The organism is Stenotrophomonas sp. INTA L402-1, assembly GCF_059295135.1.
This window is the reverse complement of the sequence record NZ_JCAFWP010000001.1, coordinates 453,536-511,206: the sequence shown is the minus strand read 5'-3', so window position 1 is coordinate 511,206 and position 57,671 is coordinate 453,536. Positions and strand designations below refer to the sequence as shown.

Sequence of the window (57,671 nt, the reverse complement as noted above, 5' to 3'; positions counted from 1 at the left end):
TTCGCGCTGCGCTACGAGAACGCAGCCGCGCTGGTGGCGGTGCTGCGGCCGATGATCAGCCCGGACAATCCGATCACCGCCAACCCGGGCAACAACACCCTGGTGATCACCGACTATGCCGACAACCTGGAGCGCATCGCGCGGGTCATCGCCAGCGTCGATACACCGGCCGGCATGGACACCGATGTGGTGAAGCTGCAGCAGGGTATTGCCGTTGACGTAGCGGCGATGGTCGCGCCGCTGCTGGATGCGCAGGGCGCCGAGCCCAGCCAGAAGGTGGTGGTGATGGCCGACCCCCGCAGCAACAGCGTGCTGCTGCGTTCCAGCAGCCCGGGCCGAACGCGCCTGGCGCGGCAGTTGGTGGAGAAGCTGGACCGCGCGCAGGACGAGTCCGGCAACCTGCATGTGGTCTACCTGCGCAATGCCCAGGCCAATCAGCTCGCCGGCGTGCTGCGCGGCGTGGTGGCCGGGCAGAGCGATGCACCGGCAATGGGCAGCAACGAAGGCATCACGCCACTGCCCGGCGACGCCAACCGCGCCACACCGGCGCAGCCGTCGCAGCCGCAGCAGTCCAAGACCGGTGGCAATGCGCTGGAATCGCAGCGGCTGGACCCGAACCGTCGCGACCCGATCGACGCCGGCAGCACCGGCTTCAGCCAGAACGGCATTTCGGTGCAGGCGGACGTGGCCACCAACACGCTGCTGATCTCCGCCCCCGAGCCGGTATACCGCAACCTGCGGCGGGTGATCGACCAGCTCGACCAGCGCCGTGCGCAGGTGCTGGTGGAAAGCCTGATCGTGGAGGTCAACCAGACCGACGCGGCCGAACTGGGCGTGCAGTGGATGCTGGGCAATGGCCGCACCTTCGGCGGCACCCACTTCGGCGGCACCACCGGTGGCAGCGGGCTGAACACCACCGCACGCACCACCCTGGACGTGCTGCCCAAGGATGGTCTGAAGATCGGCGTGATCGACGGCACCATCAACCTGCCCGGCGTCGGCCAGATCCTCAACATGAAGGCGTTGGCCAACGCGCTGCAGAGCAAGGGCGGTGCCAACATCCTGTCCACGCCGAACCTGATGACGCTGGACAATGAAGCGGCCAGCATCATGGTCGGGCAGACCGTGCCGTTCGTCAGCGGCCGCTACGTGACCGACGGTGGTGGCGGCAGCAACAACCCGTTCCAGACCATCGTGCGCGAGGACGTGGGCCTGAAGCTGCGGGTGCGCCCGCAGATTTCCGAGGGCGGCACGGTGAAGCTGGACATCTACCAGGAAGTCAGCAGCATCGACGCGCAGAGCGCGAACAGCACGGCCGGCATCATCACCAACAAGCGCGCCCTGGATACCAGCGTGCTGCTGGACGATGGCCAGATCATGGTGCTCGGTGGGCTGCTGGAGGATAGCGTCAGTCATGGCCGTGATGCGGTGCCGGGGCTGGGCAAGATTCCAGTGCTGGGCGCCTTGTTCCGCAGCGACACGCGCAAGCGCGCCAAGACCAACCTGATGGTGTTCCTGCGCCCGCACGTGGTGCGTGACCCGGCGGCCGGGCAGCGCCTGACCCGTGACCGCTACGACTACATGCGCAATGCACAGGCCGGCGCACAGCCGCTACAGAGCTGGGCACTGCCCGCCTTGTCGGCACCGCAGCTGCCGCCGCAGGACCTGTCTGTACTCGGCCAGGGCAATGCGCGCGATGGGCAGGGCCAGCCGCTGCAGAACAGCAGCCTGGCGGCGCTGTACCCGTCCGGTGACGGCGATGCGCAGTTGGTGCAGTTTGCGCAGGGGTTGGATCCCGCGCGTGCCAGCCAAGGCGTGGCGCAGGTGCGGGCACTGGGCCTGCAGGCCTATGCCGAGGCGACGCCCGGCGAGAGCGGGCAACGCCTGCGCGTGCGATTGCCGCGCGATCCGGCGACGCTGGACCCGGCGCTGCAGCAGCTGCGCGGGCTGGGCTACACGCCGGAACTGGTGATCGGGCCATGAGCGCCGCTGCGCCACTGCCGTACGCCTGGGTGCGCAGCCATGGCGTGATGCTGTCCGAAGTTGGCGGCGAGTCGGTGCTGCTGGGCACTGCCGAGACCGCGGCGTGGGCCGTGGCCGAACTGCGCCGTCGGCATGGTCCGCTGCCGTTCCAGGCACTGGATGCCGCGACCTGGCAGCAGCGGCTGGGTGAGCAGTACCGTGACGGCGGCGACGCCGCTGCCGTGGTCGGTGCTGCTGAAAGTGAAGTGGATCTGGACCGGCTGATGCAGGACATGCCGGAAGTCACCGATCTGCTGGACGCGCAGGACGATGCGCCGGTGATCCGCATGATCAACGCGCTGCTGGCACAGGCCGCACGCGATGGCGCCAGCGACCTGCACATCGAGCCGTTCGAGACCCACTCGGTGGTGCGCTACCGGGTGGACGGCACCCTGCGCGACATGGTGCAGCCGCGGCGCGCACTGCACGCGGCGCTGGTGTCGCGCATCAAGATCATGGCCCACCTGGACATTGCCGAGAAGCGGCTGCCCCAGGACGGGCGCATCGCGATCCGCGTGGGTGGGCGTCCGCTGGACATCCGTGTCTCCACGGTGCCGACCGGGCATGGCGAGCGTGCTGTGCTGCGCCTGCTGGAGAAGGATGCCGGCCGTCTGCAGCTGCAGCGGCTGGGCATGGCCGATGACACCCTGGCCACGTTCACCGGATTGATCCGGCAGCCGCACGGCATCGTGCTGGTCACCGGCCCGACCGGCAGCGGCAAGACCACCTCGTTGTATGCGGCGCTGGGCCAGCTCGACAGCAGCACCAGCAACATCCTCACCGTGGAGGACCCGGTGGAGTATGACTTCGCCGGCATCGGCCAGATCCAGGTCAACGCGCGTATCGGCATGAGCTTCGGCACGGCGCTGCGCGCGATCCTGCGCCAGGATCCGGACACCATCATGATCGGTGAGATCCGCGACCTGGAAACCGCACAGATTGCGGTGCAGTCATCGCTGACCGGCCATGGCGTGCTGGCCTCCCTGCACACCAACGACGCGATTTCGGCGGTGACGCGCCTGGCCGACATGGGCGTGGAACCGTTCCTGCTGGCCTCGTCGCTGCGCGGCGTGCTGGCGCAGCGGCTGGTGCGGCGGCTGTGCACGCAGTGCCGGCGCGCCGAGGTGGACGACGATGGCCGTACCGTGTGGCGTGCGGTCGGCTGCGCGGCCTGTGCCAACAGCGGCTACCGGGGGCGTACCGGCATCCACGAGCTGTTCGTGGTGGACGATCGCGTGCGTGCGCTGATCCATGAAGGGCAGGGTGAACCTGCGCTGCGCGAGGCGGCGCGGCGTGCCGGCATGCGGACCTTGCGCCAGGACGGCCAGCGTTGGGTCGACAGCGGGGTGACCACGCTGGAAGAGATCCTGCGCGTCACCGGCGACGACTGAGGCCTGCATGGCACTGTTCGACTACCAGGCTGCCAACGCGCAGGGCCGCATCGAGAAGGGTCAGCTGGACGCCGACAGCCCGCGCGGCGCACGCCAGCTGCTGCGCGGTCGCGGGCTGACACCCGTGCAGGTCAGCGCGGCGCGCGGTGCGGGCAGTGGCTGGGGCGCCCGCCGGCTGTCTGCCAGCGAGCTGGCCTGGGCCACGCGCCAGCTGGCCAGCCTGCTGGCCGCGAGCCTGCCGTTGGAAGCCGCATTGACTGCGGTGATCGAACAGGCCGAGCGCCCGCATGTGGCCCAGGCACTCACCGCCGTACGCGCCGACGTGCGTGCCGGCCAGCGCCTGACCGTTGCGCTGGCCGCGCGGCCGCGCGATTTCCCGCCGATCTATCGGGCGCTGGTGGGCGCAGGTGAAGACTCCGGTGACCTGGCGCGGGTGATGGAGCGCCTTGCCGACTACATCGAAGAACGCAACGCGCTGCAGGCCAAAGTACTGACCGCCTTCATCTACCCAGCGGCGATCAGCCTGGTGTCGGTGGCGATCGTGATCTTCCTGCTCAGCTACGTGGTGCCGCAGGTGGTGACCGCGTTCGTGCAGGCGCGGCAGACGCTGCCGATGCTGACCCAGGTGATGTTGGCGGCCAGTGCATTCGTTCGCAGCTGGGGAGTGGGGGCGGGGCTCGGCATCGCTGCGTTGGTGGTGGCATGGCGGTTGGCTCTGCGCAAGCCCGAGCTGCGCCTGCGCTGGGACGCGATGCTGCTGCGGGTGCCGATGGTCGGGCGTTTCGTACTGGGTGTGAACAGTGCGCGCTTTGCCTCGACGCTGGCGATCCTGCTGGATGCCGGTGTGCCACTGCTGCGTGCCTTGGAGGCGGCGCGGCAGACGCTTGGCAATGCGCTGCTGGCGCGCTGTGCCGATGATGTGTCCGCGCGCGTGCGCGAAGGTGCGGCGTTGGGTGCTGCGTTGAAGGTGCAGAAGGTGTATCCGCCTATCCTGGTGCACCTGGTGGCCAGTGGTGAGAAGACCGGCTCGCTGGCACCGCTGCTGGATCGTGCTGCACAGACGATCTCGCGCGAGATCGAACGTCGCGCGATGGCACTGACCGCGCTGCTGGAACCGACCATGATCCTGGTGATGGGCGGCGTGGTGCTGACGATCGTGCTGGCCGTGCTGATGCCGATCATGGAAATGAATCAATTGGTCCAGTGATGCGCAACGCGCATCACGGCACGCTTTCGATTCTCCACACAATCCTCCACACCTTTTTTCGATCTTCCACAGGTTTCTTAAGCGGCCTGTCATCGGCGCAGACCAGCATGGACTGGTCGCCGCAGAGTGGGCTGGGAGGCCCTCGGCGGCAGCAGGCGTGTAGTGACCGTTCCTCCCTTGGCGTTTCCCTTCGCAGTAAACCCTTCAGGAGAAGATCATGAACAAGTACAAGACCCTGGCCGCGCTGGTTGCCACCGCGCTGCTCGCCACCGCCGGTGCCGCTTCGGCGCAGACTGCCGTCACCGGTGGCGGCGCCTCGCTGCCGGCCGACCTCTACAAGGGTTCGGCTGACAGCATCCTGCCGGCCAACTTCAGCTACGCCGTGACCGGCTCGGGTACCGGCAAGAAGGCCTTCCTGGAAAACAACTCGGCGCTGTTCTCCACCACCGGTACCGTGCACTTCGCCGGTAGCGATTCGGTGCTGAGCAGCACCGAGCTGAACACCTATAACAGCACCTACAACGTGTCCGGCGATGCCAACCGCTACGGCGCCCTGGTACAGATCCCGTCGGTGGCCACCTCGGTCACGATTCCGTTCAACAAGGCCGGTTCGGCCGTTGACCTGTCTGTGACCCAGATCTGCGGCATCTTCTCCGGCAAGATCAACAACTGGAGCCAGCTGGCGGGCCTGGGCCGTACCGGTGCCATCCAGGTTGTCTACCGTGGCGAGAGCAGCGGCACCAGCGAACTGCTGACCCGCTTCCTGACCAGCGCCTGCCAGCCGGCTGACGTGTCGGGCACCAACCTGAAGCTGGCCAACGGCGTGCCGGCGTTCTCGGTGCAGTCGACCTTCGCCAACCTGTTCACCAGCGTGCCGTCGAACTTCGTCGCTGCCCCGGCCACCGGCGGCACCGCGCTGTACAACGCTGTCTATGCCGTTGACGGCCGCGTCGGCTACGTCGGCCCGGACGTCATCCCGAGCCTGACCGATGCCACCAAGGTCGCCAAGGTCAAGAGCTTCTCGCCGGATGAAGTGAGCGTGCAGGCGACTCTGGAGACCGCTGCTCCGCCGACCGGCGCTGCTGCAGAGAACCCCGCCAACTGGGTGCCGGTGTTCGGCAACCCGAGCGCGGGCTATCCGATCGCTGGCTACACCAACTTCGTGTTCGGCCAGTGCTACAAGAACGCCACCGTGGGCGCCAATGTGCGCGGCTTCCTGACCCGCCATTACGGCAGCACCGTGGTCAACGGTGTGGAGCAGGGCCCGAACGACGACGCCATCCGCGCGCACAAGTTCATCCCGCTGACCAAGGCCTGGCGTGATGCCGTCCGCGCTCGCTTCGCCACCGCCACCAACGCCGGTGCGGTGAACAATCCGAGCACCTGCTCGGGAATCGGCCGTCCGCTGTAACTGCGACATAGAAGTGTTCTCCAGGTGCGCCGGCCGTCAGGCCGGCGCACTGCGGTATGAACGACCGTATCCAGACAAGGCATGGAGTTGCCAATCTCATGAACTTGCTATTGAGGCTTTCTGGCTCGCCAGTTGCGTGTTGGTCGGAACGCTAGAAGCAAATGCCCAAATTCTTGTCCAGGGCGGCGGTGCGACAATGCCCGCGGCCCTGTACCAAGGGAGTCCGGACAGCATTCTTCCGACGACGTTCAGCTATGCTCCCAGGGGCTCGGGCGTCGGCAAGCGGGCATTCCTGAGCAATGACCCATCACTGTTTTCGACGACGGGGACTGTCCACTTTGCTGGCAGCGATGCGGTACTGAGCAGCACCGAGTTGTACAGCTACAACAGCACCTTCAACCGGGCTGGTGATCCAACCCGTTATGGGGCATTGATCCAGATTCCCGTTGCGCTGGCTCCGGTGATTATTCCCTTCAACAAGCCTGGTTCAGCAATTGACCTGTCGGTCACCCGGATCTGCGGGATATTCTCCGGCAAGATCACCAACTGGTCGAGCATCGACAGCGCCCGCACCGGCACCATTCGGGTTGTCTACCGTGGCGAGACCAGCGGCGCCACTGAATTGCTGGCCCGTTTCCTGACCAGCGCCTGCCAGCCGGCCGATGTCTCAGGCACCACGCTGAAGCTGACCAACGGCGTGCCGGCGTTTTCGGTGCAGTCGACCTTCGCCGATCTGTTCACTAGTGTTCCCGAGAACTTTGTTGCAGCTCCGGCGTCCGGTGACGCGGCGGTGTACGCCGCCATTTTTACGACCGTCGGAACAATGGGATACACAGGTCCAGACCTGTCTCTTGATCTCTCGGATGCTACTCGAGTTGCACAGGTCAAGGGCTTCTCTCCAAAGGACGTGAGTACTCAAGCGACACTGGATAACGTGCCACCGCCGGCCGGTGCCGCTGCCGAGAACCCAGCGAACTGGGTGCCGTGGTTCGGCAACCCGAGCTCAGGATATCCAATCGTGGGTACCACCAATCTCCTGTTTGGGCAGTGCTACAAGGATGTACTGGTGGCTGCAAGAATTCGCGGCGGACTTCTTCGAATCTATGGCAGCACCGTGGTCAACGGTGTCGAACAGGGCCCGCAGGATCCCGCCATCGTTGCGCACAGGTTCATTCCGCTGAACAAAGCCTGGCGCGATGCGGTCCGTTCCCGCTTCGTCAACGCCAGCAACGCTGCAGCATTGAACAATCCGAGCACCTGCTCGGGAATCGGCCGTCCGCTCTAACTGCAACTGCTTCTGTAGTTGCAGGAGACGCACAAGGGCGCCGGCAGCAATGCCGGCGCCCTTGTGCGTATGTCCGCTGCATGACAGTGATGCGCCTGTCGCCTTCACGCCGTCGCCACCGTCTATGAGGTGCAGGGCGTGCCTCGAGCAGGCCCATCCGTACACACGCCGCCGCCGACGCGGCCCATCAGGTTGACGAGGTCCCCGATGTCGCACCCGCATTCGCCCACCGCCCGTTTCCCTGCTGCCTTGTGGCGCAGCCATCCGATGGCATGGGCCGTCGCAGTGGCCCTGGGCAGCGTGGTGGCTCCGGCCACTCAGGCCCAACAGGCGTTCAGCCCCGGCTGGTTCGCCGAGCGCGGTGCGGCGCAGGGCGCGGCGGCACAGAGCGGGCGCATGCCCAATGGCGTGCCGATCCAGTTCCAGCTACCCGCGCAGCAGCAGGATGCGGCACGGCAGAAGCTGCAGCAGTCGATCGACAACCTGGGTACGGCCGCGCAGGCCATCGCCCTGCAGCAGCGCCTGCAGGAACAGGCACGGCAGGCGCGCCGCGAGGCGGGCTTCGTGATCGCCGATGGCCTGGGCAAGGATGGCCTGAAGGTCGACGAGAATCCGCTGACCCGCGGCTGGATCAACGCCCGCGAGGCGATCCAGTCGCAGGCCGCAGACGGGCGGGTGCTGGTCAACATTGAGCAGACAGCCGATCAATCGATCCTGAACTGGGAAACCTTCAACATTGGTGGCAACACCACACTGAATTTCCTGCAGAACCCCGACTGGGCCGTGTTGAACCGGGTCAACGATCCCGCCGCAAGGCCCAGCCAGATCCTTGGCCAGCTGAAGGCCAATGGCACGGTGTTCGTGGCCAACCGCAACGGTGTGGTGTTCGGCAACAACAGCCAGGTCAATGTCCGCAATCTGGTGGCAGCGGCCGCACGCGTCAGCGATGCGCAGTTCCGTGAGCACGGCCTGTACAGTGCCGACGCGAACACCTCGGCGCTGACCGACGCCGTGGGCAAGGTCATGGTCGAGCGCGGTGCACGCATCACCACGCACGAACCGACCACGGCCACCCGCGGCGGTGGCTATGTACTGCTGGCCGGCCACAGTGTGGAGAACGCGGGACAGATCGAGACGCACAAAGGCCAGACCCAGCTTGCCGCCGGCGACAGTTTCGTGATCCGTCGTGGCGTGGGCACGGCGCAGAACACTGCATCGACCACCCGCGGCAACGAGATCGCACCGCGCTTCGTTGCTGACAGCACGGCCGGCAGCGTTCGCAACAGCGGTCTGATCCAGGTACGCGAGGGCGACATCACCCTGGCCGGCCGCACAGTCGAACAGGCCGGCGTTGCGGTTGCGACCACCACGCTGAATCAGCGCGGCACCGTACACCTGCTGAACTCGGCGTCCGATGCGGCGGGCAGTGTGACCCTGGCCTCCGGCTCGACCACTGCAGTACTGCTGGAAGACGATGGCAAGAGCACGGCGCTGGACAGCCAGCGCGACGCGCTCATCAAGGAATCCACCGAGCAGGACAAGCTGCGCGGTTCCAGCAACAGCGGCACCTTCGACAATCTTTCGCGCCTCCAGGACCGTCGCGAGCAATCGCGCATCGAAGTCGTCTCTGGCGGCGATGTGAACTTCCAGGCCGGCGCACTGGCAGTGGCCACCGGCGGCCAGGTGATCGCCGACGCCAGCCGGCGCAGCTATCTGGATGATGGCGCGCGCGTGGACGTCTCCGGTGCGGTGGGCGTGCAGGTGGCGATGGAAAGCAACAACGTCAAGGTGAAGGTGCAGGGCAATGAGTTGCGCGATTCGCCAGACAACCGTGACAGCGGCAAGCTGATCAGCAGCGAGGTGTGGATCGACCGTCGCCAGTTGACCGAAGTCGCCGCCGGTACCGGTGGCTATGAAGGCACGCGCTGGTATGCCGGCGGCGGCCTGCTGGAAGTGGGGGGCTACCTGGACAATCAGGGGCATTCGATCAGCGAATGGGCAGCGCAGGGTGGAACCGTCCAGCTGGCAGGCAAGGAAGTCGTCAGCCACGCCGGTTCGCGCATCAATCTGGCCGGTGGCAGCCTGGATGTGCAGTCCGGTGTGGTGCAGCAGAGCTGGCTGCGTGGCCGCGACGGGCAGTTGTACCGGCTTGATGATGCACCGGCCGAGATGCTGTACGACGGTCTGTACCAGGGCTATGAAGTGAAGCAGGAACGGTGGGGGGTGACCGAATCGTTCCGCAATCCGCTGGTGGCACCCACCCAGCGTTTCGACAATGGCTATACCGTGGGACGCGATGCTGGCCGTCTGCTGATCTCGGCGCCCACGGCTGTCCTGCAGGGCCAGGTGGATACGGTGGCCTTCCAGGGCCTGCAGCAGACCCGCCGCCCGGACCAGGCGCAGGACGGGTACGTGCAGGCACAGACGGCCGCGGCCCGCAACGCCCAGCTCTGGCTCGGGCGTTTCGACAACACCGGCCGAAGTGCAGTGTTCGATTCGCAGATCCGCATCGGAGCGCTCCAGGCCGACACCCGGCCATGGACGTTGCAGGCGCCGATCGGGGAAACACAGCGCAATACCGTGTGGTTGGACAGTGAGGTCCTGAGCGCTCAGCGTTGGGGGCAGGTGGACCTCGCTTCTGCGGGCCGTATCGACCTGGATGGCACGCTCAGGTTGCAGGAGGGCGGTCGGCTTGGGCTCACTGCAAGCCGCGTCAGCTTCGGAGGAACGGTGCAGATTGCCGGCGGGCAGGTGGAGGCCGGTAACCTGCTTCCGGCGCTCGGCGGGCCCTCGGCCCTGCTGAGGTCCGGACGCGGCGCGGTGGATGTTGCAGCGGGCGCACGGATCGATCTTGGCGGCAGTTGGAGTAACGCGCTTGCTGCGCCGGATGGCGACCCCGCGCAGGCGTGGATCGACGGTGGACAGATGCGCTTCAACAGCAGTCACGACATCCGTGTGGGTGAAGGGGCAGCGATTCTTGTCGATGCCGGCGGCGCGATCGATGCCAGTGGCAAAGGGCGCGTAGGCAAGGGCGGCAGTGTCAGCCTGCTCGCGGCCAGCACCGAGGTTGCCACCGACGGCAGCGGGCGGATCCGTATCGGCGATGGCGCACGCTTCAGCGCGCTCGGCAATGGAAGCGGCAATTTCACCCTGGCAACAGGCGGTGCGGTGTCTATCGGCGCGCCTGGCACGGATGCATCGGCGGCGTCGTTGCAACTGCAGTCAGCACTGTTCAGGAGTGGCTTCGCCGGCTATGACATCGCCGGGCACAACGGTTTGACGGTTGAAGAAGGTACCCAGCTGCAGGTGGAACGACCGGCGTTGCGCCTGGCCGAGGGCGCACAGCAGGCACTGTCCCGCGAGCAGGGCGTTCAGGCCTGGACGCCGTCGCTGTATGAGGCGGATCCGGCCAGCGGGCGTGTATCGCAGCGCGGCGGCGCGAGCCTGGCACTGCGCGCAGGGCATCTGCTGTCCACGGCCGATCTGCGCGTTGGCAAGGGCGCAAGGATCGAGGTCGATGCCGGCCAGACGATCGAACTGTTCAGCGCCGGCAACCTGGACGTGGCTGGCAGTCTGAAGGCGGCTGGCGGCCGTATCCGCCTGGACGAGGCATTCGATCCGACCGGTGTGCGTGGCGATCAACGCCGCGAACGTCGCTGGACGATTGCCGAGGGCGCCCTGCTGGACGTGAGCGGCGACAGCGTTTCCCTGCCCGACGCGCGCGGGACATTGCGCGGACAGGTGCGCAAGGGCGGAACGATCGAGATCGGGGGGGCGTTGGACTGGGAAGACCAGGACAACGTACGCCACTTGCCGCCCGATACCTTCGTGGTGGTGGAGCGCGGTGCGCGGCTGGACGCGTCCGGTGCTTCGGCGCTGCTGGACATTGATGGCAGCGGGCGCACCCGGGTGGACAGCGACGGCGGCAGTATCGTGCTGCGCGCCGGCAATGCGCTGTACCTGCAGGGCGACCTGGACGCAGCAGCGGGCGGCGACGGCGCGCGCGGTGGCACCCTCGGCGTTGCCTTCGGTGGCGGAACCTACGGCAGAACGGCAATGAACAAGGAAGTGCTGGCGCCGAGGGTGATCTCGCTGACCCAGCACGCCGCGCAGACGACCGACCTGCCTGCACGCCTTGAGTACGGCCATGCGGCACTGTCGGTGGAGCAGATCGAGGCCGGTGGTTTCGATCATCTGGCCCTGTTCGGCGACATCCGCGCCCAAGGAGATGTCAATCTGCGCATGGATCAGAGCCTGCGCCTCCAGGGCTTGAACGAGCGTTACCTCGGCTTCGTCCCGGGCAACAGCGAGGGCAACCGTCTGCAACTGGACGCGCCGTATGTCCGCCTTGCGCAGGGGCGCTGGTGGCAGCCGGCCGGGGAAGGCACGTTGCGCCCGCAGGAAGCGGGGTTCGACAGCGGCCGCCAGCATCGCCTGGAGGTGGGTGCCGATCTGATCGACCTGCGCGACGTCACTTGGCTGGCGGGCTTTGATCAGGTCGCGCTGCGCAGCCGCAGTGACATCCGCTTGCTGGCCCCGGTCGTCAGCAGTTCACTCGTCTCCACGCTGGCAAGCCCGGGTTCGATCGATATCAGCGCCGCACGCATGTATCCGGCGGCCCGGGCCAAGGGACGCATCGTGGCGGGCGTACCCGACATCGGGCCTTCAGGCCTGCCGTCCTGGCAGAACCCCGACGCCGTACTGCGCATCCATGGCATTGCAGGCGGCGCGCAACCGGCACCGGACTCTGCGTTCGGAAGCCTGGAGCTGGTGGCAGCGACGGTGGTGCAGGGCGGCAATGTGCAGGCGCCTTGGGGCCATGTGCAGCTGGGTGGCAGGGAATTCAACGCTGATGCGGCCAGCCGCGTCGACCTGCTTGCAGGCAGCGTGACGTCGGTGAGCGGTGCCGGCCTGCAGCTGCCGTTTGGCGGTACCGTGGATGGTGTGGGCTGGCGCCGCAACGGTGCCGACTTCGATGTGCTGGGCCCCGGCTCGACCAACATCCCGATCGGTATCGACATCGTCGCCAACGCCGTCGATGGCGTGGTGGGCAGCGTGCTGGACGTGTCCGGCGGAGGCGAGCTGTCCGGCGCTGCATTCGTGGCCGGGCGCGGTGGCTCGGTGGACATCCTGCGGCATGCGCTGGCGGATGCGAACCCGCGCTACCGCTTCAGCGGCAGTGACAATGCGGTCTACGCGATCATGCCGGGACGCTCTGGCACGCAGGCGCCGCAGGCGATTGCTGATGGCAGCGCGGACCCGCGCATCGGCCAGCAGATCGTCATACCTGCGGGGGTCCCCGGCCTCCCGGCCGGAACCTACACGCTACTGCCGGCCAGCTACGCACTGCAGAAGGGCGCATTCCGCGTCGAAGTCGGCGCCGAACGCGCCGTCGGCAGCAGGCAGGCAGTGGCGACCGGCACAGGCTCATGGCGTGTCAGCGGGCACCGGGCGCAAAGCCTGGGCGGGGCAGTGTCGCCGCTGCTCACCGATCTGGTGCTGACGCCAGCGGAAGCAGTGCGCCGCTATGCCAACTACAACGAAACGTCCTACAGCACGTTCGTACAGGGCGTGGCCGAACGGCGTGGCGAAGCGCTGCGCTGGCGGCCTACGGACGCCGGCAACCTCAACCTGGCACTGGGTGAGGGCGCCGGACGTTCGAATGTGCCAGCCGCGATCTTCCAAGGCGTGTCGCGCTTCAACGCCGGCAGCAATGACGGACGCGGGGGCACGCTTTCGGTCAATCTGCTCACCTCCAATGACGCGATGTTGGAGATTGCCACCGAAGGTGGCAGCGCCGGCAGCGGTAGCGGCGCCACCGTCTTCGACTCGGCGCTCAATGCGTTCCGCCCGGAGACGATGCTGATCGGCGGCGTGCTGCGGCGTGACGCGACGACCCATTCGCTGGAGGGCAGGGCGCAGCACATCGTGGTGCGCAACGGCGTCAACCTGACGGCGCAGGAAGTGCTGCTGTCGGCCGCGTTCGGAGGCAAGGGAATCCTGGTGGAGCAGGGCGCTTCGATCGATACCTTGACCGGGGCAAATACCTCGCGCGTGGCACAGCCCACGGCGCCCTATCTGGTGTCGGGCGGCCTGCTTGCCGTGTCCAACCAGCGCTTGACGGCGCTCAGTGCGCAGGGCGGCAGTGCCGCCGGTCCGGTGGCGATCGACATCGGCGGATGCGTGGTGGACTGCAATGGCCAGACCCGGTTGCTGTCGGCAGGCAGCATCAATGTGGTCACCGACGGTGCCTTGAACATTGGTGATTCGGTGAGCTACGGCACGCGCCAGCTCGGCCTGGGCATGTCGGCGCTCAATCTCGGCAGCGCCGAGGCCATTGCGGCGGCAGCGGCGGCCGGCGGCCTGCCGGCGGGCATGACCATGAACCAGGAGGTGTTGCAGCGATTGCTGCGGGGAAACACCGCCACCGGCGCGCCGGCGCTGGAGGCGCTGAGCCTGACCGCGCGCGACGCCATCAATGTGTTCGGCAGCGTGAACCTGGATACGCGTGACGGTGCGACCGGTCGCAGCAGCCTGCGCAGCCTGGTGCTGGGCGCCCCTGCCATTCATGGCTACGGCTCTGCGGCCGACCACGCGCGCATCTTCGCCGATACGCTGGTCTGGGACGGTACGCTGGCCGGCACCACGTTGCCCGGCGGTGAGCAGACCCAGCCGGCCGGCGAGGCGATGGTGGGCCGGCTTGGCCAAGGGCAGCTGGAAATCAATGCACGGGTGCTGGAGCTGGGGCGTGCGCCCTTTACCCGGCCCAGTTCGTCGGTGGCCGCGGATCGCCAGGTGCTCGGCTTCGCCGGCGTTACCCTGGCAGCATCGGATCGCATGTTGTTCTCCGGCAAGGGCAGTCTGGATGTCTTCCAGCGGCAGGGCGATTACGTGGCAGGCAGCGGCTGGCAGTTCAGCGGCGGCGCGCTGGATATCGTTACCCCGCTGCTGACCGGCAGTGCGGGCGCTCAGCTGGCAATCCGCAATGGCGGTACGGTGCAGGTGCGCGGTGCTGCGGCAACCGCGGGCAGCGATGCGTTGGGTGCGGAGTTGTCCATCACGGCCGAACGCGTTGTGATCGACAGCCGGGTGGCGCTGGCGTCCGGCCGGTTCGAAGCCAATGCCCGCCAGGGCGTGGCGCTTGGCAGCAATGCAGTACTGGACATGGCGGGGCGGAAGGTCAGCCTGTTCGACGTGGACAAGTACAGTTGGGGCGGCGACGTAGCGCTGTCGAGCCGTGACGGTGACATCGTTGCCGACGCGGCGTCGCGCATCGATCTTTCCGCCCGCAACAACCGCGGCGGCCGCTTGACGGTCGCTGCGCTGGGCGCGCAGGGCGGCCGTGTGGATCTGGCAGGCACGTTGCTTGGCGGAGCCAGCGGCCGTTACGACGCCGGTGGCACTGAAGTGCCCTACGACGGCGGCGAGCTGGTAGTGCGTGCACGCCAGTTGCAGGACTTCTCCGGCCTGAACACCCGGCTTACCGCCGGTGGCATTACCGGTGGCCGGACGTTCCAGTTGAGCGTAGGCGACCTGGTGATCGGCGATGAAGTGAAGGCACGCAACGTGGATATCAGCGTCGATGGTGGCAGCCTGCTCGTCAATGGCCGCATTGATGCCAGTGGCGAACAGGTCGGCAGCATCCGCCTGTCCGCCCGCGATGTGCTGCGTATCGACGGAACATTGGACGCGCATGGCAGCGCCTTGCGCGTCGATAGTTACGGCAAGATCATCGACAGCCCGAACCGGGCGATGATCGAACTGACCTCGGCCAGTGGCAGCCTGCAGCTGGGCGCGACCTCATCGATGGACCTGCGCGCCGGCACCGAGGTGGCCACGGGTAGCAGCCCTGGCCAGAACGATGGCCGCGCACGCGGCAGCGTCAAGCTCAACGTGCCACGCGTGGGCAGCAACGACGCTGCGATTGACGTGGCCAGCGGACTCCGCATCGCCGGTGCCGCCGATCTCCAGGTCAACGCCTTCCGCAGCTATGATTCGGCGCCGTTGGCAAGCGCTCCGGACGTGCATGGCCATCGTCCGCAGGTGATCAACCAGCATTGGCTGGACACGGTTGTGGACCCGGACAACAGCCAGTGGATGAATGCCGCACTGGCCAATGCGGGATTGCAGCAGCGCACTGCCGCACTGGGCAGCTACCGCCTGCGCCCCGGCGTGCAGATCGTGGCGCGGACCAGCAGTGACAACCCGCGTGGCGATCTGGTCGTGGCCGGCGATATCGATCTGTCCGGCTACCGCTACGGACCGCAGTCGAACCGGACCGATCCAGCGCGCCGTGGCTTCGGTGAATCGGCAGCGCTGGTGCTGCGCGCCGAAGGCGATATCAACGTCTACGGCAGCATCAACGATGGATTCGCGCCGCCGCCTGCCAATCCCGATGAGGACGGCTGGGTGCTGCTGGAGGGGCGCAGTGCCGGTACGCCCAACACGGCGTTCGGTGGCGACCTGATCGTGCCCGGCGAAGGTGTACAGCTGCAGCGCGGCACCGAATTCCGTGCTGGCGCGACGCTGAACTATGCACTGCCCTTCGAGGCCGTGACCCTGCCGGCCGGAACCGTGCTGCCCGCGGAAATGCGGTTGTCGGGACCGCTGCTGCTGCCGGCCGGCACTGTGCTGGGCGCGGCAGTGACGACGGCGGGTGGCGAGGTGGTAGCGGCTGGAACCGTGCTGGCCCAGGCATTGACGTTGCAGGCGGGTGCGCGCCTGGGGGCCGGCTTCCGGCTGCGCGCGCCGGCGCCGGTGGCCGCACAGGTGTGGCCGGCCGGCGTCGCGCTGCCGATGGCGATGAAGCTGTCAGACGCGGTGGACCTGCATGCCGGCGCGATCATCCCGTCGATGACTAAGGTGGAGCTGGCCGGCGATGCGCCGGTGAAACTGCGGCCTGCCGACGCCAGCGGGCGCCAGGGACGCAACTGGGCGCTGGCGGCGATGCTGCCCGAAGGCACCACCTCGTGGGATCTGACTGCAGTGGCCGGTGCCGATACGACCGCTGCCGATCCGCGTACCCGCAGCTGGGGAAGTGACGGCAGCATCGTGCTGGCCGACAGCCACTACAGCACCATCGGGACGGTGACCAAGACGACGGAATGGAAGGGTGATCGAATCGTCAATTTGGAAGGTTCTCTGTACTGGTGGGGCGATGAGAGTCTGGCCGGAAAGTCACCTGCCGAGGTGGCCGAGATCATCGGGACCACCGAGGCGGAGATCTGTGGCGCAGGCGCCTTCTGCGGCCCGGCCCCGCGCCTGGTGGACAAGGAAGGCTCGCTGGCATGGTGGGGCGATGAATCCTGGGTCGGCCGCCCGGCTACGGAACTGGGCGCCGAGATGGGCATGTCGGAGGAAGAGATCTGCGCGGCAATGGGCTACTGCTACGGCGGCGGCACGCTTACCGAAGTCACCACCTACGGCAAGCGCCTGGGCTCGCCGGCTTGGAGCGTGCTGCGTACCGGCAAGGGTGATCTGGCACTGCTGGCCGCGCAGGACGTGCGCATGAAGTCCGGCTTCGGCGTGTACACCGCAGGTGCGCCGACGCTGCTGGGCGATGGCAGCGATCCCCAGTTCAATCCGGTGCGTACGGCTGCGCCCTGGCACACCTCGCTGCTGGGCAGGAACCAGGTCTCGGGCAACTATGATGCGGCGCTGGCCAGTTACCGTGCGTGGTATCCCGACCATGGCGGCGATGTCAGGGTTGAAGCCGGGCGCGACATCATCGGCGACGCCTGGACCGCCCGGTCCGAATCCGGTACGGCGCAGCGCGACCAGGCCGGGCATTCAAGCGCAGCCGTGGGCGGCTGGTTGTGGCGGCAGGGTACGGGCACCACCGAAGGCGTCCAGGCAACACCGACGAGCTGGTGGATCAACTTCGGCACGTACAGCACCGTGGGCGCCGAAGCGGACGCAGCTCCCCGCATGGTCGGGTTCACCGGCTTCGGCACGCTGGGAGGCGGCAATCTGTCACTGGAAGCGGGCCGCCACGCGGGCGTGCTCGACCCGATGGGCAATGCCCTGGGTCTGTTGACCGCGCCTCATTCCAGCGCGATTGTTGCTGCGGTAGGGTCGACCGGGCGCGTCAGCAATGGTGAGCTGCATCTGACTGGTGGCGGCGACCTGACCCTGCGCAGTGGCGGTGCGTTGAATCCTGGCCTGCGCGCCAGCGCGCAGCAGCCGGAGAGTTTCCTGCAGGATCTGGATCTCAATGGCGCGATGACCAACCTGCGCGGCAGCACCCTGCTGCAGGCGGCACGCATCGGTGGCCTCAGCGCGATACAGAGCAGCTACGGAACGCTGGGCCTGATGGATCCGTTCGTGGCGGACGCCCCGGTGGCGATGGCGGGGCCCCTGCTCATTCTGGGTGATTCCACTGCCCGCCTGCAGGCCCGTGGTGACATTGTTCTCGGTGGCGCCGCAGATGCAGGGCGTGTACCGACGGCCAACTACAACGACGTGGTTCTGGGCGATGGCCAGCATGCAGCTGGCACGACGTGGTTCTCGCTCTGGACCCGAGGCACGGCACTGGACCTGTTCTCGGCAGGCGGAAATCTCGCACCCAGCCTGGCCGGAACTCTGCATGCAACCGGTAGCAACATGTTCGCTGAAGGCATCGCGCTGCGCGAGCAATCCGTTCCCGCCAGCATCAATTACTGGCTGTATCCGTCCAGGTTCAGCGCGGTGGCAGCGAGTGGTGACATCATCAGCGCCCCGCTTCGAGGTCTCGGACCAGGGGCGACTACGGGCGATGTGATCCTGCTCGCGCCTTCGGCCAGCGGCCAGCTCGATGTTCTGGCCGGAGGCTCGATCCATGCCGCGATCAACGCCACCGGCATTGCACGTTCCGGTAGCGACGCCCGCCTGCCTGGCCCGTTTGATCCTGCATTCATGGCCCAGCGGGGCGCCAGCCTGACCCGGGTCGGCCACAATCTCTCCGACGATGGGGTGCAGGGAGCGGATCCGTCGGCGAACCTGCCCTTGTTCGCGTTCGGCCCCAGTACTCCGACCACGGGTGCGCTGACGTCCCGGCCCACGTCGCCCAGCCGCTTCTATGCCGTTGCCGGTGACATCATCGGGTTGGGCAGCGGCGGGCGCAGGCAATTGAGGCGGAACATCGGCGAGGAGAGCCGGACACTGTTCGACTGGTACGAAGCGGGCTCGGCCGTACAGCTGCGCGCCGGTCGCGACGTGATCAATGCGAACGTCACCGCGCTCAACACCAGCGGTACCGATATCAGCGGGATCGAGGCGGGCCGGGACATCATCCGCAGCAACCTGACGGTGGCCGGCCCCGGCAACGTTGAAGTGAGTGCGGGCCGGCAGCTGCGCCAGGAAGAGGCCGGAAGCATCGTGAGCCTGGGTGGCGTCGTCCAGGGCGATGCCCGTCCCGGTGCCAGCATCGCAGTGACTGCCGGCAATCAGGGCATTGACTTCGATGCACTGCGCACGCGCTACCTGGATCCGGCCAACCTGGCCGATCCGGCGCAGTCGCTGGCATCGCAGCCCGGCAAGGCGGTGAAGATCTATGACAAGGAGTTGAAGCAGTGGCTGCAGCAGCGCTTCGGCCTGGCCGTCGACGGCGCCGAGGCGCTGGCTGCGTTCGACCGGTTGCCGAGCGAACAGCAACGGATATTCCTGCGCCAGGTCTACTACGCCGAACTGCGCGAAGGTGGCCGCGAGTACAACGATCGGAATGGGCCACGCGTTGGTTCTTACCTGCGCGGCCGCGAGGCCATCGCCACGCTGATGCCGGACAAGGATGCCAATGGCGCAACGATCAACCGTACTGGCGATATTCTGATGTATGGCGGCTCCGGTGTGCGCACCGAAGCGGGTGGCAATATCGAGCTGATGGCACCGGGCGGACAGATCGTGGTGGGTGTGCAGGGCGTGGTGCCACCGGCCAGTGCCGGGCTGGTGACCCAAGGGCAGGGTGACATCCGGCTGTTCAGCCAGGACAGCGTGCTGCTGGGCCTGTCGCGGGTGATGACGACGTTCGGCGGTGACATCCTGGCATGGTCGGAGCAGGGTGACATCAATGCCGGTCGCGGTTCGCGGACCACCTTGTTGTACACGCCGCCGCGTCGCGTCTATGACGGCTGGGGCAATGTGATCCTGTCGCCGCAGGCTCCCGCCAGTGGCGCAGGCATCGCCACCTTGAACCCCATCGCCGAAGTGCCGCCGGGCGACGTCGACCTGATCGCGCCGCTGGGCACCATCGACGCGGGCGAAGCAGGCATACGAGTCTCGGGCAACATCAACCTGGCAGCGCTGCAGGTGCTCAACGCCGCCAACATCCAGGTGCAGGGCGAGAGCAAGGGCCTGCCGGTGTTGGCCACGGTGAACGTCAATGCGCTGGCGTCGGCCAGTGCTGCAGCGAACAGTGCCAGCCAGGCCGCACAGGACGTGATGCGCAAGAGCCAGGACGACGCGCGGCGCAACCAGCCATCGGTGATCAGCGTGCAGATCCTCGGCTTCGGCAGTGGCACCAGCAGCATTGCGCCGCCGGCACGCGGTACCACTGCCAACAGCGGCTACGACGCCAACAGCGCCTTCCAGTTCCCGCAGGCAAGCCGCGACGAAGGCACGCAGCGCCGATAGGCATAGCACGCCCCGGTAGGTGCCGACCTTGGTCGGCACGCATTGCCCGATGCAGCGCATCGGGCTGCAGCATCGGGCCAGCCGCCAGGGAACGGTGGCGGCCCCAGCCAGGACGGCACGGAGGGCAGGGAGCGGCCATCAGCGGTGAGGACCACCGACACAGCGCCGCCGGGTGCAGGAGAGCACCCGGCCGCGCGCATGTGTTACGGTAGATGCCGACCTTGGTCGGCAGTAGATCCACGCCATGCGTGGATGCCCGGACAGCCTCAGTGCCGACCAACGGTCGGCACCCACTAGAGCAGGCTCTGCAGTAGAAGCAGCTCGGCAGTAGATCCACGCCATGCGTGGATGGGTTGCGGGGAAGCGCCCTAAAGCTCCAGCACCCGCCGGTAACTCAACGGCCCACGCCCATCGCGCAGTCCCAACCGCAGTTCAAGTCCGGTGGCCGGCAATACCTCGCCCTCGCTCGGCAACACGGCCCATCCCGTTCCAGGCTGCCACGCCCGCACCTCGAACCGCTGCACATCGCGCGCCACCGCAATGCCCTTCGACGGATCCGGTGCGGGCAGGGGATACCGGTCCGTAGCCGCACCACTGGCCCGCCACAGCGTGCTGCCCTGCCGCCACCAGCGCACCCGCTGCCAGTGCAGCCCATCACTGCCGACACTGCGGGTGATCTCCAGCGCGAAGCTGCCATCCGGGTGCCGCTCGCTCACCAGCGACGGGGGCAGCAATCGCTGCGGACGATCTGCCGGGCGCACCGCGCCATTCATCAGCGCATCGTCGGCACGCATTTCAATATCGCGCTGGAACTGCTGCAGCACGCGCAGCGCCGTCGTGGTCTCGGCATCGGCCTGGCGCAGGCGCTGGTCGCTGCTGGCCACGCTGTCCAGCGCACGCCAGCAGATCAGCGCCAGCACGCCCATGATGGTGATCGCGATCATCACCTCGATCAGGGTGAAGCCGCGTGCGGCGCGCCTCATTGCGCCGCCGTCCACGGCAGCTGCATCCGGGCCAGCGACTGTCGCGGTGCATCTTCGGCCACCACGGTCAATTCCAGTTGCGGCTGCCCGTCGCTGCCAGTGCCCAGATGCTGCAGGACCAGGAAGCTGCCGCGTCCCTGCACACAGCGCTGCCGCGCATCCCGCGGCGGCTGCCCGACGAGGCGCAGCTCCTGCCAGCGGTCCTGCGCGCACAACAGCGCCAGGCGACGGTCGCGCAGCCGTGACTGATCGTCGGTCGCCACTGCCACCGAGCGCATCACCGCAGCCAGTGCAATCGATACGATCGCCAGCGCGATCAGCACCTCGATCAGGGTGAATCCACGCGCCGTCTGCTTCACTGCACGACCTGCAATTGTCCGCTGCCATCATCACGAAGACGCAGTGCGCGGCCGTCCAGCGACAGTCCAAGCTCCCAGGCGGTACCGATCCACTCCGGGCTCAGCTCGATGGCGTTGGTGGGCTGCACCGCGATGCCTGCAGCCTGCCACTTCTGTGGACGCAGCAGATCATCGCGTTCAACGGTGACCCAGCGGCTGCCTTCGAGGCGGCTGAAACGATAGCCGGCGGCGTCGGCCTGCCAACGCAGGGGGCGGCCATCGATGCGGGCCTCGTCGCGCGCCACCTGCAGGCGCTGCGCCAGTCGTTCGCCTTCCTGCCGCAGCTGCCGGCCCGGGTCGAGCAGGCTGCCCAGGCCAAGGCCGATGCCCGCTGTGCAGATGCCGATGATCACCAGCACCACCATCAGTTCCAGCAGGGTGAAACCACGCGGCACACGCTGCATCGACGTTGCCTCCTGTCCTGGCCGATACCTGCCAGCGTAGGCCCGCATGATGAAACAAAAGCGTCAGCCGCACCTGCTAGCGTAGGCGGACACGAACGTGGCGATGATGTGGAACATGGACGGCAGGCGCTGGGATCGGAATCGGATGTTGACCCTGCTGGCGGCGACGCTGCTGCTGGCCGTGGTGGCCTACTGGAGCGTCACCCTGTCTGCGGTGGCGCCAGCGGCGGCCGCGAGCGAAGCGCATGCCGAGGCGCCGGTACGGCCGATGTTCGATGCAGTGGCCAGCCTGCCGTTGGTGCGGCTGCTGTCTCCCGGCGCGGTGCAGACCGAGGTGGTCGTGCTGGGCGTGATGGCAGGTGACCACGCGCCCCTGGCCCTGCTGTCGGTGGATGGACGCCCGCCGGAGGCGTACGCGCCCGGCCAGCGGCTGGGGCCCTGTACGGTGCTGGCCAGCATCAGCGCCAGCGCAGTGGAACTGAACCAGGCCGGGCAAACGCGCAGCCTGCCGGTGCCTGAGCTGCCGCCGGTGCCGACCGATGGCATCGTGCCGGGCGGGTCCCTGTAGAGCCGAGCCCGCGCTCGGCTGCGTCTGGAAGAACAGTCGAGCAAGGCTCGACTCTACAAAATCCAGTGGAGCATGGCTCGACTCTACAAAATCCAGTGGAGCATGGCTCGACTCTACAAAATCCTGCCGAGCGCGGGCCCGGCTCCACAGCTGCGCAGGCTCAGCGCGCCGGACGCTGAGGTTCCACCGAACGACCAAAGGCATCGCCCATGCGCTGTCGTGTGCCTTCCAGGTTGTACTGCATCAGCTGGTTGCCGGGCTGCCGCATCAGGCGTTCGGCTTCAGGTAGCGCCGGTGACTTCGCCGATTTCGGCGCCGGGGCCAGTTTGCGTTGCAGGCACTCCCAGGCGGGGATGCGCTCGCCGTTGACCTGTACTTCGATGCACGGCGCGGCATCGTCCTGCTTCTTCGCCTCTCCGGCCCAGGCCGATGGCAACGCCAGCAACAAGGCAAGGGCGAGGGCAGGGCGAAGGCCCGCGTCCAACGACTCACTCATCTTGAATCTCCTGCGACAACCGACGTTCTGCAATGAAGACGTGTGGCGAGGGCAGTCTCCGCCCGCGAGTGTTCCGGCGCTGTCAAAAGATGACAGTGCTGTCACAAAACTATTGGCGGCTTTGACGCGACGTACACGTCCTGTTGGTAGACCCACGCGCCGCTCCCTGGCCACTCCCTTCGATACGACGCGATGCCTTCGATGACTCCTGTTCCGTGCCGAGCCGTCCGCCTTCCGCTGCGCCTGCATCCGCTGGTGCTGGCTCTGGCCGCGATGCCGCTGCCATTGTTCGCGCAGGACGCGGCGCTTGCGCCCAGCGTGAACATCAATGAATACATCGTGCGCGGCAACACCGTGCTCGATCCGCGCCAGATCGAACGTGCGGTGGAGCCGTTCCTCGGCCCGGGCAAGACCCTGGCCGATGTCGAGAAGGCGCGCGATGCCGTCAATGCGCTGTACCAGCAGGCAGGCTACCAGTCGGTCTACGTCGAGCTGCCCGAGCAGCAGGTCAGTGGCGGCGTCGTACTGCTGAAGGTGCAGCAGACGCCGATCGGGCAGCTGCGGGTCGTAGGCACGAAGCACGAATCGCCCGAACGCATCCGCGAACGCGTGCCGGCACTTGCCGAGGGCAAGGTGCCGGACTTCGACCAGGCGCAGAAGGAACTGACCGCGCTGAATGAAGGCGGACGTCGCCAGGTGATGCCGCTGGTGCGCGAGGGCCAGGTGCCGGGCACGATGGATGTGGACCTGCAGGTCGAGGAGAAGTCGCCGTGGCGCGCCAGCGTGGCGCTCAACAACGACCACAGCGCCGACACCGAGAAGCTGCGCCTGAGTGCATCACTGGCCTACGACAATCTGTGGCAGCGCGGGCACAGCGCCAACATCGGCGTGTATCTGGCTCCGGAAGATACCAAGCAGGCCAAGGTGTTTTCGGCCTCGTACATGATGCCGTTCGAAGGCACGCCGTGGAGCCTGGAAGCATCCGGCTACAGGTCCGACAGCCGCGTACTGAACGCGGGTGGGCAGGTGGGTACCGGCACCGGAACCAATGTAATCGGCAACGGCCATTCGATCGGTCTCAAGCTCAACTATCGACTGGCCGGCAGCAGCCAGTGGTGGCGCCAGCTCAGCCTCGGCGTGGACTTCAAGGACACCGAGGAAGACACGCAGATGGGCAAGGAGAGCCTGAAAACGCCGCTGAAGTACGCGCCGATCACCCTGGCATTCGTCGGAGTGCGTCAGGGTGAGCAGGACCAGCTGAGCATCAATACCCAGCTGGTCGCCGGCACCCGTCGCCTGTTCGGCTATGGCAGCGATGCCATCGGCTTCGGGCAGAAGCGCTACTGGGCGGACCCCAGTTTCATCGCGTTCAAGGCCGATGTGGCCAACACCCACACCTTCGGCAGCGATTGGCAGTGGTACGCGCGCGGCTCGCTGCAGGTAACCGATGCGCCGCTGGTGTCGGCCGAGCAGTTCGCCGCCGGTGGCATGTACACCGTGCGCGGCTATCTCTCGGCCGAGGCGATCGGCGACTACGGCGGCCTGGCCAGCCTGGAGTGGCGTACCCCAGCATGGTCGCTGTGGAGCGGCACCGATCTGCGCGTCTACAGCTTTGCCGACGCCGCCTACCTGCGCCTGCGCCAGCCGCTGCCCGAGCAGCGTGACAAGTACAACCTGGCGTCGGTCGGCCTGGGTGCGCAGCTGCGCCTGGGCGAACACCTGCAACTGCGCCTTGACTACGCCTGGCCCTATGCCGATGGCCCGGTCACGCGCAAGGACGACCCGCGCCTGCATTTCAACATCAGCACCAGTTACTGATCCTTTCCTTGAACATGCGTTCTCCGGAGACCCTTCGCATGGACCGTTTGCTTTCCCGAGTGTTGCTGCTGCTGGCCGCGCTGGTTGCGTTGCCCGCCGCTGCGGCCGATGCCAATTGGTGGCAGGCCGAATGGAAGTACCGCAAGCCGATTACCGTCGATGCCGGCCCGCAGGGTGCGGGCCTGGCCGGTGACCCGGGCCGTACGCCGCTGCTGCTGCGCCTGCATACCGGCAACTTCGGTTTCGACGGCACCCAGGACGCGGGCAATGACCTGCGTTTCGTCTCGGGTGATGGCCGCACCGTGCTGGCCCACCAGATCGAGCAGTTCGATCCCAAGCTGGGCCTGGCCCTGGTCTGGGTGGACGTGCCAGCGGTCAGCGCCGCGGCGCCGCAGACGATCTGGATGTACTACGGCAACGAGAAGGCCCCGGCCAGCGGCAACGGCCAGCAGGTGTTCGACCCGGACTACACGCTGGTCTACCACTTCGCCGAAGCCAATGCGCCGGCGCGCGACACCACCGCCTACGGCAACAATGCCGGTGCTGTGGTGCCGCCGTCCGAAGGTTCGGTGATCGGCCGTGGCGTGCAGCTGGGCGCAGGCCCGCTGCCGTTGCCGGCCAGCGCCTCGCTGGCACAGGAAGCGGGCGCACCGTTGACCCTCTCGGCCTGGATCAAGCCGGGCGGCAACACTGCCGCGCAGGCGATCTACGCCCGTCGTGATGGCACGTCCGAGCTGGTGCTGGGTATCGAAAAACGGGTGCCGTTCGTGCAGCTCAATGGCCAGCGCAGCACGCCGGCACAGCCGATTCCGGAAGGGCAGTGGGCGCACGTGGCACTGACCGCGGAGAAGGGCGCGCTGCGGCTGTACCTCAATGGTCGCGTAGTTGCCCAGCTGAGCGGCGAGCTGCCGGCGCTGGCCACCGCGCCGGTGGTGGGCGCCGATGCGCCGGGCGCGGCGCAGCCGCTGGCCAACTTCGAAGGTGCGCTGGATGAGTTGCGCGTCTCGCGGGTGGCACGTCCGGCGGCGCTGCTGCTGGCCGATGCCACTGCGCAGGGTGCCGACTCGCGCCTGATCAGCTACGGCGCCGATGAGCAGTCGGCCGGCCAGAGCCACTTCGGCTTCATCCTCAAGGCGATGCCGTTCGATGCCTGGGTGGTGGTCGCCATCCTCGGCCTGATGATGCTGATGTCATGGGCGATCATGATCGCCAAGAGCCGCCACTTCGGCCGCACCAGCAAAGCCAACGCGGTATTCACCGAAAGCTTCGGCAAGCTGTCCGGCGTGCCGCTGCGCACTCTGTCCGAGATGGACCGCCAGGGCAAGGCGCCGACCGCGATGCACGACGGCTCGCTGTGGCGCATCTACCAGGTGGCCATCGATGAAATGCAGCAGCGCCACCAGCGCGACGGCAACAGTGGCTACCTGAGCGGCGCCACCATCGCCGCGATCCGTGCCTCGATGGATGCGGTGATGGTGCGCGAGCAGGAAGCGATGGCACGGCGCATGAACTGGCTGTCGACCACCATCGAAGGTGCGCCCTACGTGGGCCTGTTCGGCACCGTAATCGGCATCATGCTGGTGTTCGTGGTGGCGGCGATGGCCGGCGCGGTGGACATCAACTCGGTGGCGCCGGGCATGGCTGCAGCGCTGCTGTGTACCGCAGCCGGCCTCGGCGTCGCGATCCCGGCGCTGTTCGGCTACAACTACCTGGGCGCACGCGCCGAGGCGATCGGCGCCGACATGGCGGTGTTCATCGACGAGTTCGCCGCGCGCCTGGCCGAAGAGCAGGACGGGCGCGGCCCGGCCGCGGTCCAGGGCTGAGGGGCGCGCCATGGGCCAGAAGGCGAAGTTCGGCATCAAGAAGCGCGAGAAGGGCATCAACGTGACGCCCTTCGTCGACGTGCTGCTGGTGGTGCTGGTGATCTTCATCCTGACCAGCAATGCCTCCATCCCCGGCATCGAGGTCAATCTGCCGAAGGCCAGCAACAGCGTGGCCCTGGAAAAGCCGAAGACCAAGGCGATCACCATCGACCCCAGCGGCCAGGTGTTCCTGGATGCCTACCCGGTGACGATGACCGAGCTGGAAGACCGGCTACGTACCGAACGCGCGACCACGCCGGATTTCCCGGTGATCGTGCGCGGTGATGCGCAGGTGCAGTACGCCCGCGTGGTCGAGGTACTGGACCTGCTGCGGCGGCTGGAGCTGGCCCAGGTCGGCCTGGTCACCGGCAAGGCGCAGGGCTGAGGCATGACGGCCCATCAACCCCCTCGACCGGAGCCCGGCATGCGCGGTCGCCAGTTGCTGGTGACCGTCGCGCTGGTGCTGGCCGCGTTGCTGGTGCTCGGTATCGCGGTGTGGTGGCTGTTGTTCAAGGACACCGCCAGCACCCGCCGGCCGGTGGTGCAACCGCCGATGCTGGCGCTGCCACCCCCTCCGCCGCCGCCGCCGCCGACCCCGGAAAAACCACCGGAGCCGGAGACGCCGCCGGAAGAGACGATGCCCGAACCGGAGCCGCTGGATCAGCCGACGCCGGCCGAAGAGCCGACGCCGACGCCGGATAACAGCGATCCGGTGACGATGAATGCCGACGCGCAGGCCGGTGGTGACAACTTCGGTATCCAGTCCGGTAGTGGTGGCGGTTCGTCCGGCGTTGGCCGTGGTGGCGCCGGCAACGCTACCTACGGCCGCTATCTGGGCTACCTGGTGCAGCAGGTGATCTCGCGCGACGACAAGGTCAAGCGCCTGGCGTTCCAGCTGCAGGTGAATGTGTGGCTGGCCAACGACGGCCGCCTGGAAAAGGTCGAACTGGTGCGCGGCAGTGGCAACGAGGAAGCCGACGCGGCCGTGCTCGATGCCCTGCGTCGCATCGGCAAGGTTGACCAGGCACCGCCGCCGTCACTCGATTTCCCCGCCCGCGTCCTGATCCAGGGCCGCCGGCCCGGGGCCTGACTCCGACTTCCGTGATTTCCCTTCTTTCGATGAGAACCGTGATGAACGACCACGTCCGCGCACGAACCGACTCCCGCCGCCCGCGGCCGGCCCGACGGGCGCTGCTGTGCTGCGCCGTGCTGCTCAGCCTGGCCGCCCCGGCCGGTGCGATGGCCGCCGAAACCACCATGGTCAAGCTGATCAAGGGCCTGATCGCCAGTGGTGCACTGAAGCCCGAAGACGGCCAGGCACTGCTGGTGCAGGCCGAGGCCGAAGCAGCGACCGCACAGCGCTCTGCAGCCACGGGCAGCACCGCGGCGAGCGGTGGCGTGGCACTGGAGGCCGGTGACGTGCGCGTGCCGTACGTACCGCAGAGCGTGCGCGACGGTATCCGTGACGAAGTGCGCCAGGACGTGATGGCGCAGGCGAAGTCGGAAGGCTGGGCGGCACCCAACGAAGTGGCCGAGTGGACCAAGCGCATCAAGGTCACCGGTGACATGCGTGTGCGCAGCGAGTCGCGCTTCTACTCCGAGCGCAACAGCGACATCGTGAGCAACTGGTCGTCGATCAACTCCGGCAACGGCTTCGACACCAACACCAATACCAACCTGCAGCTGCCGCCGCTGCTGAACACCCGCCAGGACCGCCGCAACCTGTGGCGCATCCGTGCCCGCCTGGGCATCGAGGCGACCATCGGCCAGCACACCACGGCGGGCGTGCGCCTGGCCAGCGGCAGCAGCAATGGCCCGGTGTCGACCACCGAGCAGCTGGGTGGCGGCCTGAGCAAGAAGGACGTGTGGTTGGACCAGGCCTGGCTGGCCTACAGCCCGGCGGACTGGGTGACGGTGCGTGGCGGCCGCTTCGGCAATCCGTTCTGGACCAGCGACACGCTGTTCTCCAACGATCTCAACTTCGATGGCCTGGCCGCCAACCTGAAGTATGACTTCGATGGTGGCGACCTCGACCTGTTCGGCAACCTCGCGGTGGTACCGCTGGAGTACACCTCCGACAGCTCGCCGAGCCAGAGCAAGGTCAAGACTCCGAACGAGAACAAGTGGCTGTCCGGTGCCCAGGTGGGCGTGAACTGGCGCTTCAACGATGACAACGCGCTGCGTGCTGCGCTGGGCTACTACGACTTCAAGAACATCAGCGGTCGCCTGTCCTCAACGTGCTCGCTGTATTCGGGTGCGGTGGGCTGCGACACTGACTGGTCGCGCCCGGCGTTCATGCAGAAGGGCAACACCCTGATGCTGATCCGCAACATTGCGCGCAATCCGGTGGATCCGGCCGGTACGCCGACCCCGCAGTATGTCGGCCTGGCCTCGGCCTTCCGCCTGGCCACGCTGAACCTGCGCTGGGACACGCAGCTGGCGCAGGGCATCGGTCTGCGCCTGGATGGCGATTACATCCGCAACCTGGCCTACGACAAGCAGGCCATGTTCAGTCGTGCCCAGAACGGCATCGTCAACAACTACGGCGCCGGCGATACTGTCGGCATCGATACCTTCCGCAGCGGCGACACCGCCTGGATGCTGCAGGCCACCTTCGGTGCTACCGAGCTGAAGGAGAAGGGCCAGTGGCAGGCGCTGCTGGGCTACAAGCACATCGAAGCCGATGCGCTGCCGGATGCCTACAACGACCCGAACTTCCACCTGGGCGGCACCAACGCCCGCGGCTACTACGTGGGCGGTGCCTACGCGCTGGATGCGCGCAGCTGGATCAGCGGCAAGTGGATGGCGGCCAAGGAAGTGTCCGGTGCGCCGCTGTCGATCGACGTGTTCCAGCTGGAGTTCAACACCGGGTTCTGAGTGGCGGGCGTGATGCGGATCACGTAGTGCGTGGCGGGGGCGCAGCGATGCGCCCGTCTAAGGAAAGGAGACCACGCGTTGTTCAAAAGGAGGAGTGGATGAGCCGTCGCAAGCTGTTCGAAAGTCCCGAACCGTCCAGCCAGTTGCTGGGTGTTGGACCGGCCTATGTTTCAGTGGAGGGCCTGCGCCAGCACCTGGCCGAGTTCCTGCTGTATGCGGGCCGGCCGGTGGTGATCATGCGCGGGCGCAGCGAAGTGGGCTACTTCCTGCCGGCGCGCTGCTGGCGCCAGCGCGACGATGACCCGCTGGCGGCGGCTGCCGCCGACCAGCTGCTGGATGCGGCCGGTTTCCAGGCCGAGGACATCCAGCAGGTGGAGCAGGAGTTCAACGCCATGCGCCAGCGCACCGTGCTGCATTCGCGGCGCTGAGCCTTCCGTAGAGCCGAGCCCATGCTCGGCTTTTCGGGCGGTTGCACGCGACGTTGGCAACAGCCCCTGCCGTTGCCTTCGGCTCTACAGTAGATCCACGCCGTATGTGGATAGGCCACACCCGGCGGCAGCTACAACGCCAGCACCTGTCCCGGCTCCAGCGCCTGCAGAAACGCGTCGTCATGCGACACCACCACCAAAGTGCCCGGGAACACCCGCAGCACCTGCAGCAGGTGCATCCGCAGCGTCATGTCCAGGTTGTTGGTTGGTTCGTCCAGAACCAGCAGCGCTGGGGGCTTGGCCGCCATCAATGCCAATGAAAGCCGCGCCCGTTCGCCACCGGACAATGCGGACACGGGCGTCTGCGCCGTGGCATCGCCGCGGAACAGGAAGTCGGCCAGGTGCAGCCGGCACTGGGTCTGGCCCCAGTCCGGCATCTGGGCAGACAGCGCCTGGAGAGGCGTGGCCTGCATCGGCAGGTCCCGATAGTGCTGGTCGAGCAGGGCGATCTGATCAGCTGGCGGCAGCAACCAGTCACCATCACGGCGGATGCTTGGGTCGCCGCACAGCGCGCGGGCCAGCGTGGACTTGCCGCTGCCGTTGTCACCGGTGATCGCCAGGCGATCGCCGACATCCAGGCGCAGATGCAGTCCACCCAGCACCGTTTCCGTGGCATGCGCCACGCTGGCGTCGGTCAGCTGCACCACCACTCCCTCACGTCGCCAGCCGGCCGGCAACGCGAAGGTAGGCTCGATGATGGTCTCCCGCTGCAGGTCATTGCGACGAGCCACGATGTCTTCCTGCTGCTCACGGATCAGCAGTTGCTTGCTGCCGGCGGTGGTATTGCCACGGCCGAGCTTGGTGGCTGAACGCACGCCGCCCCACTTGCGCTGTTCCACCTTGCGCACACCGCGTTCCCGCGAGCTGGCAGCGCGCTGCTGTTCGCGCATCAGCGCCTCATGGGCCTGGCCGCGCTCCTGATCCAGCTGGCGCAGCTGCCGGTCGCTGGCCTCGCGTCGCTGCTGCAGGTCCGCCCGATAGTCGCGGTAGCGGCCGCCGAAGTGGCTCACGCGCCCGCCACGTATGTGCCAGAGCTCATTACAGAGCGCATCGATCAGGGCTTCATCGTGGGTGGCCACCAACAGCGCGCCATGGAACTGGCGCAGGCGCGCGATCAGCGAGCGGCGTGCACTGCGGTCCAGGTGATTGCTGGGTTCATCGAGCAGCAGTACATCGGGGGCGGCATCGAGCGCGCGGGCGAGCGCATGGCGCATCTGCTCGCCGCCGCTGCGAGAGGAGTCATCCAGTACGTGCTGCGGCACGTAGGCGATGCGTGCGCCATCGCGGCGGATGATGGTCCCGCCACTGGGCACCAGAGTACCGGCCAACATCTGCAGCAGGCAGCTCTTGCCGCTGCCGTTGTCGCCGATCAGGGCGATGCGGGCACCTGAGGGCAGGTGCAGGTTGACGTCGGCCAGCAGGGCGCGGCCGTTGAAATCCAGATCCAAAGCATGGGCACGTAACATCGCGTGCGGTCCTCCTGTTGCTGCGCGCTCACTGCATCCGAACGCGGACGCGCAGCTTGGAACAGGGGCGAGGCCGGAACAAGCGAGGAACCGGCCAAGATCCGCCGCAGGTGGGCCAGACCTCCTTCAGCCGCGCTCGCTGGTGATCCGTGCACCTTCACGCATCACCAGCGTCACCGGGGTCTTCTCCACCACCTCCAGCAGGCGCTGCCATTGCGCATCGCTAAGCTCAGCGCTGGCGTGTAGCACGCGGTGCACATGGAGGCGTCCATCCGCATCGCGTTCCGAACGCAGCTCGGCATGCAACTCGCCCAGCTCCCAGCCCTTGCGTTGCGCATACATGCGCAGGGTGATGGCGGTGCAGGCGGCCAGCGAGGCCAGGTACAGATCGAAGGGCGCGAAGCCCTTGCCCTGACCGCCCAGCGAGGCGGGCTCGTCCGCGTCTACATCAAAGCTTCCATTGCTGATGTGGTGCAGGTAGTTGTCGCCGGTCGAAACAATGCGCGCGTAGGCCATCACATTCTCCATCTGTCTCTAGCGTCGAGCCACGCTCGACCAAACCCACTGTAGCGTCGAGCCATGCTCGACTGCTCCCAAAGGCGGCGCCAGCCAAGGCCAGCGCCGCCACCCAATCACTCGGTACGATCGTACGAGAACTGGATGCCTGCCGTACCACCGGTTTCGATGAAGAGGTTCATGAACGCCGGCACCGTTTCCGAACGGGCCCAGTCGCGCTGCAGCTCGCAGAACAGCTGCGGCACGCTGATCAACTGGCCCCCGGCCTGTTCGATGCGGCGTAGTGCTGCGTCATGCGCCGCCAGCGAGGTACCGCCGACGGCGTCGACCACCACATACACTTCATAGCCTTCCTTCAACGCGTCCAGGGCCGGGAAAGTCAGGCAGGCCTCAGTCCACAGCGCAGTCATGATCAGCTTGCGGCGGCCGGTCGCCTCCACCGCCTTGCGGAACTCGACGTCTTCCCAGGAATTGATGGTGGTGCGGTCGTAGGTGGGGTAGTCGCCCAGCACCTTGCGCAGCTGCGGAATCGGCGGCTTGTTCAGGCCGGTCTTGACGTTGACCGTCGAATGCACGATCGGCAGACCGTAAGCCACAGCGGCCTTGGCGGTGCCGACGATGTTGTTGACCAGCAGCTGGCGGTCCATCGAGGCGATGGAGTTCACCTGCACCGGCTGGTAGTCGATGATGATGAAGGCGGAATTCTGCGGGGTCAGCAGGTGGTCGCTGGCCGGGTCGCGGATCGGTTCACTGGACATGGTGGGTCTCCGGTTGGGAGGGGGCCGGCGGCTGGCCGGCACCCCGGGGGCAGCTCAGCTGCGCTGCGAATCCAGCTGCTCGTGGTTCTTCTGCACGTCCTGCGCCTTCAGGTAGCTCTCGATCAACAGCTGGTAGTTCGGGAAGATCTTCGTGTAGACCTCGGCCCACTGCTGGGCATCGTCGCGGTTCCAGGTGCGCTGGATCTCCGAGGCCACCGCGGCGGTGTCCATCGGCACCACGCCGGCCTGCACTACGCGGGCCAGGGTGATCTCTTCGGCCATCTTCGAATAGGTGCCCGAGGCATCGATCACAGCGAACACCTGGTAGCCATCGGCCACCGCGGCGATCGACGGGAAGGCCATGCACACGCTGGTGATGGTGCCGGCGATGATCAGCTGCTTGCGGCCGGTGGCCTTCACTGCAGCAACGAATTCCGGGTTGTCCCAGGCGTTGATCTCACCCTTGCGCGCCACGTACTGGGCATGCGGGGCCGCGTCGTGGATCTCCGGGATCAGCGGACCGTTCGGGCCCTGTGGAACCGAGGCAGTGGTGATCACCGGCATCTTCGCCAGCGTGGCCATCTTCGCCAGCGCAGTGGCGTGGGCGCGCACGCTGGTGAATGGCATGTCACCGATGGTCTGGAACAGGCCGCTCTGGTGGTCGATCAGCAGCATCGCGGCGTTGTCCGGATCGATCACCGGGCGGGCACCGTTGAAGTTGGCGGGGGTACTCATGGTTAGTCTCCTGGGGAAGGTGGGCGATGGCCCATTGGCGCGACGGGTCATCACCCGCCGCGCGGAAGCGCTCAGTGCGCGATCTGGCCGAAGCGGCCGCTGTTGAAATCGTTGACCGCCTGGCTGATCTCGGCCTGGCTGTTCATCACGAACGGGCCGTAGCCCACCACCGGCTCGTCGATCGGCTCGCCGCTGAGCAGCAGCACAGTGGCGTCGCTGTCGGCGTCGACGAACACGTCCTCGCCGCTGCGATCGAAGGTGACCAGCTGCGCCTCGCCGACCGGCTGGCCGCCGTTGATCCGGACCGAGCCCTTCAACACCACCAGCGCCAGCGTGCGGCCATCGGCCACCGGCAGTTCGGCGTGGTGGCCCTGCTGCAGGCGGATGTCCCAGACATCCATCGGCGTGTGGGTACGTGCCGGACCGGCGTGGCCGTCGAAGCGGCCCGCGATGACACGCACGCGGCCGGCGCCCTCAGGCAGATCCACCGAGGGGATCTCTGCGTCAAGCAGGGTCTGGTAGCCCGGTGCGCCCATCTTGTCCCGCGCCGGCAGGTTGACCCAAAGCTGGACCATGTCCAGCGTGCCGCCGCGCTTGCTGAATTCCGGTGTGTGGAATTCCTCGTGGAGAATGCCGGAGGCAGCCGTCATCCACTGCACGTCACCCGGGCCGATGGTGCCGCCGGCACCGGTCGAATCGCGATGCGCGACCTCGCCTTCATAGACGATGGTGACCGTCTCGAAACCGCGGTGCGGATGCTGGCCGACCCCACGCGGGGTATCGCTGGGGGCGAAGCTGTACGGGCCGGCATAGTCCAGCAGCAGGAACGGGCTCAGGTGCTGGCCGTGGGTGTTGTAGGAAAACATCGAGCGGGCGGGGAATCCATCGCCCACCCAGTGCGGGCGGGGGGCGCTGTAGGTACCGGTGACACGCTTCATGGCGATCTCCTGGCCGGGGCTGCCGGCCGCTGTTCTTCGTTGCAGGAGACGATATCGCCGCGACAATTTGGCCGGTAGACGCCAATATTTGCCGTCATAGTCCTATCTGGTGAACAATGGCGGCAGGCCGTGGGCCGCAGGAGATCGCCCCGTGTTCATCGCAGATATCCGCCGTTGTGACCTCAACGACCTGTTCTATTTCGCCATGGTGGTCGAGCACGGCGGCTTCTCGCAGGCCGGTCGGGCGCTGGCCATGCCGAAGTCGAAACTGAGCCGGCGCATCGCGCTGCTGGAAGAACGGTTGGGCGTGCGCCTGATCCAGCGCTCGACCCGGCGTTTCTCGGTCACCGAGGTAGGCCAGGACTACTACCGCCATTGCAAGGCAATGCTGGTCGAGGCGGAGGCGGCCGAAGAAGCGATTGCGATGTCACGCGCTGAGCCGCGCGGCACGATCCGCCTTGCGTGCCCGATCGCGATCCTGCACGCGCGCATCGGCCCGATGCTGGCCGACTTCCTGGCCCTGCATCCGCAGGTGACGGTGCAGCTGGACGCCACCAACCGCCGCGTGGACGTGGTGGGCGAGGGTGTGGACGTGGCGATCCGGGTACGGCCGCCGCCGCTGGAGGACAGCGACCTGGTGGTGCGTGTGCTGGCGCGCCGGGTGTGGTGCACCAGTGCCAGTCCGGCGCTGCTGCAGCGGCTGGGCACGCCGCAGGTGCCGGCCGACCTGGCGATGATGCCGACCGTCGATCTGGCCTCGCCCAGTCAGCAGCATGTGTGGGAATACAGTGGGCCCGGCGAGATCCAGGCCAGCGTGCATCACCGCCCGCGCCTGGTCAGCGATGACATGATCGCGCTGCGCGCAGCCGCGGTGGCCGGGGTCGGGCTGTTGATGCTGCCGCGGATGATGATCACCGATGAGCTGGAGAGCGGGGCGCTGCTGCCGGTGCTCCCCGAGTGGGTGCCGAAGCACGGCATCGTGCATGCGGTGTTCCCTTCGCGGCGTGGGCTGCTGCCGGCGGTACGCGCGTTGATCGATTACCTCGCCGAGCGTTTCGAGGCGTTGGACGAACCGTAGGCTCCGCATCCACGCCATGCGTGGAGATCCTGGTGCCGCGCGACGGGCTTTCGCTTGCCGCCTGCGGCCGCGCAGCCCACAATCCATGTCCGGACCGTCGCCATCACGCCCATCATTCCCCGGTCCGGCCTTGGCACCTATGTCTCCCAATGCCCTGGCGCTGGTCGAGCTGCTGATCCGCGAGCGCCGTGCGTTGTCTCGCTTCATCGCGCGCTATCTCGACCCGGCCAGTACCGAGGACACCCTGCAGAACCTGTACCTGAAGGCCAGCAGCGTGCCCGGTGATCCACCGATCCTGGAGCCGCGCGGCTATCTGTACCGGATGGCCTATCACCATGCGCTCAACCGCAGCCAGGCCGACGCCCGCGAGCGGCGCGTGATGGCCGAGTACGCCGCCGACATGGCCGAGGCGGGCCACGACGGCGAGGCCCAGGCACTGGACCAGGCACAGCTGCGCGAGATCACCCAGACCATCCTCGCGCTGCCAGCGCAGGTCCGCGAGTGCCTCGTGCTCAACCGCTACCTGGGCCTGAGCGAGCGCGAGATCGCGACACGGCTGGGTATTTCCAAGAGCCTGGTCGGCAAGCATGTGCTGCGCGCGGCACTGTTGATCCAGCAGCACCAGCAGGGAATGCATCGATGAGCGGCGATTGCCGTGGGCAGATCGCGCCCGCCGTTGTCACAACAGGAAAGCGCACCCGTTCGTGGTGCGGCAGGCCACAACCATGACCACGTCCGAACCCTCGCCGCGTCAGGCCAGGCAGGCGTTGCGCTGGGTGATCCGGTGCAGTGCAGGCCCGCTGCCGGAACGCCAGCAACGAACCCTGCAGCGCTGGTTGCAGGCCGATCCGCGCCATGCGCTGGCCTGGCGCCAGCAGCAGGCCTTCTGGCAGGGGCTGGATGCCGCCGGGCCCGACGTGCTGGCGGCGCTGCCTGAATTGACCGCCGACCGCCAGGGATTGCGTCCGGTCGCACCGCGCCGTCGCCTGCCATGGCTGTTGGCCAGCGCCGCCGCTGTGGTTCTGATGGTCGCGGCCGCACCGCAGGCGCTGTTGCTGGCGCGCAGTGACCTGCGCAGCAGTGATGCGCCGCGCGTGGTGCAGCTGGACGACGGCAGCACTGCCGTGCTCGATGCGGGCACCGCATTGGCGGTCGAGTTCGATGGCCAGCAGCGTCGCCTGCACCTGCTGCGCGGGCAGGCCTGGTTCCAGGTGGCACACGAGGCGCGCCCGTTCCACGTCGAGGCGGCGGGCGGCCTGGTCCGTGACATTGGTACCGCCTTCAGTGTGTCGATGCTGGATACCACGGTCACCACCCAGGTCAGCGAGGGTGTGGTCGAGGTGCGTCCGGGCGATGGCAGCGTACAGCGCCTGCATGCGGGGCAGTCACGGGCGTTCCGTGACGGTCGCTGGCTGCAGCCTGTGCGGCTGGAAGATCCCGAGGCCGTGGCGCCATGGCGGCGGGGCGAGGTAGTGATCGATGATCAGTCGGCCACGCAGGCCATCGCCGATCTGGCGCGCTACCATCGCGCCCCGGTCTGGGTACTGGGTGGGCAGGGTGCAGGCGTACGGGTCAGTGGCCTGTTCCACCTGCAGCAGCCGGAGACGGCCATCGATGCGGTGGCCGCGCAGGCAGGACTGCGCGTGCAGCGCTTGCCCGGCGGCGCGCTGGTGGTGTGGTGAGGCCCGCGCAGCACCTGGATGAACGGGCCGCATGAAAAAAACATGAAAAAACCGTGGGCACCTGCAGTGTGCCGCTGTCTATAGAGGTATAGCCAGAGCGAAACACCGTTTTTCCTCAAGCCAGACACACCACCGGCACCGGATGTGCCCGTGGTCCAGCCACGCTTGAGGAGTTCCTGTCCATGCCGTCCACGGCATCCGCCTGTCATCGTCGCGCCACCGTTCTGGCCCTGGCCGTTTCCACCGCATTGCTGCCGCTGGCCTGGGTGCCGGCCGTGCAGGCACAACCGGCGATCGTCGCGCCGGTGCGCCAGTACGCCATTCCGGAGCAGCCACTGGCTGATGCCGTACGTGCCTTTGGCCGCCAGGCCGATGTGCAGGTGGTGTTCCGCAGCGACCTGGTGGAAGGCCGCCGCTCCAGTACAGTGAAAGGCGAGTACAGCCAGATGCAGGCGCTGCAGCAGCTGTTGCGCGGCAGCGGCGTGCGCGCGCAGCGCGGCATGGACGGCACCTGGAGCTTGCGTGCCGCAGCGGAGGCGGATGAGGGGGAAGGGGTGCGGGTGACCGAGACGCTGGACGTGGCCGGTCGCCTGCAGTCGGAAGGGGGCGAGGCCCGCGATCGGCGCGGCTACGATGATGTGTTCGCGCTGGACCTGACCACGGCGTATTCGGGGCGCGACCGGGTGGAGCGCTATCGCGGTTCCAATCCAGCCGACGTGGTCAAGGATCTGGTCGGTGTGTTCAGCGGCGATGCGCGCAACAGCGGCGCGCTGGACATCAACATCCGCGGCATCCAGGGGCCCGGGCGGGTGCCGGTCAGCATCGACGGTGGCGAACAGGCGCTCACGGTCTGGCGCGGCTACAACGGCGTCAGCAACCGCAACTACATCGATCCCAACCTGATTGGTGGCATCCAGGTCATCAAGGGGCCAGGGCTGGTGCGCGATGTGCACAGCGGGATCGGTGGTGCGCTGGTGATCAAGACCATCGACGTTGACGACATCGTTGCTGCCGGCGAACGCTTCGGCGGGGAGCTGAAGATCGAAGGCAGCAGCAATGCGGTGGCACCGCGCCTGCCGAGGCTGCACACCGGCGAGGATTACCGCACCGTGCCGGGGTTCCCGCAGGGCTCGCCGAACTCACCCTATGACGACCGCACCCTGGTGGTGCCGGTGAAGTCGCGTAGTGGCAACAATCCCTTCGATGGCGAGGATCAGGCCTGGCGGTTGGCACTGGGTGTGCGCGGTGACAACGTCGACCTGATGGCCGCCTACGCCTGGCGCAAGCGTGGCAATTATTTCTCCGGCAGCAAGGGAAGCGCGTACTACGACCAGGACCGGCGCGAGCAGTACGAGTACCAGGGCATCGACTACATCACCACGCTGGCGCGCTACTTCAAGCCGGGCGATGAAGTGCCCAACACCTCCAGCGAACAGGAGTCGTGGCTGGTCAAGGGAACCTGGCAGATCAACGACGACCAGCAGCTGAAGGCCACCTGGCGGCGCACGTTGTCCCACTATGGTGAGATCATGCCGTCGCGCATCCTGTCCGCGCCCGACTACGGGCGCATCCAGTGGCCGCTCAGCCGGGTTGCGTCCGATGCCTGGAACCTGGAATACCGCTTCCAGCCGGCCGGCAGCCGCTGGCTGGACCTCTACGCCAATCTGTGGCGCACCGAGACGGACAGCGATACCTACACCGCAGGCGGCTTCCCGAACTTCGCAGTGGGTAGTCCGGCATGGAACCCGGACGCCAGCCCGATCCTGCGCAACACCGCGCTGGCCAACGCGCGCAACGACCGCACCGGCCTGATCCTGAGCAACCGCTTCGCCCTGCATTCGACCCTGGACCTGACCGTGGGCGGCAACTGGCAGTACGAGAAGCTCGGCTCGAGCGATCCGTACTTCGGTACCACCGATGGCTGGCGCATGTTCCCGCGTGCCGGGCGCCGACAGGAGGGCGAGGGCTACCTGACCCTGGAGTGGCGGCCGGTCGACTTCCTTACCCTCAATGCAGGCGTGCGCTACAGCCGCTACTGGGCCTTCGACGATTTCCTCGAGGCGCACCCCGAGCTGCTGGCCAAGGGCGTAGGTGGCAAGGAAGCGCAGTACACCGTGAACGAGTTGCCGCCCCGTCCCGCCAATCTGCAGGCCCGCATCGACGCGTTGGAAGCACGCCGGGCCGTATGGGAAAAGCGCGGCATGGGCTGGTTCATCGATGACAGCATCCGTGCCTTGCTGGCGCCGTACGAGACGCCGCGTCCGGTCAGGTACACGCGGCCCTGGCTGCCCGATGCCGATGGCAACTACACCCGCGCCGGCAATCCGTGCCTCAATGGCGAAGTGGCGGCCATTCCCGGCGTGCAGCCGGTGTTCGCCGGCAGCGACCAGGTCTGCAACATCGGCAACAGCGTACAGTCGCAGCCGGTCGATGCACGCAACAGCCGCCGCCGCGACCATGCCTGGCTGCCGACCTTCTCGGCCACTGCACACCTGTCCCCGGCCGCCCGTGCCTACGTGCGTTACAGCGAAGCGGTGCGCTTCCCGAGCATGTTCGAAAGCACCATCGCCTTCTCCGGCAGCCTCAATCCGCTGCATGCGCTCAAGCCCGAGCACGCCTACAACTACGAAGTGGGCTACGTGCACAACCTGTCGGCCCTGTTCGGCAACACCGCCGATGCCGACGTCAAGCTGGCGTACTACGTGCACAAGACCCGTGACGTGATCGAGCGCGATGGCAACTTCCTGTTCGACAACATCGACAAGCAGACCATCCGTGGCATCGAACTGCAGGCCCGCTTCGACAACCGGCGCTTCTTCACCGATCTGGGCATCACCCGCACGCTGGAAAACGAGGTGTGTGACGAGAGCACGGCGGTGCTCCTGGATGCGAACCGCGGCCTGGTCCCGAACTGCGTGCAGGATGGTTTCGTCGGTGGCTACCTGCTGACCCAGGCCATTCCCAAGCTGTCGATCAACTGGTCGCTGGGCACGCGCCTGTTCGATGAGCGCCTGGAGCTTGGCAGCCGCATCGTGCACTACCAGCGCCACGAGAACCCTGATCTGCAGGCCTACCGTGACCGCCTGCTGAGCGGTGGCAGCGGCCTGCTCTGGCAGAACGTGCCGTTCACCTGGGGAAACATCACCACCGTCGATGCCTATGCGCGCTGGCGCTTCAACGAGCATGCCAGCGTCGAACTGGTCGGCAGCAACCTCGGCAACCGCTACTACGTCGATCCAGCCACGCGGTCCACGCTGCCGGCCCCGGGTCGCACCCTGAAGCTCGGCGTCACCGCACGCTTCTGATCTCCCACCTTCAAGCGTTGTACCCGTAGTTCCCTCAATCAAGGAGCAATACCATGAAAATGATCTCCCGTTCGGTTCTCGCCGTTGCCGCCTCGCTGGCTCTGGTCGGTGCCGCGCATGCTGCCGATATCGTCGGTGCCGCCAGTGCCAAGACCGATGCCGAGCTGTACGTGGCGGTTGGCGAGTCGCAGGTCAATGGCGGCCCGCACCGCGCTGGCAAGGCCGGCATCGGTGTCGGTACCGTGTCCCAGGCCAAGCCGGTGGACTTCCAGGGTCTGAGCGCCTACTCGGCACCTACCACCGTCAATGGCGTGACGGTACGTACCCTGGCCATGCCGATCACCGGCGCACCGGGCAGCCACGCCGGCATGGGCCACTTCAACTTCGTCAAGGTCGGCAGTGGCGATGTCTGGTTCGGTGAATGGTCCAAGGATGGCGCCGCCGGTGGCTTCAACAACCGCCAGGTCTACTTCGTTGGTGACCGCGCCGGCACCACGCTGCCCGCTGGCGTGGCGTCCTACACCGTGGCTGGCCTGAACAAGTTCAACGGCAGCAACCTGCTGAGCGGCACCTTCGACGCCGACTTCGGCGCCGGCACCCTGGATGGTGCGCTGTCGGGCAACGGCCTGAACCTGGCCATCGTTGCCAACATCAACAGTGCCGACGCATCGTTCGCCGGTTCGGCCACCGCCAACGGCAGCGTTGCCGGCACCACCCAGGGGCAGTTCTTCGGCGCCAACGCGGCCGCCCTGGCCGGTATCGCCACCTTCAGCGGCAACAGCCAGTACGACACCGCCTTCGGCGGCAGCAAGAACTGATTGCCACGCCCCTGACGGGGCAGGGCAGGGACAAGCCGCGATCCGCCAGTCCCTGCTTCGGCCCGCTGCATGCACCACCACGGATCGACCATGCGCCATCCCATCTTCCTTGTCGTACTGCTGCTGGCGGCCGCCGACGTGCGCGCCCAGCAGGACGATCTTCGCCGCGTGCTCGAACAGGGCACCGACCTGCGCCACCAGCAGCAGGACCAGCAGCGCCTGCAGCAGGCCGAGTCGGAGCGACCGACCATCACCATCGACGGCCAGACCCTGCGCGTGGAGCGCACGGTCGACGATCTGGGCCAGGCGCTGTACCTGTCGCTGCAGCATCAGCAATGGGGCGCCGCGCAACGCTTCCTGGATGAATACATCGAACTGCCCGGCCACGACCCGTTGCTGCGCCACTATGCGCAGGGCGGCCTGGCGCGGGTGGCCGGCAATCACCACTGCGCGGCCAACGAGTACGAGGCGCTGCTGGAGGCACAGCCGGATTTCCTGCCGGCCCGCCTTGAACTTGCGCGCGTCTACGCCGAGGACCAGCGCGATCGCGATGCGGTGGCGTTGTTCACGGCGATCGCGGATGGCATCAATGCCGATGACCCTGCCACCGCAGGTGTACGCGGACGGGTGGACGCCTATCTGGCTGCGCTGCAGGCGCGCCAGCGCTGGAAAGGCGCGCTGTCCGCCGGCCCGGCATGGAGTGACAACATCAACCGCAGCTCGGCCAGCCGCACCTGCCTGTTCGGGGTAGGCGACACCTGCATCATCCAGCGCAATCTTCCCGATGCCCAGCGCGCCATGGGCCTGGACTACGACGGTAACCTCGAACGTCGCTGGGCCCTGAAGGGCCACCATGGCGTGTACGTGCGTGGCCTCGCATTCGGCCAGGCATGGCGTGGGCACAGCGCCTACAACGAGCTCAATGCCAACCTGCAGGCGGGTTACAGCTGGCGTAGCGCACGGCATACCCTGCAGATCGCCCCCAGCTATGACTATCAGGGCCTCGGCAACCGGGCCCTGCAGGGCGGCAGCGGGCTGCATGGCGAATGGCAATATGCGCTGGACGCGCGCAGCCTGCTCAAGCTGGAGGCCGACTGGAAGCGCCAGCGCTATCGCCAGCGTGGCCTGGCCGCCAATTACGACGGTGAGCTGGCCGCGGTGTATGCCACCTGGTTCCGTGCGCTCAACCCGCGCTGGACCCTCTTTGCCGGGCTGGACCTGAGTGACAGCAGCGCCGCGAACCCAGCCAACGGCTACCGCCAGCGCGGCGTGCGGCTGGGTGCGGCGCGGCAATGGAGTGGCACCACCGCCACCGTATTCGTCTCGTTGCGCGAGCGCGACTACGACGCGTGGAGTCCGCTGCTGGAGGCGCGGCGTGAGGACAGCGAACAGAACCTGATCGCCATCGTGCGCAGCGAGCGCCTTGCCGTGGCCGGGCTGGTACCCAGCCTGAGCCTGCGCTACGCGCGCATCGACAGCAACGTTGGCTGGCTGTACAGCCACGACCGCAGCCTGCTCAGCCTGAAGTGGGAGCGGGTCTTCTGAACACGCCGCTGCAATGCCGCGGTGAACGGGCCGTGGCCGCGATCTTCATCCATCATCACGCGCTCTTGTAGCCCGGTTCGCGCATCCTGCGGGCGTTGCGGCAGAGCTGGGCCGCGTGTATCGAGGAGCGCCGGTCGTGCTGGAAGCGGGCAACAAACCAGAGGGCCTGAAAGGGCTGCGTGTACTGGTGGCGGAGGATGAATTCGCCATCGCAATGTTCCTGGTCGACTATCTGGAGCTGAAAGGCGCGCAGGTAGTGGGGCCGGCCGGTGACCTGCAGGCGCTGGGGCAGCTGGTCGATACCCATCCCATCGATGTGGCATTGCTGGACATCAACCTGGGCGGTGAGCAGGTCTATCCGCTGGCCGATCGGCTGGCCGAGGCGGGTACGCCCTTCCTGCTGACCTCCGGTTACGACGACAACCTGCCCAGCCGCTTCGCCAGTGCGCCGCGCTGTACCAAGCCTTATCACATCGAAACCCTGGTGCAGCAGCTGGCCGGGCTGGTGGCGGCGCCGCAGGTCTCTGCGGGCATCGCCTGATTGCGCGGCATGTCGCGCCGTCCTGAAGGCATCCACGCCGCCAAGCTGCGTGGCTCGATGCCGCCTGCGTCGCGCCTGCATGCGCGCCACGATGGCATGGCCGCGCGTATCGCCCGCCACGACTGGTCGTCCACGCCATTGGGTGCCTGTGAGCAGTGGCCGCCCCACCTGCGCGCCACCGTCGACCTGATGCTGGCCCATGGCTTCCCGATGATCGTGCTGTGGGGCGAGCAGCTGGTGCAGCTCTACAACGATGGTTATGCCGAGATCCTGGCCGACAAGCATCCCGGCGGGCTCGGCCAGCCGACCCGCGAGTGCTGGCCCGAGGTGTGGCATATCAACGGGCCGATCTACCAGCGCGTCTGGCAGGGCGAAACCATCACTTACGAGGACAAACTCTATCCCCTGGCGCGCCGCGGGTGGTTGGAGGACGTCTGGTTCACCATTACCTACAGCCCGATCCGTGGCGAGGAGGGGCGCATCAACGGCGTGTTGGTGACCATGTTCGAGACCACAGCGGCACATGTGGCCCAATTGGCACGCGAGCGCGAAGAGCAGAAGCGGCGGGAGGCGGACCGGCGCTTGGCATTGGCCTTCAAGGTGCTGCCGGTAGGTGTCTGCATTGTCGACACCGAGGGGCGCTTGCAGCTGTCCAACGACCAGATGCGTGCCTACCTGCCCAGCGGCAAGGTGCCTTCCACGGATGAGGTGAACCTGCATCGATGGCGTGGGTGGCATGCGGACGGTAACGCCATCGAGGCGCACGACTTCGCCATCGCCCGCGCAATGCGCGGCGAGACCGTGGTGCCGGGGCTGGAGTTCCAGTACCTGCATGATGATGGCCGCGCGCGCTGGACCCGGGTCGCTGCCGCGCCCCTGCGCGATGGCGACGGTGAGGTCAGCGGGGTATTTGCCATCGCGGTGGACATCGACGACCTCAAGCGTGCCACTGAGCGTCAATCGGTATTGCTGGCCGAACTGCAGCACCGGGTGCGCAACATCATGTCGACCATCCATGCCATTGCCTGGCGGACCCGCGAGTCGGTCAGCAGTGTGGATGAATACGCTGAACGGTTGTGCGGGCGACTGATGTCGCTGGCACGCACGCAGAGCCTGCTGACCCGTGGTGCCAATGCCGGCGTCTGCCTGCGTGGCATGCTCGACGAGGAGATCGCTGCGCAGACGCCGGCAGCGGCCGCCTACCGCCTGCAGGGCGAGGACGTGCTGCTGCCGCCGAAAGCAGCCGAAGTACTGTCCCTGGCGATCCACGAATTAGCGACCAACGCGCTGAGGCATGGCGCGCTCACCCATGAGGATGGCCGGATCGAGGTCACCTGGGATCTGCAGGTTCAGGCCGGCCAGCCATGGCTGGGCCTGCACTGGTGCGAGCGTCATGCCGAGGTGGAGGGCTGGGAGCTGCCCCGCCAGCGCGGCCTGGGCCGGGCGCTGATCGAGCAGCGCGTGCCGTACGAGCTGGCTGGCAGCGGGGAGCTGCGCTTTGGCCCACAAGGCCTGGATGCCTGGATCCGCTTCCCGCTGCGGGAGCGCGACAGCCTGCTGCAGACCGATGCCCCGGGCGCGGCGGCGGAGGGTTCCGTCAGGTAATGGTCCATTTATCCCCAATTGGGCCAAATTGGGCATAATGGCCTCAACTATCCCCGTCTGGAGCCGTGCCATGACCCTGCCGCTGGATCTGCCTGGCCTCGAAAAGGCCCCGGCCTCGTCGGTGAAGACCCGTGGTTGGCCGAGCCTGATGCGCACCGTGCGCGAGAAGCAGGCACTGGTCATCACCAACCATAATCATCCCGAAGCGGTGATCGTGGATATCCGCACGTATCAGGAGCTGCTGGCCAAGGCCGCCGGCGGTGACGCCGGTGAGCGCAGTGAAGAACTGCTGCGCCTGCGCGGTGAGTTCGACCAGACCCTGGCCAGCCTGCAGCGCGGTGAGGGGCTGGGCAAGGTGCTGGGCCAGCCGATCCGCCGTGGCCGCAAGGTCACCCTCGGCCGTCCGCTCTGAACGATGGGGCGGATCCTGGTGCTGGCCGGCGTCAATGGCGCCGGCAAAAGTTCGCTGCTGGGTACCTGGCTGGAAGCCGAAGGACTGAGCTGGTTCAACCCCGATTCGTTCACCCGCCGCCTGGTCGAGGCTGGCTGGCCGCTGCCCGAAGCCAATGCCGAGGCCTGGCAGGAAGGCACCCGCCGCCTGCGCCAGGCCATGGCCGATGGCACGGACTTCGCCTTCGAAACAACGCTGGGTGGCAACACCATTCCGCGCCTGCTGCGCGAGGCCTGCGAGCACCATCACGTCGCGATCTGGTTCTGTGGCCTGGCCACGGTCGAGCTGCACATCGCCCGCGTGGCGGCGCGGGTAGAGGCCGGTGGCCACGATATTCCGGTGGAAAAGATCCACGCCCGCTTCGATTCGGCGCGCGAGAACCTGTTGGACCTGCTGCCGCACCTGGCTGAGCTGCATGTCTACGACAACAGCGCGCCGGCCGACGCAGAAGGCTGCGCCGCGCCCCTCCCGGTGCTGGCGATGGAGCGCGGCCAGCTGCAGTACCCGGTCTCGGTGGCCGAACTGCTGCATACGCCGGACTGGGCCAAACCGATCGTGATGCGTGCGATGGAGTTGGACACCCCGCAGTAGATCCACGCCATGTGTGGATGTCTTTCACATCGCGCGAAGGCGCGCCGTGCACGACTGGGCGCCACCGGAGCTGCGGTTAGACTGACCGCACACTCATGGAGGACGACATGCACGGACCTGCGACGTTCCGCTCCACTTCGATCTGTCTGGTGCTTGCTGCGCTGGCGCTGTCCAGCCTGACGGCGACGGCCGCGCCTGCCGCGTCCAAGCGGGTGGTGCCGCCGCCCAGCCTGGTACAGGCCTACCACGCCGCCGAAGCCAACCTGCGGCTGATTCCCGGCGACGACATTGAATCCGATTTCCGTCCGGTGTGGACCGCTGTTGCCGACCTCGATGGCGATGGCCGTGCCGAGGTCGTGTATTTCTACACGTCCACCTACACCGGCGGCAGCTTCGCGCAACGCAATGTGGTGGCGGTGATGACGGCAAACGATCCGCGCGGCCAGGAGAACCCGAACAGCCTGTCGCCGGTGGAAGCAGAGGACTATGCCGCCATCCGCCAGTATGGCTATGGTGACGACGCGGTTGAACAGATTCCAGGCGCCATCCGCGCGATCCGCATCCAGGGTGATCGCATCATTGTCGATTTCACCGTCAGTGCCGGGGCGACGGTCTGCGAATGGAAGAGCCCGAACCGCCACGTCTGTCCGCCGGACGGAAACTACACATGGACGCTGCGTTGGATGCCGGGGAAGCTGACCCGCATCAAGAAATAGCGCCAGGTAGCGCCGGGCGTATCCGCCCGGCGCCACTGGCCCCATGTAGATCCAGGCCATGCGTGTGGCATTTCGCGGCGAGCCTCAGGCCGGCTTCACCTGCTCGGGCTCAGCAACGTCCGGCAGCGGCGGCAGGCTCGGGTCCACCGTCACCGGCGCATCGCTCTTCAGCAGCGCAGCCGCTTCCCTGTCGCTGCCGACGGCCGGCGGTGAACCACGCAACGGCAGGCCGGCGGTTTCCTTCACGAACAGCATCGTGATCAGGCCGATCACCGCCGCGCCCATCAGGTAATAGGCCGGCACCAGCGGGTCGCCGGTACGTTCCACCAGCCATGCGGTCACCAGCGGCGTGGTGCCACCGAACAGCGACACCGAGACGTTGAAGGCGATCGACAGCGCGCTGTAGCGCACCGGTGTGTAGAACAGCGCTGGCAGCGTGGATGGCATCGAGCTGGTGAAGCACACCAAGGCCAGGCCCAGCAGCATCAGGCCGAGGAAGATCATCCAGTCGTTGCCGCTGCCGACCAGCAGCAGGCACGGAATGGCCAGCACCAGCAACGCAATGCAGGCGCCGATGATCATCGGCCGGCGGCCCAGCTTGTCACTGAACAATCCGCCGACGATGTTCAACGGCATCATCACCAGCATCACGATGATGATCAGCAGCAGGCCTTTGCTCTCGGCGTAGCCCATGGTGACGCTGAGGTAGCTGGGCATGTAGGTCAGCAGCATGTAGTCGGTGACGTTGAACACCAGCACCAGGCCCATGCACACCAGCAGTTGGCGGCCGTGCACCTGGAACAGCGCGGCCAGCCCGGGCCGGTCGTGCTCGCGCTTCTCGGCTTCCTCGGCGAAGGCGCGGAATGCCGGGGTCTCTTCCAGCTTCATGCGCATGTACAGGCCGAGCAGGCCCAGCGGGCCGGCCACCAGGAATGGAATGCGCCAGCCCCAGTCGAGCATCTGTTCGCTGCTCAACAGCATGTGCAGCGCGGTCACGGTACCGGCGCCGGCGATGTATCCGCCCAGCGTACCGAACTCCAGCCAGCTGCCCATCAGGCCGCGGTTGCGGTCGGTGGAATACTCGGCGATGAAGGTGGCCGCACCGCCGTACTCGCCGCCGGTGGAAAAGCCCTGCACCACACGCGCCAGCAGCAACAGCACCGGTGCCCAGATGCCGATCCGCTCGTAGGAAGGAATCAGGCCGATCGCAAAGGTACCCAGCGCCATCAGGATCATGGTGAACGCCAGCACCTTCTGGCGCCCATAGCGGTCGCCGAGCGGGCCGAACACCAGGCCGCCGAGTGGACGCACCAGGAATGCCACGGTGAAGGTGGCGAAGGCCGCGATCACCTGTGCGGTGGGATTGCTCGAAGGGAAGAACACCTGGCCGATGGTGACGGCCAGATAGCCGTAGACACCGAAGTCGAACCACTCCATGGCATTGCCGAGGGCGGCGGCGCCGACGGCGCGCTTGAGCATGGGCTTGTCGACGACGGTGATCTCATCGACCTTGAGGTGGCGGCGGCGTTTGAACCAGCCGAAATGGGCATGGGAATCGGGCGTGTCCTGCATGGGGGTTCCCTTGTAGGTTTGGAATGGGGGAATGGGCGGTGTGATGTGTCCCGGAAATCGGAAACGGCGATGCAGGCGCAAGTGGCGCAGGGGCATCGGAAGGCGGCGTGGGGGCCGGGGAATGTGTGCAGGCGCAACGCCACGCGCACGGCAAAGCACCGCCGCAAGGGCGGAAACGCGGCAACGGGATCACAACGGCCGCGCAGTTGGCAGCCGCGTGTCACATCAGCGTGTGGGGAAGGCAGGCCGTGGGCCTGCGGGCGTCATCCGCCGGGATCCAGCGCGAGGCGATGGAAATGCAGGGCGGGAGCAATCGTGGCAAGCGAAGCGCCGGTCGGCAGTGCTTCCCACGTAACAGGTGCGCCCGTCACGTAGTGGGTCGTGTCGATCATCCGTTCATCATAACGGCACCGGCGTGAGCGTGCAGCGAAGCGGGCTGATCTGCACGCTGTGTTCCACGTCGCCTGTTCAGAAGGCTCAGGCTGACTTCGCCAGCAAACCGAACACCGTGCAGGCCATCGCCAAGGCGCCCGGCAGTGCCAGTTTCCGCGTGACCAGTGCGGCGCCGATCATCGTGAGCACCGAGAGCATGATGGCCAGGGCGAAAACCGGTTGGCCCTGCAGGAACTGGTGGATGCAGCCGGCGCAGCCGGCAATGGCCAGGCTGGTGGCGAAGCAGATGTGGAACAGTGAGCCAGCGTGCACAGAGGTTCCTCGCGATGATGGAGGCCATAGCGGCAGGCCTCCCGGTAAATTTAGGGCGGATTCCAGATTGCGATGACGGAATCACATCCTGTACGCGCTCTGGTGACATAGGCGTGCATAAGGTGGAGCGCACACCCACTTTTCAAGTTGATGGAGGATGCAATGGCGCGGACGATTCCCGAAGGAACGCTGATCGTGGTAGCCGACGGTGGTTCGGCACGGGTGTTCACCAACGTGGGCAGCAACCATCAGTTGACCCTGAAACAGGAGGGCGAGCTGCGCCTGCAGGACATCAGTGAGCAGGGCGTGTCCGGGCAGGGGCCTGCGGGTGCCGTGCCGAAGGACATGTCGGTCTCGCAGCTCAACGAGGCGACGTTCGCCAAGCAGGTGGCCGAACAGCTCAATGAGGATGCCTTGAAGAACCGCTATGCGCACCTGGTGTTGATCGCCGACCCGACCACGCTGGGTCGCATTCGTCCGCTGCTGCATAAAGAGGTCCAGGCGCGATTGCTCGGGGATATTGCCAAGGACCTGACCAACGCGCCGCTGGAAGACATCCAGAAGGCACTGGCGGCGTAGCGCTCATGCCGTTCATGCGTGATCACCTTCCGAACGAGCCCACCTCTGCGGGGGTGGCGGCGCAGGCTGGGTGGCAGGTGCTGGAGTTCGGTGCGCCCTGGTGCGGTCATTGCCAGGCCGCGCAGCCCGCGTTGCAGGCCTTCGTCGAAGCGAACGATCTGCCGCATTGGAAGATCGAGGATGGCAAGGGAAGGCCATTGGGGCGAGCGTTCAAGGTGAAGCTGTGGCCGACAGTGGTGCTGCTGCGCGATGGAGAAGAGGTCGCGCGGGTGGTGAGGCCGCTGGACAGCGCGGACCTCATGTCGTTGCAGAACGCGCTTCCCGGTTGACGATTGAACCCGGCGCGGGACACCGGGCAGTCGCACTGCAGCATGCGGCGTGACAGGCCCGGTGCTAGCATCCGGCTACCACCTGAATCGATCCAAACGCCGATGCCCACGCTGGACCGTCGTCTCCTGATCGCTGTCGCCGCCACGGCAATGCTCGCTTCCGGCCTGGCGTCGGCCGCTCCCGCCAAAACCGCCGCCGACAAGGCCTACGCCTCGGTCGACCCGTTCATTGGTACTGGAGGTGAAGGCCACACCTACCCGGGTGCCACAGTGCCGTTCGGCATGGTCCAGCTCAGCCCGGACACACGCATCCAACCACGCGAAAAGGCCTATGGCTGGGCAGCCGGCTATCGCTACGACGACAGCAGCATCGTCGGCTTCTCGCACACGCATTTTTCCGGCACCGGTCATTCGGACCTCGGCGACATCCTGCTGATGCCGTTCACCGGCAATCCCGGCCTGGAGCGCGGTGATCCGGAAAAGCCACGCAGCGGCTACGCCTCGCGTTTCCGCCACGACGACGAGAAGGCCGAGCCGGGCTACTACGCAGTCACCCTGGATGACTACAAGGTGCGCGCGGAGCTGACCACCAGTGCGCGCGTGGGCGTGCACCGCTATGCCTTCCCCAAGGGCACCGATGCCAAGGTGCTGCTGGACATGCGCACCAGCATGTACGACTACCCGGGCAAGGTGCTGTGGTCGCGGGTGCGGGTGCGCGCCGATGGCACGGTGACCGGCTTCCGCGAAACCCGTGGTTGGGCGCCGGGCCGCCAGCTGTATTTCGCGATGCGCTTCTCGCGGCCGCTTTCCGGGCATGAGCTGCACAACACCGAGCAGGACATTGTCTACAAGGGCTTCCCGCCGCCGGGCGAGAAGGATCCGGCGCAGCGCGCACAGATCGAGGGGCGCCAGCTGGTCGGCACCTTCGCCTTCGGCAAGCTGGATGCACCGCTGGTGGTCAAGGTGGCGATCTCGCCGGTCAGTGAAGCTGGTGCCATCGCAAACCTCGACGCGGAAGTGGCCGGCTTCGATTTCGACCGCGTTCGCGCGCAGGCAAAGCAGGAATGGACGCAGGCGCTGTCGGTGCTCGATATCGATGCGCCGGAACATGCGCGGCGCAGCGCCTATACCGCGCTGTACCACACGATGCTGGGGCCGACGCTGTTCATGGATGCCGATGGCCAGTACCGTGGCGCGGACAACGCCGTGCATCAGGCCAAGGGCTACACCAACTACTCCACGTTCTCGCTGTGGGATACCTACCGCGCGCTGCATCCGCTGCTGACGCTGGTGCAGCCGGAGAAGCGCAACAGCGACTTCGTCAATTCGATGCTGGCCCACCATGAGCACAGCCCGTACGGCATGCTGCCGGTGTGGTCGTTCCACGGCCTGGAAGACTGGTGCATGATCGGCTACCACGCCGTGCCGGTGATCGCCGACGCCTACGTAAAGGGCATCCGCGGCTTCGACGCCGACAAGGCACTGAAGGCGATGGTCGAGACCGCCAACTACGGCCCCTATGACGGTATCGCGCAGTACCGCGAACTGGGCTACGTACCGATCGACGAGGAAGGTGAAGCGGCCAGCAAGACGCTGGAATACGCCTTCGATGACTGGACCATCGCACGCATGGCGCAGGCGATGGGCAAGGGCGATATCGCGGCGACCTTCGACAAGCGCGCGGCCAACTGGCGCAATGCGTTCGACAAGGACACCGGCTTCATGCGCGCACGCAAGCGCGATGGCAGTTTCCGCACCCCGTTCGACCCCAGCGCCAGCGGCTACGGTACCGACTACACCGAGGGCAACGCCTGGCAGTATTCCTGGTATGTGCCGCAGGACGTGGCCGGGCTGGCGGCAGCGCACGGTGGCAGCGACAAGCTGCTTGCGCGCCTGGACGAGGTGTTCAACGCCAAGGTGGATCCGTCCATCTTCGAGCACATGGAAGACATCACCGGGCTGATCGGCTGGTATGCGCACGGCAACGAGCCCAGCCACCACGTCGCCTACCTGTATTCGTATGCCGGCCAGCCGTGGCGCACGCAGGCGCGCCTGAAGCAGATCATGGACACCCAGTACGCAGACCGCCCCGATGGCCTGGCCGGCAATGATGACGTCGGCCAGATGTCGGCGTGGTACGTGTTCACCGCCTTGGGCTTCTACCCGGTGGCCCCGGGCTCGGGCGAGTACATCCTGGGTCGCCCGTTCCTGCCGAAGACCGCGATGCGCCTGCCGAACGGCAAGACCTTCACCATCGTGGCCGATGGGCTGGATGACAAGCACACCTATGTGGGCAATGTGAGCCTCAACGGCAAGTCATTGCAGCGCACCTTCCTGCGCCACGACGAGATCCTGGCAGGTGGCGAACTGCGCTTCAGCATGCAGGCCGAGCCGAACAGGGACTGGCCGGGGCAGGGCGCGCAGGCGCCGTATTCGATGAGCCGATGATGATGGGTAGGCGCCAACCAAGATTGGCATCTACCGGGATCCGCCGGCTGGGGTGCTTTTGGTAGGTGCCAACCTTGGTTGGCATGCAGAACATCAACGGCGCCAACCAAGGTTGGCGTCTACCGGAATCCGCCGGCTGGGTGCTTTTGGTAGGTGCCAACCTTGGTTGGCACGCGGAACATCAACGGCGCCAACCAAGGTGGGCGTCTACCGGGATCCGCCGGCTGGGGTGCTTTTGGTAGGTGCCAACCTTGGTTGGCACGCGGGAGGTCAACAGCGCCCACCAAGGTTGGCATCTACCGCATGGCGTGACCGGGTAGGTGCCAACCTTGGTTGGCACGCAGGACGTCAGCGGGATCGAAACCGCATCCCCACCCGCGCGCCACCGATCGGGGCGGTATCGATCACCAGCGCCGCATCATGCCGCTGCGCGATCTCGGCCACGATCGCCAGTCCCAGCCCACAGCCATCACCTTCACTGCTGGCCCGGTAGAAGCGTTCCGTGACGCGCGTGCGCTCGGCTTCGGCAATGCCGGAGCCGTCATCGTCCACCCACACCTGCACGCCCTCGGCATCCTGCTGCAGGCCCAGGGTGATCACGCCTGGCACGGCACCGTAGCGCAGCGCGTTGTCCAGCAGGTTGCCCAACGCCTCGCGCAGCAGCTGCGGATCGCCCTGTACCTGCACGCCGTCGTCGGGCCCGTCATAACCCAGGTCCACGCCTGCAGCCAATGCACGGTCCGCATAGCGCTCCACCACGCCACGCGCCAACGCGGCCAGGTCCACTGGCTGCAGCGGCAGTGCGCTGCCATGTGGATCTTCGGAGCGGCTGAGCATCAGCAGCTGGTTGACCAGATGCTGCAAGCGGGCCAACCCGGCCAGCGTGCCAGACAACGCCAGCTGCTGGGCCTGCGGATCATGCTGGCGCAATGAGCTCTCCAGCTCCACCTGCATGGCCGCCAACGGTGTGCGCAGTTGATGTGCGGCGTTGCTGACGAAGCGCCGCTGCGCATCCTGCATCGCGTCCAGGCGCTGCAGCAGGGCGTTGTAGGCCTCAACCGCCGGCCACAGTTCGCGCGGTGCCTCCTGCGCCGGATCCAGCGGTGCCAACGGATCCGGCCGCGGGCTGGCCAGCTTCCGTGCGACCAGGTTGGCGTGGCCTGCGGCGGCGCCGGTGCCGGACCAGGCCAGCCACGCCGCCAGTGCCAGGATCGCGGCCTGGAACGGAACGCTGGTCAGCAGCAGCTTGCGTTCCAGCCGGTGGCGCTTGCGCAGTGTCTCGGCCACGCGCAGCCGGATGTCATGGCCCGGGCCGGCGCTGACCACCACTTCGACCATGCGCACCGGTTGACCACGCAGGCGCGCATCGTAGTAGACCGCATCGTCATTCGCGGCGGCGCTCGCCGGACGTGGCAATGCCTCGGGCAGGTCGCCATACAGGCGCCCGCCATCCGCATCGAACACCTCGCCATGCACTTCGTCGGCGGTGTCCCAGGTGAACATGCGTGATACCGCCGGGGTGATCTCGATGGATGCGCGGCCGTCCTGCGCCGTCACCAGCTCGGACAACGACATCGCCGAATCCAGCAGCCAGCGGTCGTAGACCTGGCCGGCATAGAAGCGCGCCAACGCGAATGAACCCACCGCACTGCACAGCAGCAGCACCAGCAGCGGCAGCCACAGGCGCCGCAGCAACAGGCCACGCAGGCTGTGCACGCGCTCAGTCACCCATGGCCTCCAACCGGTAGCCGAGGCCGCGCAGCATGCGGATGCCGACGCCGGCGCGGGCCTGTTCCAGCTTGCGGCGCAGGCGGCTGACGTGCACCTCGATCACCGACAGGTTGGCCTCATGGTCCCAGCTGTACAGCGCATCGAACAGGCGCTGCTTGGTCACGGTGCGGCCGGGGTGCTGCATCAACGCTTCGACCAGCGACAGCTCGCGCGCGGTCAGCTCGATACGCTGGCCGTCCACCTGCACTTCGTTGCGGATGCTGTCGAAGCACAGCCGCCCCAATCGCTTCTGTGCAGGTGCGTCACTGCGGCGGCGCGACAACGCACGCAGGCGCGCTTCCAGCTCACCCAGCGCGAATGGTTTTGCCAGATAGTCATCGCCGCCACGGTCAAGGCCAAGAATGCGGTCCTCCACACAATCGCGTGCGGTCAGGATCAGCACCGGCAATGTGGCGCCATCGTTGCGCAGGCGCGACAGCAGGTCGAGGCCATCCACGTCCGGCAATGAAAGGTCCAGCACCATCACGTCATAGGGTGCGCTGGCCAGCGCCGCAGGCGCGTGCAGTCCGCGCGAGAGGTGGTCGCACAGATGGCCGGCACCCTGCAGGGCGCGGATCAGTCCATCGGCCAGGGCGGCATCGTCTTCGATCAGCAGGATTCGCATTGCAAGCTTCGTGCAAGGTTGGGGCAAGTTTGGCGCAAGTCCGTCACCTTACCGTGACGTGCATGAATTTCTCCCCTCGTCTTGCGGCGGTGCTGGCCGCTCTATTGTGCGCGCCTGCGGCTTCGGCGCTGTCCCTTGCAGAAGCGCAGCGTGCAATGGAAGCGCACAACCCGGACCTGCGCGCGGCGGCACTGGAGCTGCGAGGTGTGCAGGGTGATGCGCAGACAGCGGCGCTTCGCCCGGCCACCGAGCTGTCGATCGGCACCAGCAAGATCAGCCCCAAGCATGGCATCGGCCCCGGGCGTTGGCAGGACAAGCGCGTGGACAGCACCGTGGGCCTGGGCTGGACCTGGGAGCGCGGCGGCAAGCGTGCATTGCGCATCCGCCAGGCCGACGCGCTGCTGGAAGTGGCAGGGCTGGAGATGCTCGATACCCGTCGTCGACAACAGGTGGCACTGCATGAAGCCTATTTCGGCCTGAAGGGCGCGCAGGAGCGGGCCCACATTGCCGACGTCAACCGGCAGAGTTCGGCCGAGCAGATGGCGGCGGCGGACAAGCAGGTTGCGACAGGGGCGATGGCGCCGGTGGATCGCGCGCGGCTGGCTGTGGACGACCTGGCTGTGGCGGATGCGGCGCGCGAGGCAGCACTGGATCTGCGTGACGCGCGGCATGCGCTGGGCCTGCTGCTGGGCCGCGACGACAGCAGTGACCTCAGCGCAGATGATCCCTGGCCAGACCCTGCTGGCAGGGCCGACTCGCGTGCATTCGACCCGCAGCAGCGCGCCGATCTGCGTGCCGCGCGCTCGCGCCTGGCGGCTGCTGATGCAGGCGTCGCACTGGCACGCAGCGAGCGCCACCGCGATATCCAGTTGGGCGTGGAGGCCGAACGAGAGCCGACCGACATCAGCGGCGTCACCTGGGGCGTGTCGTTGACCATTCCGCTGGGTGGGCCGTCGCGGGCGCGCGGCGCGATCCAGCGTGCCGAGGCTGACCGTGACAGCGCCGCACTGGAAATGCAGGTGCTGCAGCGCGAGGCACGCGCCGAACTGGACCAGCTGCAGGCCAGTGCGCAGTCCGCCGCACAGCGTCGCACCGAGTACGAGGGGCTGCAGTCAGACGCCGCACGCAAGGCCGTGCAGGGCATCGAACTGGCGTACCGGCGCGGTGCCGCCAATCTGACCGATCTGCTGGATGCGCGCCGCAGCTGGCGCGACTTCGAGGCCGCACTGATCGAGGCGCGCACCGACCATGCCATTGCACTGGCGCGCTGGGAAGCCGCCACATCCGTTGCCGAAGGAGAATCCCGATGAAGTCCACCGTCGCCTATCGCCCGCAGGCGCGATACGCCGTGCTGCCCGTCTTGCTGGCGCTGATCCTGCTGGGCGGCTGTGGTCGAGAGCCAGCTTCCTATCTTGAGGACGCACCTCGGGTCAGCGCCGGCCAGATTCAGTTTCCTTCCGACAGCCGCCAGCTGGACGTGCTGCGCAGCGAGACAGTGAGTGCCGGCGCCAGCGCCAGCCTACAGCTGCCGGGCCGGGTGGTCTGGGATGAGACGCGCTCCAGCGCACTGCACACGCCGCTGTCGGGGCAGGTAGCGCGCATCGAGGCACAGCCGGGGCAGAAGGTGAAAGCCGGCCAGGTCATCGCCTGGATCACCTCGCCCGAGTTCGGCCAGGCTCAGGCTGAAGGTGCCCGTGGTCGCGCCGAGCTGCAGCAGGCACGCAAGGAACTGGACCGTACCCGCGAACTGCATGCGGCGGGAGTGACGTCGGGTCGTGAACTGGACGAGGCCGAGGCAAACTTCGCTGGCAGTCAGGCTGATCATGCACGCGCGGCCGCCTTCGCCAAGGCCTATGGCAACGGCCAGCGTGTCGACCAGCGCCTGCCGCTGCGCGCGCCCATCGATGGCGTGCTGGTGGAGCGGCGGATGAGCCCGGGCATGTCGGTCAGCCCCGACAGTGAACAACCTTTGGCGGTGATCGGCGATCCGGACCGGCTGTGGTTGCTGCTGGACATCCCCGAAAGCCTGGCAGGACGGCTGAAGGCCGGCATGCCGGTCAGCGTGCCGGGCGCAGATGGCCAGCCGCTGCAGGCGACCCTGCAGCATGTGGACGATTTCGTCGACAGCGAGCGCCGCGTGGTGCAGGCACGCGCCGAGCTGGACAACCGCGCACGGGGCTTCAAGGCCGGGCAGTACGTGCGTGCCCAGGTAGCATTGCCGGCCGAGGGCGGCGTCTCGCTGCCCGATGCGGCGGTGCTGCTGATCGACGGCACGCAGGTGGTGTTCGTGGAAGAGGGCAAGGGCCGCTACGTGCGCCACGCCGTGCACGCCGAGGAGCTGGGTGACGGCCGACTGTGGGTGCGTGACGGTCTGGCGGCTGGCAGCAGGGTGGTGGTCGAAGGCGGCCTGCTGCTGCAGCAGCTGGTCGACAGCGCGCCAGCGGCCGCCAGCACCGGCGCGGGGCATGCCGCCCCATGATCGATCGCCTGATTGCCTATTGCCTGCGCCAGCCGCTGATGGTGATGCTGGCACTGCTGTTGTTCATCGGCGGCGGCATCGCCGCGTTCCGCGTGCTGCCGGTGGAGGCCTTCCCGGACGTCTCCGACACCCAGGTGACGGTGGTGTCGCTGCACCCGGGCCGCGCCGCCGAAGAGGTGGAACGCGAAGTGACGATGCCGCTGGAAGTGGCCTTGTCCGGCATTCCGCATTCGGTGCGGGTGTTCTCGCATACCCAGTTCGGCTTGTCGATGATCATCCTGACCTTCGACGACAAGGCCGATGACTATTTCGCGCGGCAGCAGGTGCTGGAGCGCCTGCAGGGCGTGGAGCTGCCGGAGGGCGTGACCCCGGAGCTGGAGGCGATGAGTTCGGCGGTGGGCGAGATCTACCGCTACGTACTCAAGGGCCCGCACATGACGCCGACCCAGCTGCGCACGGTGCAGGAATGGACGATGGAGCGCAGCCTGCGCACCGTGCCGGGCGTGGCCGATGTGATCAGCTTCGGCGGGTTCGCGCGCACCTTCCAGGTCAAGCCGGACCTGGACAAGCTGCGTGACCGCGGGATCAGCCTCGGTGAATTCG

44 protein-coding genes (2 of these 44 running past the window's edge) are annotated in these 57,671 nt (G+C 67.0%); 30 read left to right on the top strand and 14 right to left on the bottom strand.

The features are described 5' to 3' along the window. From gspD to AC5O77_RS02245, 6 genes are all read left to right on the top strand, one after another. Window positions 1-1,983 carry the 3' portion of a type II secretion system secretin GspD gene (gspD, locus tag AC5O77_RS02270; protein WP_478058308.1) on the top strand. The gene continues 399 nt to the left of window position 1, outside the view, so only the last 1,983 of its 2,382 coding nucleotides appear in the window; its start codon lies beyond the left edge, outside the window; it ends in the stop codon at window positions 1,981-1,983. Further along, a complete protein-coding gene (gene gspE / locus AC5O77_RS02265) occupies window positions 1,980-3,413 on the top strand; it encodes a type II secretion system ATPase GspE (protein WP_478058307.1) in 1,434 nt (477 codons plus the stop codon). Before gspD ends, gspE begins: the two co-directional genes overlap by 4 nt. 7 nt (window positions 3,414-3,420) lie before the next feature. After that, on the top strand, window positions 3,421-4,620 hold the full coding sequence (gene gspF / locus AC5O77_RS02260; protein ID WP_317217338.1) for a type II secretion system inner membrane protein GspF: 1,200 nt from the start codon (window positions 3,421-3,423) through the stop codon (window positions 4,618-4,620). A gap of 217 nt (window positions 4,621-4,837) precedes the next feature. Next, on the top strand, window positions 4,838-6,031 hold the full coding sequence (locus AC5O77_RS02255; protein WP_317217337.1) for a substrate-binding domain-containing protein: 1,194 nt from the start codon (window positions 4,838-4,840) through the stop codon (window positions 6,029-6,031). A gap of 109 nt (window positions 6,032-6,140) precedes the next feature. Next, window positions 6,141-7,316, top strand: a complete 1,176-nt coding sequence (locus AC5O77_RS02250) for a substrate-binding domain-containing protein (RefSeq protein ID WP_478058305.1) — start codon at window positions 6,141-6,143, stop codon at window positions 7,314-7,316. 207 nt (window positions 7,317-7,523) lie between these two features. After that, a complete protein-coding gene (locus tag AC5O77_RS02245) occupies window positions 7,524-19,922 on the top strand; it encodes a filamentous hemagglutinin family protein (RefSeq protein WP_494506399.1) in 12,399 nt (4,132 codons plus the stop codon). A 368-nt stretch (window positions 19,923-20,290) separates the two neighbouring features. Here the strand turns inward: AC5O77_RS02245 and AC5O77_RS02240 are convergent, their stop codons facing one another. The 3 genes from AC5O77_RS02240 to gspH are packed head-to-tail and all read right to left on the bottom strand — an operon-like array spanning window position 20,291 to window position 21,707. Further along, a complete protein-coding gene (locus tag AC5O77_RS02240; protein ID WP_494506398.1) occupies window positions 20,291-20,905 on the bottom strand; it encodes a prepilin-type N-terminal cleavage/methylation domain-containing protein in 615 nt (204 codons plus the stop codon). Next, window positions 20,902-21,264, bottom strand: coding sequence for a type II secretion system minor pseudopilin GspI (gene gspI / locus AC5O77_RS02235; RefSeq protein ID WP_107433700.1), 363 nt, complete (start codon window positions 21,262-21,264; stop codon window positions 20,902-20,904). Before gspI ends, AC5O77_RS02240 begins: the two co-directional genes overlap by 4 nt. Beyond that, window positions 21,261-21,707 carry a type II secretion system minor pseudopilin GspH gene (gspH, locus tag AC5O77_RS02230; protein WP_279913767.1) on the bottom strand — a complete coding sequence of 149 codons (447 nt, stop codon included), beginning with the start codon at window positions 21,705-21,707 and terminating at the stop codon, window positions 21,261-21,263. Before gspH ends, gspI begins: the two co-directional genes overlap by 4 nt. A 103-nt stretch (window positions 21,708-21,810) precedes the next feature. Here gspH and AC5O77_RS02225 point away from each other — a divergent pair, with 103 nt between their 5' ends. Continuing rightward, complete coding sequence (locus tag AC5O77_RS02225; RefSeq protein WP_494506397.1) at window positions 21,811-22,275, top strand: hypothetical protein; 465 nt, start codon at window positions 21,811-21,813, stop codon at window positions 22,273-22,275. Window positions 22,276-22,435: 160 nt separating this feature from the next. Here the strand turns inward: AC5O77_RS02225 and AC5O77_RS02220 are convergent, their stop codons facing one another. Beyond that, window positions 22,436-22,771 (bottom strand): hypothetical protein, encoded by a 336-nt coding sequence (locus AC5O77_RS02220; protein WP_329809971.1) that lies wholly within the window; start codon window positions 22,769-22,771, stop codon window positions 22,436-22,438. Window positions 22,772-22,972: 201 nt separating this feature from the next. On the opposite strand from AC5O77_RS02220, the gene AC5O77_RS02215 reads away from it, so the two are divergent. From AC5O77_RS02215 to AC5O77_RS02190, 6 genes are all read left to right on the top strand, one after another. Next, complete coding sequence (locus AC5O77_RS02215) at window positions 22,973-24,589, top strand: ShlB/FhaC/HecB family hemolysin secretion/activation protein (protein WP_494506396.1); 1,617 nt, start codon at window positions 22,973-22,975, stop codon at window positions 24,587-24,589. A 38-nt stretch (window positions 24,590-24,627) separates the two neighbouring features. Continuing rightward, window positions 24,628-26,412: a DUF2341 domain-containing protein gene (locus AC5O77_RS02210; RefSeq protein ID WP_494506395.1), complete on the top strand. Its 1,785-nt coding sequence runs from the start codon at window positions 24,628-24,630 to the stop codon at window positions 26,410-26,412. 10 nt (window positions 26,413-26,422) lie between these two features. Next, on the top strand, window positions 26,423-26,836 hold the full coding sequence (locus tag AC5O77_RS02205; RefSeq protein ID WP_074725264.1) for an ExbD/TolR family protein: 414 nt from the start codon (window positions 26,423-26,425) through the stop codon (window positions 26,834-26,836). Between the two features lie 39 nt (window positions 26,837-26,875). After that, window positions 26,876-27,541 (top strand): TonB family protein, encoded by a 666-nt coding sequence (locus tag AC5O77_RS02200; RefSeq protein ID WP_494506394.1) that lies wholly within the window; start codon window positions 26,876-26,878, stop codon window positions 27,539-27,541. A gap of 41 nt (window positions 27,542-27,582) precedes the next feature. Beyond that, window positions 27,583-29,328 carry a putative porin gene (locus AC5O77_RS02195; RefSeq protein WP_494506393.1) on the top strand — a complete coding sequence of 582 codons (1,746 nt, stop codon included), beginning with the start codon at window positions 27,583-27,585 and terminating at the stop codon, window positions 29,326-29,328. Window positions 29,329-29,426: 98 nt separating this feature from the next. Beyond that, window positions 29,427-29,756, top strand: a complete 330-nt coding sequence (locus AC5O77_RS02190) for a hypothetical protein (RefSeq protein ID WP_494506392.1) — start codon at window positions 29,427-29,429, stop codon at window positions 29,754-29,756. Between the two features lie 131 nt (window positions 29,757-29,887). On the opposite strand, the gene AC5O77_RS02185 is transcribed toward AC5O77_RS02190, so the two are convergent. The 5 genes from AC5O77_RS02185 to AC5O77_RS02165 all read right to left on the bottom strand — a co-directional run bounded on the left by AC5O77_RS02185 (window position 29,888) and on the right by AC5O77_RS02165 (window position 34,229). After that, a complete protein-coding gene (locus AC5O77_RS02185; protein ID WP_494506391.1) occupies window positions 29,888-31,282 on the bottom strand; it encodes an ABC-F family ATP-binding cassette domain-containing protein in 1,395 nt (464 codons plus the stop codon). 126 nt (window positions 31,283-31,408) lie between these two features. Then, on the bottom strand, window positions 31,409-31,798 hold the full coding sequence (locus AC5O77_RS02180; protein WP_478058263.1) for an OsmC family protein: 390 nt from the start codon (window positions 31,796-31,798) through the stop codon (window positions 31,409-31,411). Between the two features lie 116 nt (window positions 31,799-31,914). Continuing rightward, on the bottom strand, window positions 31,915-32,556 hold the full coding sequence (locus AC5O77_RS02175) for a hydrolase (protein WP_005409869.1): 642 nt from the start codon (window positions 32,554-32,556) through the stop codon (window positions 31,915-31,917). Between the two features lie 54 nt (window positions 32,557-32,610). Continuing rightward, window positions 32,611-33,291, bottom strand: coding sequence for a hydrolase (locus AC5O77_RS02170; protein ID WP_005409868.1), 681 nt, complete (start codon window positions 33,289-33,291; stop codon window positions 32,611-32,613). A gap of 71 nt (window positions 33,292-33,362) precedes the next feature. Next, window positions 33,363-34,229 carry a pirin family protein gene (locus AC5O77_RS02165; protein ID WP_032129427.1) on the bottom strand — a complete coding sequence of 289 codons (867 nt, stop codon included), beginning with the start codon at window positions 34,227-34,229 and terminating at the stop codon, window positions 33,363-33,365. A 151-nt stretch (window positions 34,230-34,380) separates the two neighbouring features. Here AC5O77_RS02165 and AC5O77_RS02160 point away from each other — a divergent pair, with 151 nt between their 5' ends. From AC5O77_RS02160 to AC5O77_RS02110, 11 genes are all read left to right on the top strand, one after another. After that, window positions 34,381-35,307 carry a LysR family transcriptional regulator gene (locus AC5O77_RS02160; protein WP_071227968.1) on the top strand — a complete coding sequence of 309 codons (927 nt, stop codon included), beginning with the start codon at window positions 34,381-34,383 and terminating at the stop codon, window positions 35,305-35,307. A gap of 139 nt (window positions 35,308-35,446) precedes the next feature. Then, window positions 35,447-35,950, top strand: a complete 504-nt coding sequence (locus AC5O77_RS02155) for an RNA polymerase sigma factor (protein ID WP_494506390.1) — start codon at window positions 35,447-35,449, stop codon at window positions 35,948-35,950. An 82-nt stretch (window positions 35,951-36,032) separates the two neighbouring features. Further along, window positions 36,033-36,989 (top strand): FecR family protein, encoded by a 957-nt coding sequence (locus tag AC5O77_RS02150; protein WP_494506389.1) that lies wholly within the window; start codon window positions 36,033-36,035, stop codon window positions 36,987-36,989. Between the two features lie 182 nt (window positions 36,990-37,171). Beyond that, window positions 37,172-40,294, top strand: a complete 3,123-nt coding sequence (locus AC5O77_RS02145; protein WP_494506388.1) for a TonB-dependent receptor — start codon at window positions 37,172-37,174, stop codon at window positions 40,292-40,294. 53 nt (window positions 40,295-40,347) lie between these two features. Beyond that, on the top strand, window positions 40,348-41,112 hold the full coding sequence (locus AC5O77_RS02140; protein ID WP_032129432.1) for a Slam-dependent surface lipoprotein: 765 nt from the start codon (window positions 40,348-40,350) through the stop codon (window positions 41,110-41,112). 90 nt (window positions 41,113-41,202) lie between these two features. After that, entirely contained in the window at window positions 41,203-42,657 is a 1,455-nt protein-coding gene (locus tag AC5O77_RS02135; RefSeq protein WP_494506387.1) for a surface lipoprotein assembly modifier, read from the top strand. Window positions 42,658-42,793: 136 nt separating this feature from the next. Continuing rightward, entirely contained in the window at window positions 42,794-43,198 is a 405-nt protein-coding gene (locus tag AC5O77_RS02130; protein ID WP_019337750.1) for a response regulator, read from the top strand. A gap of 9 nt (window positions 43,199-43,207) precedes the next feature. Further along, entirely contained in the window at window positions 43,208-44,803 is a 1,596-nt protein-coding gene (locus AC5O77_RS02125) for a sensor histidine kinase (RefSeq protein ID WP_478058270.1), read from the top strand. Window positions 44,804-44,873: 70 nt separating this feature from the next. Next, complete coding sequence (locus tag AC5O77_RS02120) at window positions 44,874-45,215, top strand: type II toxin-antitoxin system prevent-host-death family antitoxin (RefSeq protein WP_005413623.1); 342 nt, start codon at window positions 44,874-44,876, stop codon at window positions 45,213-45,215. Between the two features lie 3 nt (window positions 45,216-45,218). Further along, on the top strand, window positions 45,219-45,845 hold the full coding sequence (locus tag AC5O77_RS02115) for an ATPase (protein WP_132810239.1): 627 nt from the start codon (window positions 45,219-45,221) through the stop codon (window positions 45,843-45,845). A 107-nt stretch (window positions 45,846-45,952) separates the two neighbouring features. Further along, entirely contained in the window at window positions 45,953-46,561 is a 609-nt protein-coding gene (locus AC5O77_RS02110; protein ID WP_494506386.1) for a hypothetical protein, read from the top strand. Between the two features lie 84 nt (window positions 46,562-46,645). Here the strand turns inward: AC5O77_RS02110 and proP are convergent, their stop codons facing one another. The 3 genes from proP to AC5O77_RS02095 all read right to left on the bottom strand — a co-directional run bounded on the left by proP (window position 46,646) and on the right by AC5O77_RS02095 (window position 48,838). After that, complete coding sequence (proP, locus tag AC5O77_RS02105; RefSeq protein ID WP_494506385.1) at window positions 46,646-48,133, bottom strand: glycine betaine/L-proline transporter ProP; 1,488 nt, start codon at window positions 48,131-48,133, stop codon at window positions 46,646-46,648. A gap of 263 nt (window positions 48,134-48,396) precedes the next feature. Further along, on the bottom strand, window positions 48,397-48,525 hold the full coding sequence (locus AC5O77_RS02100) for a hypothetical protein (RefSeq protein WP_256200907.1): 129 nt from the start codon (window positions 48,523-48,525) through the stop codon (window positions 48,397-48,399). A gap of 85 nt (window positions 48,526-48,610) precedes the next feature. After that, complete coding sequence (locus AC5O77_RS02095) at window positions 48,611-48,838, bottom strand: hypothetical protein (RefSeq protein ID WP_494506384.1); 228 nt, start codon at window positions 48,836-48,838, stop codon at window positions 48,611-48,613. Between the two features lie 162 nt (window positions 48,839-49,000). On the opposite strand from AC5O77_RS02095, the gene AC5O77_RS02090 reads away from it, so the two are divergent. From AC5O77_RS02090 to AC5O77_RS02080, 3 genes are all read left to right on the top strand, one after another. Beyond that, window positions 49,001-49,417 (top strand): baeRF12 domain-containing protein, encoded by a 417-nt coding sequence (locus tag AC5O77_RS02090; protein WP_019337746.1) that lies wholly within the window; start codon window positions 49,001-49,003, stop codon window positions 49,415-49,417. 5 nt (window positions 49,418-49,422) lie between these two features. After that, a complete protein-coding gene (locus tag AC5O77_RS02085) occupies window positions 49,423-49,746 on the top strand; it encodes a thioredoxin family protein (protein WP_285301668.1) in 324 nt (107 codons plus the stop codon). A gap of 102 nt (window positions 49,747-49,848) precedes the next feature. Continuing rightward, window positions 49,849-52,194, top strand: coding sequence for a GH92 family glycosyl hydrolase (locus AC5O77_RS02080; protein WP_494506383.1), 2,346 nt, complete (start codon window positions 49,849-49,851; stop codon window positions 52,192-52,194). A 348-nt stretch (window positions 52,195-52,542) separates the two neighbouring features. Here the strand turns inward: AC5O77_RS02080 and AC5O77_RS02075 are convergent, their stop codons facing one another. Together AC5O77_RS02075 and AC5O77_RS02070 are read right to left on the bottom strand one after the other, a co-directional pair. Further along, window positions 52,543-53,922: a sensor histidine kinase gene (locus tag AC5O77_RS02075; protein WP_494506382.1), complete on the bottom strand. Its 1,380-nt coding sequence runs from the start codon at window positions 53,920-53,922 to the stop codon at window positions 52,543-52,545. Beyond that, the gene (locus AC5O77_RS02070) at window positions 53,915-54,589 is read right to left on the bottom strand and encodes a response regulator (protein ID WP_494506381.1); all 675 of its coding nucleotides are present in this window, start codon (window positions 54,587-54,589) and stop codon (window positions 53,915-53,917) included. Before AC5O77_RS02070 ends, AC5O77_RS02075 begins: the two co-directional genes overlap by 8 nt. Before the next feature lie 62 nt (window positions 54,590-54,651). On the opposite strand from AC5O77_RS02070, the gene AC5O77_RS02065 reads away from it, so the two are divergent. The 3 genes in view from AC5O77_RS02065 to AC5O77_RS02055 are tightly spaced (each overlapping or abutting the next) and all read left to right on the top strand, a layout consistent with a single transcriptional unit that may run on beyond the window. After that, the gene (locus tag AC5O77_RS02065; protein WP_494506380.1) at window positions 54,652-55,899 is read left to right on the top strand and encodes a TolC family protein; all 1,248 of its coding nucleotides are present in this window, start codon (window positions 54,652-54,654) and stop codon (window positions 55,897-55,899) included. Further along, window positions 55,896-57,068 (top strand): efflux RND transporter periplasmic adaptor subunit, encoded by a 1,173-nt coding sequence (locus AC5O77_RS02060; RefSeq protein ID WP_494506379.1) that lies wholly within the window; start codon window positions 55,896-55,898, stop codon window positions 57,066-57,068. Before AC5O77_RS02065 ends, AC5O77_RS02060 begins: the two co-directional genes overlap by 4 nt. Further along, a protein-coding gene (locus AC5O77_RS02055) for an efflux RND transporter permease subunit (RefSeq protein ID WP_494506378.1) crosses the window boundary here: on the top strand, window positions 57,065-57,671 show its start. Its footprint extends 2,471 nt past the window's final position; 607 of the gene's 3,078 nt are visible here — the first part of the coding sequence; the start codon lies at window positions 57,065-57,067; its stop codon lies off the right edge, out of view. The genes AC5O77_RS02060 and AC5O77_RS02055 overlap by 4 nt, the downstream gene beginning before the upstream one ends.

Coding starts and splice junctions, on each gene's coding strand:
- AC5O77_RS02065 (WP_494506380.1), top strand. CDS start 54,652: ATGAATTTCTCCCCTCGTCTTGCGGCGGTGCTGGCCGCTCTATTGTGC.
- AC5O77_RS02120 (WP_005413623.1), top strand. CDS start 44,874: ATGACCCTGCCGCTGGATCTGCCTGGCCTCGAAAAGGCCCCGGCCTCG.
- AC5O77_RS02205 (WP_074725264.1), top strand. CDS start 26,423: ATGGGCCAGAAGGCGAAGTTCGGCATCAAGAAGCGCGAGAAGGGCATC.
- AC5O77_RS02090 (WP_019337746.1), top strand. CDS start 49,001: ATGGCGCGGACGATTCCCGAAGGAACGCTGATCGTGGTAGCCGACGGT.
- AC5O77_RS02170 (WP_005409868.1), bottom strand. CDS start 33,291: ATGAGTACCCCCGCCAACTTCAACGGTGCCCGCCCGGTGATCGATCCG.
- AC5O77_RS02225 (WP_494506397.1), top strand. CDS start 21,811: ATGATGTGGAACATGGACGGCAGGCGCTGGGATCGGAATCGGATGTTG.
- AC5O77_RS02215 (WP_494506396.1), top strand. CDS start 22,973: ATGACTCCTGTTCCGTGCCGAGCCGTCCGCCTTCCGCTGCGCCTGCAT.
- AC5O77_RS02115 (WP_132810239.1), top strand. CDS start 45,219: ATGGGGCGGATCCTGGTGCTGGCCGGCGTCAATGGCGCCGGCAAAAGT.
- AC5O77_RS02110 (WP_494506386.1), top strand. CDS start 45,953: ATGCACGGACCTGCGACGTTCCGCTCCACTTCGATCTGTCTGGTGCTT.
- AC5O77_RS02200 (WP_494506394.1), top strand. CDS start 26,876: ATGCGCGGTCGCCAGTTGCTGGTGACCGTCGCGCTGGTGCTGGCCGCG.
- AC5O77_RS02100 (WP_256200907.1), bottom strand. CDS start 48,525: ATGATCGACACGACCCACTACGTGACGGGCGCACCTGTTACGTGGGAA.
- AC5O77_RS02240 (WP_494506398.1), bottom strand. CDS start 20,905: ATGAGGCGCGCCGCACGCGGCTTCACCCTGATCGAGGTGATGATCGCG.
- AC5O77_RS02190 (WP_494506392.1), top strand. CDS start 29,427: ATGAGCCGTCGCAAGCTGTTCGAAAGTCCCGAACCGTCCAGCCAGTTG.
- AC5O77_RS02155 (WP_494506390.1), top strand. CDS start 35,447: ATGTCTCCCAATGCCCTGGCGCTGGTCGAGCTGCTGATCCGCGAGCGC.
- AC5O77_RS02245 (WP_494506399.1), top strand. CDS start 7,524: ATGTCGCACCCGCATTCGCCCACCGCCCGTTTCCCTGCTGCCTTGTGG.
- AC5O77_RS02080 (WP_494506383.1), top strand. CDS start 49,849: ATGCCCACGCTGGACCGTCGTCTCCTGATCGCTGTCGCCGCCACGGCA.
- AC5O77_RS02165 (WP_032129427.1), bottom strand. CDS start 34,229: ATGAAGCGTGTCACCGGTACCTACAGCGCCCCCCGCCCGCACTGGGTG.
- AC5O77_RS02210 (WP_494506395.1), top strand. CDS start 24,628: ATGGACCGTTTGCTTTCCCGAGTGTTGCTGCTGCTGGCCGCGCTGGTT.
- AC5O77_RS02135 (WP_494506387.1), top strand. CDS start 41,203: ATGCGCCATCCCATCTTCCTTGTCGTACTGCTGCTGGCGGCCGCCGAC.
- gspH (WP_279913767.1), bottom strand. CDS start 21,707: ATGCAGCGTGTGCCGCGTGGTTTCACCCTGCTGGAACTGATGGTGGTG.
- AC5O77_RS02150 (WP_494506389.1), top strand. CDS start 36,033: ATGACCACGTCCGAACCCTCGCCGCGTCAGGCCAGGCAGGCGTTGCGC.
- AC5O77_RS02185 (WP_494506391.1), bottom strand. CDS start 31,282: ATGTTACGTGCCCATGCTTTGGATCTGGATTTCAACGGCCGCGCCCTG.
- AC5O77_RS02255 (WP_317217337.1), top strand. CDS start 4,838: ATGAACAAGTACAAGACCCTGGCCGCGCTGGTTGCCACCGCGCTGCTC.
- AC5O77_RS02175 (WP_005409869.1), bottom strand. CDS start 32,556: ATGTCCAGTGAACCGATCCGCGACCCGGCCAGCGACCACCTGCTGACC.
- AC5O77_RS02060 (WP_494506379.1), top strand. CDS start 55,896: ATGAAGTCCACCGTCGCCTATCGCCCGCAGGCGCGATACGCCGTGCTG.
- AC5O77_RS02180 (WP_478058263.1), bottom strand. CDS start 31,798: ATGGCCTACGCGCGCATTGTTTCGACCGGCGACAACTACCTGCACCAC.
- AC5O77_RS02140 (WP_032129432.1), top strand. CDS start 40,348: ATGAAAATGATCTCCCGTTCGGTTCTCGCCGTTGCCGCCTCGCTGGCT.
- AC5O77_RS02195 (WP_494506393.1), top strand. CDS start 27,583: ATGAACGACCACGTCCGCGCACGAACCGACTCCCGCCGCCCGCGGCCG.
- gspE (WP_478058307.1), top strand. CDS start 1,980: ATGAGCGCCGCTGCGCCACTGCCGTACGCCTGGGTGCGCAGCCATGGC.
- AC5O77_RS02085 (WP_285301668.1), top strand. CDS start 49,423: ATGCCGTTCATGCGTGATCACCTTCCGAACGAGCCCACCTCTGCGGGG.
- AC5O77_RS02145 (WP_494506388.1), top strand. CDS start 37,172: ATGCCGTCCACGGCATCCGCCTGTCATCGTCGCGCCACCGTTCTGGCC.
- AC5O77_RS02220 (WP_329809971.1), bottom strand. CDS start 22,771: ATGAGTGAGTCGTTGGACGCGGGCCTTCGCCCTGCCCTCGCCCTTGCC.
- proP (WP_494506385.1), bottom strand. CDS start 48,133: ATGCAGGACACGCCCGATTCCCATGCCCATTTCGGCTGGTTCAAACGC.
- AC5O77_RS02125 (WP_478058270.1), top strand. CDS start 43,208: ATGTCGCGCCGTCCTGAAGGCATCCACGCCGCCAAGCTGCGTGGCTCG.
- AC5O77_RS02070 (WP_494506381.1), bottom strand. CDS start 54,589: ATGCGAATCCTGCTGATCGAAGACGATGCCGCCCTGGCCGATGGACTG.
- gspF (WP_317217338.1), top strand. CDS start 3,421: ATGGCACTGTTCGACTACCAGGCTGCCAACGCGCAGGGCCGCATCGAG.